Below are 57,671 nucleotides of genomic sequence, written 5' to 3' on the forward strand. Positions count from 1 at the left end.
ACCATGCCGCTGCGCACCGCCGCCCACGAGGCCTCGTAATGCCGCCGGTCACGGATCGGCGGGTTCATCACCGCCAGCGCCCCCAGCGTCTCGTAGCAGTCCGGCGCCACCTGGGTCAGATGGTTCACCAGTACCTCGACGGTGGCGACATCCCGATGCGCCGCCAGCCAGTCCAGTTCCTCGGCGGTCGAGGTATGCAGGATATGCACCGGCCGCCGCGCCCGCCGTGCCAGCCCCACGATCCGCCGCGTGCCCAGGAACGCGCATTCCTCGTCGCGCCAGAACGGGTGCCTGTCGTAGGACATCCCCTCGGTCAGCAGCTTCCTGCGGTCCTGCAGCCGATATTCGTCCTCGGAATGGAAGGCCACCCGCCGGTGCCCATGCTCCAGCACCTGGCGGATGCCCTCATCATCCTCGATCATCAGGTCGCCGGTCGAAGACCCGGCAAAGACCTTGATCGCGCACACACCGTCAAACTGCTCATATTCGCCCAGCCGCGGCGTATTGCCCCGCGTGGCGCCGACATACATCGCAAAATCGACCCAGCTCTCGCGTGAGGCATATTCCTGCTTCCAGCGCAGCATGTCGCCATCGACGATCGAGGGCGCGGTGTTGGGCATGTCGAACACGGTCGTCACCCCACCCAGCGCCGCCGCCCGCGTACCGGTCGGAATGCTCTCCACGGCGGCATCGCCCGGATCGCGCAGATGCACATGCGGGTCGATCAGCCCCGGCAGCACATGCAGGCCGGCGGCATCGATCACCTCGTCCGCCTCGTCCGCCACGCCCACCGACAGGCTGGCAATCCGCCCCGCCCGCACGCCGATATCGGCCCGCGCCTCGCCCCACGGCAGAACGCAAATCCCGTTCCGGATGATCAGGTCGTAATGCATCGGTCCCTCGCAGCCTGTCGTTCTCCGCGACGTACTCCTTTCAGCCCACACGCGGCAAGACCGCACGACGGTCCCCGGCTCCGCGCCTACCGGCTCTCCCCCGGAAGCATCTTCCCCGGATTGAGAATCCCGTTCGGGTCCAGCGTGCGCTTGAGCACGCGCATCACATCCAGCGCCACCGGATCATGCTCGTCGGTCAGGAATTCGCGCTTGCCCAGCCCGACCCCGTGCTCGCCGCTGCACGACCCGCCCAGCGCCAGCGCGCGCCGGACGATCTTCCGGTCCAGCGCCCAGGCCCGCTCCAGCCCGTCGGGCGTGGGCGGCACGAGGATGATCGTATGGAAATTGCCGTCCCCCACATGCCCGACGATGGGCGCCGTCAGGCCGGATTCCGCAATATCCGCCTTCACCCCCACGATCAGCTCCCCCAAGGCCGAGATCGGCACGATCGCATCCGTCGTCATGGCGCTGTAGCCCGGCCGGTAGGCCAGGCACGCCCAATAGGCATGATGCCGCGCCCGCCAGAGCGCCGCACGCTGGTTCGGATCGGTCTGCCAGTCGAACCCCAGCCCGCCGCGATCCTCCACGATGGCCTCCACCACCCCGATCTGTTCGCGCACCGATTCCGGCCCGCCCACGAATTCCAGGAACAGCGTGGGCAGCGCACGCAATCCGCTCAGCAGGGAATATCGGATGCTGGCATCCATCTGCACGTCGTCGAGCAGTTCCAGCCGCCCGATCGGCACCCCGAACTGCAGGATGTCGATGGCCGTCGCCACCGCCTCCGACAGCGTCTCGAACTGCACGACGGCCGCCGCGATGCTTTCGGGAATAGGGTGCAGCCGCAACTGGACTTCCGTAATCACCCCCAGCGTGCCTTCCGACCCGATCAGCAGATGCGTCAGGTCATACCCGGTCGAGGATTTGCGCACCCGCCCGCCGGTGCGCATCACCCGCCCGTCGGCCAGCACGGCCGTCAGCCCCAGCACATTCTCGCGGATCGTGCCGTAGCGCACCGCCGCCGTGCCCGAGGCCCGCGTGGCGCACATGCCGCCGATCGTGGCCTCCCCTCCCGGATCGACGGGGAAGAACAGCCCGGTATCGCGCAGCGTGTGGTTCAGAAGCTGCCGGGTGATGCCGGCCTGCACCCGGCAATCCATGTCCTTCGGATTGACCGACAGCACATCCGTCATCCGCGACAGATCGAGGCTGATCCCACCCTCCGGCGGATTGACATGCCCTTCCAGCGACGTGCCGGCGCCGAAGGCGGCCAGCGGCACCCGATGCGCATTGCACAGCGCCACGCTCTGCGCCACGTCGTCCGTGCTCCGCGCGAACACCACCGCACCGGGCATGCTGGGCGCGTGATGGCCTTCGCCATGGCTGTGCTGCTCGCGCACCGCATCGGCGGTCGAAACCTGCCCATCCCCCAGCCGCGCGCGCAGGGCCGCAATCAGGTCGATATTCATGCGTTCCGCTTCCCTTCGCATCCATCCGTCAGGTCGGGGCCCTGGCCGATCGCCCGAATATAACGGCGTATTCAACACTTATCTGTCACTACCCCTGACGCAATCGCCCTCGGAGGGACAATTCAAAAAACCGTACGCCCGCCTTCAGCCCGGCAGACGAGCCCCTGGTTTCAGATTCGGACGGTGCATCGCGTATAATTGTCTTCCCTGCTGCAGGGACGACACATGCCCGCCGCCATACCGGGTACCTTGAGCGGTCATTCTTCGTCGCGTCGACATATTCTCTCCGATGACACGTCGCGCGTCCGGACTCTCTGGCTGAAAGCACATCACGAATGGGCCGCATGCGTTACCCGTTGAAAGCCTCACCGATGAAGGCGGGGATATCCTTTTTCCTTCCGCTCTCGCTCCTGTTTCTTTCGTGCCCCTCCCCTTTACCGGCAGCCACGGCACGCTCCGGATTCGTCATGACGGTACTGGGTGCGCGTGGGGGCATGCTGGACGGCAACCTCAGTGCCTACATGGTCCGGCCGGCAGGCGACGACCGCGCGGTCCTGTGCGACGCCGGAACCGCGACAGCCGGGCTCGTGGCGGCCGATCGGGCCGGGGCGCTGGATGACATTGCGCTCCCCCCCGGCACCGGCCTGACCCGCCCCGGCTATGTGCTGACGCACACCATCCGCGCCTATCTGATCAGCCACGCGCATCTTGACCATGTCGCGGGCCTGGTCGTCGCCTCACCCGATGACAGCGCCAAGCCGATCTACGCGCTGCCGGCCACTCTGCATGATATGTCGGAGCATCTGTTCAACTGGCGGATCTGGCCGAATTTCGGCGACGCGGGGCAGGCCCCCACGCTGGGGAAATACCATTATCGCGCCCTGGTGCCGGGCCGGACGGAGCCGCTGCCCGGCACCGCGATGACCGTCACAGCCTGGCCGCTGAGCCATGGCGGCATCGAGTCGACCGCCTTCCTGATTGCGGCGAACGGGGCCTCGGTCCTGTATCTGGGGGATACCGGGCCCGATACCGTCGAGGGTGGGCACCGCCTGGACGATCTGTGGCGTGCGGTCGGGCCGCTGGTCAGGGCGCACCGATTGAAGGCCATCGTCATCGAAGCCTCGTACGACGACACCCGGCCGGACCGGTTGCTGTTCGGTCACATGACCCCGGCCTGGGTGGCGGACACGCTGCAGGACCTGGCGCGCCGGGCTGGCGGTCCAAGCCCCCTGCGCGGGCTGACAGTCCTGATCAGCCACGTCAAAGCCAGCCTGGCCGAGGGCCCCGCGCCGCAGGAGGCCATCCGGCGGGACCTGGTCCGGGACGCAGCGCGCGACGGACTGCAGGACGTCCGCTTCGTCATCGCCGAACAAGGACTGCGCCTGAACCTGGACTGAGAACCCGCCTGGAAACACGCGCCCGATCGTCACAGCCCGAAACGCGGCTGATGTTCAGCGGCCCCTACAACAGCGACAGCAACCGCGCCTCCAGCCGGGCAGACTGTGCGGGCGCGCTGAGCGACTCCCGCACGACCTTCAGCGCCGCATCGGCCATCCCGTTCCGCGCGCCGGGGGCCAGCATCGCCTGCATGGCATCCGCCAGTGCCACCGGGTCGGCGGCCGGCACCACCATCCCCGCCCCCGAGCGCCCCAGCACCCCGTCCAGCCCCGACTGGTCGGAGCCGATCACCGGCACCCCGCGCGCCAGCGCCTCCACCGCCACGCTGGGCAACCCTTCCCGGTCGCCGCCGGCCGACACCACGCTGGGCACCAGCAGCGCGATCGCCCGGTCCATCCGCGCCGCCAGTTCCGCCGCCGCCAGCCACCCGGTGAAGCGCAGATTGTCCAGCCCCGCCGCATAGTCCCGCATGGCGGGCAGCAGCGGCCCGTCCCCCGCCAGCACCACCGGCGGCGCCAGTCCCCGCCCCGCCAGCACCCGCAGCGCATCGATCAGGGTCGCCACCCCCTTCTTCTCCACAAACCGCCCGGCGAATACGAACTGCTCCGCCGGCCCGGCGGCAGGGACCGCCGGCTCCACCCCGATCGGGATCACCTCCAGCAGGCCGGGCGCCACCCCCCGCTCCAGCAGCTTGTCCCGCACCCCTTCCGAGACACAGACGAACAGCGACGCATAATCCTGCAACGCCCGCCACCGCCGGCGAAAGATGGCAGGCGGCACCCCCCAGCGATAATGCCGGTCCTTGAAGGCATCGCCGCCATGAAACGTCACCACCAGCGGTACGCCCAGCGCGCGCGCCATCGGCAGCGCCAGCGCCCCGCCCCGCCCGAACTGCGCATGCACCAGCACCGGCGCCAGGTCCGCGACATCGCGCACCGCCCCCCAGCCGAACTGCCTGAACGCCGCCTGACGCAAGGGCCGCAACAGCCCATTGCCGCCCAGAAACCGCAGATCGCCTGGCAAATCAGGCGCCGGCCCATCGCGCCGGCACCCCACCCAGCAGGGACGCAGGGTCTGGAACCCGATATATTGCCGCCGCATGAATGCCTGTTCCGAAGCCGGCAGCAGCCGGTCGCGATAGACCAGCACGGTCTTCACGCGGCCCCCTCCCGCCCGCCGCGCACAGCCGCCCCCCGCTCCAGCAGGGCGAGCGCCGCCTCCACCACCGGCGCCACCTCCAGCCCCGCGATCGGGGCGCTGCCTTCCGGCCCCGGCGCCGCGATGCCAAGCGCACAGCGCCCCACCGGCCCGTATTCCGACATCCGGCTGGGCCCGAACAGCCCCAGAGTCGGCGTGCCGACCGCCGCCGACAGATGCATCAGCCCCGAATCATTGCCGACGAATCCCCCGCACCGCGCCAGCAGCGCCGCCACCTGCGGCAGGGCAAAGCCGCCACCCGCATCGACGGCATCGGGCAGCGCTTCCAGCACCGGCGCGGCCATCAGGCGCTCCCCCTCGCCGGGTCCGTACAGGATGACGGGGCGCATCCCCGGCCATTGTTCCTTCAAGGCGCGGGCCAGCGCGACGAAACGCTCGGCCGGCCAGACCTTGCCCGCCCAGTTCGCCGTGGGCGCCAGCGCCAGCCAGAACGGCCCGTCCGGCAGCATCGCCGCCGCCCGCGCGCGGTCGGCCGCGCTCGTCCACATCACCGGCAGCGGCGGCGGCGACAGGCCCAGCACCTGGCCCAGATGCGCGATACGCGCCCCCGGCCGCCGCCCGCCCCGCATGATCGCCCGCCGCCGCGCGGCCAGAAACAGCGTGACCGCCGAGCCCCGCAGGTCCACGCACAGATCCCACCGTATCCCGACGCAGGCGCGCCACAGCGCCAGCCAGTGCAGATCGTATTTCCGCTTCGTCACCACGATGGTGCGCTCGCGCCGGGGCATCGCTTCGAACAGCCCTGCCGCCACCGGCCCGCAGGCAATGGTAAAGCGCGCCTGCGGATAGCGGACGAGCAGGACATCCAGCAACCCGGTGGACAGCACCGCGTCGCCCAGGCGGGTAGAGGTAATGAACAGGATACGCATGCGGCCCGAGCCTAGCCCATCGCACGCCCCGGCGAAATCGCCGCCTCTCCCGCAACCGCATGACAGACCCCACATCAGGCTGATCGAACGCGATATATCCTTCGACGGTCTCAGCTTGTAGGATCGGCACCATGGTTGACCCGACACATCTCGCCCACCTTCCGGACCGCGCCGTGCTGGCCCTTTCCGGCCTCGACCGGCACAGTTTCCTCCAGGGGCTGGTCTCCAACGACGTCACCGAAATCGTCCCCGGCCACGCGGTCTGGGCCGCGCTGCTGACGGCACAGGGCCGCTGGGTGGCCGATTTCTTCCTGTTCGCCGATCCGGACGGCGCGCGCCTGCTGCTGGATTGCGAGGCCGCCCAGGCCGACATGCTGCGCCAGCGCCTGCTGCGCTACCGTCTGCGCTCCGACGTCTCGATCGACCAGACCGGCTTTGCCGTCCACGCAGCATGGGGCGCGGTACCGCCGATGATCGATTCCGCCATCGGCGCGCCCGACCCGCGCCTGGCCGGGGCCGGCTGGCGGCTGCTGCTGCCGCGCCCGGCGGAAGGCGCCGCCGACCACGCCGCCTACGATGCCCACCGCCTGTCCCTGGGCCTGCCCGACGGCTCGCGCGACTGCGAAGACGGCAAGACCCTGCTGCTGGAAGCCAATTTCGAAGCCCTGAACGGCATTTCCTGGACCAAGGGCTGCTATATGGGCCAGGAACTCACCGCCCGCACCCGCTATCGCGGCCTGGTCAAGCGCAAGCTGCTGCCGGTCTCCGGCGCGGCCCTGCCGCCCCCCGGCACGCCCCTGCTCCAGGCGGGAAAGGAGGCCGGGCACATGGCCTCCTCCCGCGACGGTCACGGGCTGGCAATGGTCCGCCTCGCCCATCGCAGCGGCGAACTGACGACCGAAGCCGGCCATTCGGTGCAGGTCCACATCCCCGAATGGCTGACCCTGCCGGAAGCCGACGCGCCGAAGGACTGAGCCTGTCGCGCGGCACCTGCTGGACAGGCGCCGCGCCATGGAGTGTTGTGCCGCCATGACCGACGCCATCCCCTACACCGCCCCCGACGAAGCCGCCCGCACCCGCATGCTCGACCATGTGCGCTTCGACGGCGCGGGCCTGATCGCCGCCATCGCCCAGCAGCACGACACCGGCGAAATCCTGATGCTGGCGTGGATGAACCGCGAGGCACTGGACGAGACGCTCCGCACCGGCCGCGTCTGCTACTATTCGCGCAGCCGTGGCGGCCTGTGGCGCAAGGGCGAGACCTCGGGCCAGGTGCAGCACCTGGTCGATGCCCGCCTGGATTGCGACCGCGACGCGGTGCTGCTGCTGGTCGAGCAGACCGGGGTGGCCTGCCACACCGGCCGGCGAAGCTGCTTCTTCAACGCCATGCGCCCCGAAGGGCTGGTCGAAACCAGCACGCCGCTGATCGCGGCCGACACGCTGTACGGGCGCGGCTGACCGCCTCCGCCCGCCCTCTCACGCAGGTTTACCCGATGACCAAGCCCGACCCTTCGCCCGCCGGAAAACTCGCCTTTCTCGCCATCCTGCTCGCCGCCACCATCGGGCTCGGCGTCTACACGATCCACTCGGCCTTCACGGCCCTGAACAGCACGGTCCAGGGCGGCGCCGCCACCCCGCCACCCGCACCGGCCGATTCGGCAAAACAGTAACGCCCGCGCCTCATCTTGACGCGCCCGCCCGGCCGTCCGGTTCCGGACAGTCCGTCCGCAACCGGACAGGCAAAGCCGACCTCCCATAAAAACCGTTATCATACAATAAGATAACACAAGACCCGCATGGTTTAGACTTGTCTGCGCAGAAAAGCAGAACAGGGACAGCAGATCATGGACCGACCGATTTCGTCGCCCGCCCCCGCCGCGCGCCGTCATCGCCCACGCCCAACGCCCACCCCATGCATGAGCATGTTCAACCGCATCGGCATGTTCAGGGCCGAACGGGGATGGACGCGCAAGGCCCTCGCCGCACGGGTGGAGGTCAATCCCCAGACGATCGGCTTTCTGGAACGGGGCGACTACACGCCCAGCCTTGAGCTGGCGATGAAGATCGCCCGGGTCTTCGACGTCCCGATCGAAATCATCTTCTCTCTCGAACCGTTCGAAAACATCGCCACCATGCTGCATGCCAGGCAGAGGCGATGACGGAAGAGCCGTCTTCTATGCGGCGGAATGCCCGTCCAGCACCGCCATCAGCTCCGCCGCCGCCGCATCGTCCGGATCGCCCTCCGGCGCGGCCAGCTTCTCCATGACGGCGCGAAAGCCCGCCCGTTGCAGCGCGGCACTGTGCCCATCGGTCAGCAGCCGATGCACCGTCTCCGCCAGCAGGCCCGGCCGGCAGCGTTCCTGCAACAGTTCGGGCACCAGCCGATGCCCGGCCAGCAGATTGACCATCGCGACATAAGGGACGCGAATCAGCCGCCGCGCCAGCGCCGCCGTGATCGGGTTGACCCGATAGGTCACCGCCATCGGCACCCCGGCCAGCGCCAGTTCCAGCGTCGAGGTCCCCGATTTGGTCAACGCCGCCCCCGCCGCGGCAAAGGCATCGTGTTTTTCCGCCAGATCGGTCACCACGATCGGCCGCACCGGCCAGTCGGCCACCCCACGCCGCACCACATCCGCCACCACGGGCGAGACCGGCACCACCGGCACGATACCGGGACAGGTCGCCATCAATATGCGCAGGGTCCGCCCCAGCACCGGCAACAGGCGCGGCGCCTCCGACCGGCGGCTGCCCGGCATCAGGATCAGCACGGGCGTGGTCGGCGCAATGCCATGCCGCGCCCGAAACGCCGCCCCATCCCCCCGATCGACCCCCGATTGCAGCACCGGATGCCCGACGAACCGCGCATCAAGTCCATGCCGACCGAAAAAATCGGGCTCGAACGGCAGCAGGCACAGCAGCCGGTCCCACAGGCCCGGAAACTCCCGCACCCGATGCTCCCGCCACGCCCACACCTGCGGCGCAACATAATGCACACGCGGAATGCCCAGCTCCGCGACACGGCGCAGCAGCCGCAGCGCAAAACCGGGACTGTCGATGGTCACCACCAGATCGGGCCGCGTCGCCGCGATATCCGCCACCGCCTGGTCCAGCCGCCGCGACAGATGCCGCAGCCGGGGCAGCACTTCCACCAGCCCCATCACCGCCAGGTCGCGCAGCGGAAACAGGCTGCACAGCCCCGCCTCCTCCATCCGCGTGCCGCCGACCCCGGCAAAACGCAGCGTCGGGTCCTGCCGGCGCAGCGCCGCCATCAGCCGCGCCCCCAGCACATCGCCGCTGGCCTCGCCGGCCAGAATCCAGACCGTCCGGCCGGGCGCGGCCTCCGCCATACGGGTCAGCCTTCCCCGCGCAGCGTCGCTCCGCAGGCCTTCTGCACCGCCGCCACGACCGCGCCGCACACGGTTTCGATCTCGGCATCGGTCAGGCTGGCCTTGACCGGCTGCAACGTCACCTCGACACCCAGCGACTTGCTGCCCTCCGGCACCTTGTCGCCCTCATAGACATCGAACAGCCGCACGCCGGAAATCAGCGTCCGCTCGGCCCCCCGCACCGCGCGCAGCACGGTCTCCGCCGCCACATCCCGCCCGACGACGAACGCGAAATCGCGATGCACCGGCTGGAACGCCGAAAGCTCGGGCGCCGCCCGCCGCCGCCGCTTGGGGTCGGGAATCGCATCGAGGAACAGTTCGAACCCCACCACCGGCCGATCCAGCCCACGCCCGGCCAGCAGCGCCGGATGCAACTGGCCGAACACGCCCAGCACGATCTTCGGCCCCTGCCGCAGCACGCCCGAACGGCCGGGATGATAATGGCCCGGCGCATCCGCCGTGATGCTGATCCCCTCGACGGGCGCCCCCAGCGCCGCCAGCACCGCCAGCGCGTCCGCCTTGGCATCCCACAGATCGACCGGCTCGGCCGCCCGGCCGGGGAAGCGCGGCGCATGGCCACTGCGCAGCACCGCCGCAATCTGGCTCTGCCCGGCTTCCGAGAAACCCGGCCCGACCTCGAACAGGCCCAGATCCGGATAGCCCCGCGCGCTGTTGCGCTCGACGGCCCCCAGCAGGTTCACCAGCGGCGTCGGCCGCATCTGGTCCAGATCGGCGGCAATCGGGTTCAGCAGGCGCAGGCTCTCCGGCACCGCGCCGAAGCGCGCACACGCTTCCTGCGCCGCGAAGGAATACGCCACCGTCTCCATCAGCCCGCGCGCCGCCAGCACGCGCCGCGCCGTGGCGGTCCGCGTCTGGCGCGGCGTCAGGGCAGGCAACGGCACGGCCGAAAGCGCGGGCAATGAGACCGGCGGGATCGAATCCAGCCCACGCAAGCGCAGGATCTCCTCGATCAGATCGCATTCGGAATCGACCGCCACAGCCCCCTCGGCAGCGGCAAAGGCCCGCTCGGCCGAAAGATCGGGCGCCTGATCCAGCACCATCTTCATGGCGATGTCGTTGCGCCAGGACGGCACATCCACCACCACGCGCGCCTCGTCGCGCTCGCGCACCTCAAAGCCCAGCGCCTCCAGCGAGGCCACGGCCTCGTCCGCCGGCACATCCAGCCCGCCCAGCCCGGCGATCCGCGCGAAGCGCAGATGCGCCTCCCGCTGCCACGCCGGCGCCTCGCCGGCCGACACGACCTCGCTGGCCTCGCCGCCGCACAGGTCGATGATCATCCGCGTCGCCGCTTCCAGCGCCGCCACCGGCAACGCCTGGTCCACGCCACGCTCGAACCGGTGCCGCGCATCGGAATGCAGCCCCAGCCGCCGGCCACTCAGCGCAATCCGCACCGGGTCGAACAGCGCGCATTCCACGAACACGCTCGTGGTCTCGTCCGTCGCCCCGGTCGCCTCGCCGCCCATGATCCCGGCCAGCGACTGCACCCCGGCCGCATCGGCAATCACGCAATCCTCGGGCGACACCACCACATCGCGCCCATCCAGCGCGCGGAAGCTCTCGCCCGCCCCCCGGCAGATCGTCAGCCGCCCGCCGGTCACCCGGTCGGCATCGAACACATGCAGCGGCCGGCCCAGATCGAAGGCAAAGAAATTGGTGATATCCACCAGCGCCGAGATCGGCCGCAGCCCGATCGCCCGCAGCCGCTTCTGCAGCCAGTCCGGGCTCGGCCCGTTGCGTACGCCGCGCACGGTCCGCCCCAGCACCCACGGGCAGGCTTCGGGGAAGTCGTTGGCCCAGCTCACGGGCGAGTCGAAGGTCCCCTCGACGGTCTCGGCCAGCCAGGGGCGCAGATGCCCCAGCCCCGCCGCCGCCAGGTCGCGGGCAATGCCGCGCACCGCCAGCGCATCGCCCCGGTTCGGCGTCACCGCAATCTCGATCACCGGATCGTTCAACCCGGCGAAATCGGCATAGGACCGGCCTGTCACCGTGCCCTCGGGCAGTTCGGCGATACCGTCATGGTCCTCGCCCAGCCCCAGCTCACGCAGCGAGCACAGCATGCCGCCACTGGCCTCGCCACGGATCGACCCGGCCTTGATGGTGATGTCCAGGCCGGGCACCCAGGTGCCCGGCGGCGCGAAGATCACGGACAGGCCGGTGCGCGCATTCGGCGCGCCGCAGACCACCTGCACTTCCTCGAAGCCCGGCCCGGCATCGACGCGGCACACGCGCAGCCGGTCGGCATTGGGATGCTGCACGGCCTCGACGATGCGGGCGGTGCGGAAGGCGGCCAGCCGGGCGCCGGGGTCTTCGACGCCTTCGACCTCCAGCCCGATCGTGTTCAGCTTGGCGCAGATCTCATCGACCGAGGCCGTCGTGTCCAGATGGTCGCGCAGCCAGGACAGGGTGAACTTCATCGATCACAGACCTTCATGCAGCAGGGCCGGCGACAGCGGGCTGGTGCCGTAATGGCGCAGCCAGCGCACGTCGCTCTCATAGAACGAACGCAGGTCCGGAATTCCGTGGCGCAGCATGGTCAGGCGCTCGATCCCCATCCCGAAGGCGAAGCCCTGCCATTCGCGCGGGTCCAGCCCGCAATTGGCCAGCACGCGCGGATGCACCATGCCCGAGCCCAGGACCTCCAGCCAGTCGCCGCCGCCGCCGATCTCGCCGGTCTTGCGCGACCAGCCGATATCGACCTCCATCGACGGCTCGGTGAACGGGAAATACGAGGCCCGGAACCGCACCGGCAGGCTCGGCTGGCCGAAATAGGCGCGCAGGAAATCGGTCAGGCAGCCCTTCAGGTGCGCCAGCGTGATCCCCCGGTCGATCACCAGCCCCTCGCACTGATGGAACATCGGCGAATGGGTGGCGTCATGGTCGGCGCGGTATGTCCGCCCCGGCGCGATGATGCGGATCGGCGGCGCCTCGCCCAGCATGGTGCGGATCTGCACGCCCGACGTCTGGGTGCGCAGCACGCGCTCGCGCTGGCTGCCCTGCTCGGCCGGCAGGTAGAACGTATCCTGGTCGGTGCGCGCCGGATGATGGTCGGGCGTGTTGAGCGCCGAGAAATTATGCCAGTCGGTCTCGATATCCGGCCCCTCGGCCACCTTGAAGCCCATCGCGCCGAAAATGGCGGCCATCTCTTCCATCGTCCGGCTGATCGGATGGATCATGCCCTGCGATTCGGGCCGTACGGGCAGCGTCACGTCCACCCGTTCCGAGGCCAGGCGCGCATTCAGGATCGCCGCCTCGATCTCCGCCCCGCGCGCCTCGATGGCGCGCGACAGATCGTCGCGCAGCCGGTTCAGGGCCCCGCCGCGCAGCTTGCGCTCCTCGGGCGACATCCGCCCCAGTTCCTTCAGCAGGCCGGTCAGCCGGCCCGACTTGCCCAGCGTGCCCACACGCACGGCATCCCATTCCCGCCGGTCGCCGGCCCCAGCCAGCGCGGCCAGCGTCTCCTGCCGCAGGATTTCGAGATCGTCGCTCATGGCACCTCGCTGGAAACAGACACGCGATAGAGGAGGGTGATGGACCCGAGACCTGCGCGGATACAGGCTCCGACGACGGGAATAAACCCCCCAAATGCAGAACGGGCCGCCCCTTGCGGGGCGACCCGTTCCAGACCACTCACCGTAAAGGCGCGATCAGGCAGCCAGAGCGGCCTGCGCCTTCTTCACGATCTCGGCAAAGGACGCGGCATCGTCGAACGCGATGGCGGCCAGCACCTTGCGGTCGATCTCGATCCCGGCCTTGTCCAGGCCGTTGATGAACTTGCTGTAGGTCAGCCCATGCTCGCGCACCGCGGCATTGATACGCTGGATCCACAGGGCGCGGAATTCGCGCTTCTTGTTCCGGCGGTCGCGATACGCATATTGCAGCGACTTCTCGAGGCGCTCGAGAGCGATGCGGTAGTTGGTCGAAGACCGGCCGCGGAAGCCCTTGGACTGCGCCAGGACCTTCTTGTGACGGGCGTGCGTCGTGACGCCCCGCTTAACACGTGCCATGTTTCAGGTGCTCCTTATGCCAGCCCGTAGGGCGCCCACTGCTTCACAGTCTTCCCGTCCATCTCGGTCAGGGTCTGCGAGCCGCGGTTGGTGCGCTTCATCTTCTGCGAGCGGTTGATCAGGCCGTGGCGCTTGTTGCCCGGCCCAGCCAGCACCTTGCCGGTCGCGGTGATCTTGAACCGCTTCTTGACCGACGACTTGGTCTTCATCTTGGGCATTTTCATCTCCTTCAATTCTGCGGACTGCGACCGCGCAAGGCGATCAGGCAGCAATCACGGCCGGGCATGCCCATTTCAGGCCCGGACGCGCGAACAGGCCGCTGGCTATAGACAAACCCGCCCCCGCAATCAAGCCTTGCCTTCCCTCTTTCGACCCGCAATGACGGGATTCCCCTCGAAGCCGCGGCCGACACGCATCCAGCCTGCCGCCCCGCCATCAACCAGGGATCATTCCATGCCCATCCTTCCCCCCTTCGGCCCGGTGCCCCCTTCCGTGCTGATCCCGTCCTACGACCGGGCGGCGGTCCGCCCCGGCATCGCGCATCTCAGCGTGGGCAATTTCCACCGCGCGCACCAGGCGGTCTATCTCGACCGCGTGCTGGCGCGGCCGGGCAACGCACACTGGGGCATCCTGGGCATCGGCGTGATGGACGACGCGCACGAACGCGCCAAGGCCGAGGCGCTGCTGGCGCAGAACGGCCTCTACACCCTGACCGAATGCCCGGCCGACGCACCCGACAGTGTGCGCTTCGTGGGCTCGATCGTGGACTACCTGCACGCGCCCGACGACCGGGCGGCCGCCATCCGCCGCCTGGCCGACCCGGCGATCCGCATCGTCAGCCTCACCGTCACCGAAGGCGGCTATTATGTCGACGCCGCCGGCCATTTCCAGCTCGACCACCCTACCATCGCCGAGGACCTGGCCCGCCAGGTACCGCACACCGTCTTCGGCCTGGTGACCGAGGCCCTGCGCCTGCGCCGCGATGCCGGCACCGGCCCGTTCACCGTCCTGTCCTGCGACAACCTCCCGCATAACGGCCGCGTCGCCCGCACCGCCTTCCTGGCCTGGGCCCGCGCCCGCGACGCCGAACTGGCCGACTGGATCGAAGCCCAAATCACCTTCCCCAACACCATGGTCGACCGCATCACGCCGGCGGTGGGCCCGCTGGACGTCACGCGGCTCGATGCCGGCAGCGGGGTCGAGGACCGCGTGCCCGTCTTCTGCGAGGATTTCATCCAGTGGGTGATCGAGGATCATTTCTGCGCCGGCCGTCCGCCACTGGAAGAAGTCGGCGTGCTGTTCACCGGCGACGTCACACCCTACGAGCAGGTCAAGCTGCGCATGCTCAACGCTTCGCATTCCATGCTGGGCCTGCCGGGCATGCTGATGGGCTACCGCATCGTCAGCGACATCATGCACAATCCCGACGTCGTGGCGCTGCTGGACCATTCCCTCGCCCAGGACGCCGAGCCGCTGCTCCAGGCCCCGCCGGGCATGGAACTGCACGAATACGCGGCACAGCTCCTGCGCCGCTTCAGCAACGTGGCCATCAGCGACCAGCTTCCCCGCATCGCCTCCGACAGCGCATCGAAACTGCCGGTCTTCGTCCGTCCCACGGCCGAGGGCACGCTGGCACGCGGCGCGGATGCGTCGCGCATCGCCTTCCTGCTGTCCTGCTTCGCCGAATATCTGCGCGGCCACGACGATAACGGCGCCACGTACGAGATCCACGAACCCCATCTGGGCCCCGACGACCTGGCCCTGGCGGCGGACGCGGACCCGGCAAAGGCGCTCGACATGTCGGTCTTCGCCGGCTGGGGCCTGCGCGACCATCCGGCCTTCGTGGAATTGTTCGCCCGGACCCGTACCGCGCTGCGCACCGGGGGCACCCGCGCCTGCCTCCGCCAGCTCATCAGCCCCCCGGACTCCGCCCCTTCCTCCTGATCACACAATGACACGAAAACTTGATATCGTTTCACATAGGGTCGAAACGTTGTTACGGACCGCATGGCCGCCGCGATCGCGACGCTTCGACAACGCGCCGCGCAATCGCAATCCGTTTTCAACAATTATCGGATAGCTCATGAAAAATCGAAACGGGACGCCTCCCGTACTGACCATTACCGCCGGGATATTCATCCTGATCGGCCTCTATCTGCTGGCCGGGGGCGCCTGGCTCGCCACGCTCGGCGGGTCGCCTTATTACGTCATCGCCGGCCTGGCGATGCTGGTCACGGCAGGGCTGCTGTTCCGTGGACGGCGCGAGGCCCTGTGGGTCTACGCGCTGCTGCTGATCGGCACGATGGTCTGGGCGGTGAAGGAAGTCGGCTTCGATTTCTGGGCTCTCGCGCCGCGCGGCGACGTGCTGGTGCCGCTGGGCATCTGGCTGCTGCTGCCGCCGGTCACGCGCCACCTCACCCCTGCCGGCGTGGCGACCGTCCTGCCGCTGCGCGCCTCCGTGGTGGCCGCGATCGCCGTCGTCGCCGCCGCCCTGGTCCAGGACCCGCAGGACAAGGCAGGCGCCCTGCCCCAGCTCGCCAGCAACGCGCCCACGCCGGGCGACGCCACCGCGATGCCCGATGAAGACTGGCGGGCCTATGGCCGCACCCAGTTCGGCGACCGTTTCAGCCCGCTGAAGCAGATTACCCCGGCCAATGTGCATGACCTGAAAGTCGCCTGGACCTTCCGCACCGGCGACATGAAGCGGCCGGACGATCCGGGCGAGATCACCGACGAGGTCACGCCGATCAAGATCCGCGACACGGTCTATCTGTGCTCGCCGCACCAGATCCTGTTCGCGCTGGACGCCGCGACCGGCAAGCTGAAGTGGAAGTTCGATCCCAAGATCACCTACAACGCCACCTTCCAGCACATGACCTGCCGTGGCGTCTCCTATCATGAGACCCAGCCGGGCGCCGAGACGATCGACGGCGCGCAAGCCCCGAACGACTGCGCGCGCCGCATCTTCCTGCCGACCAATGACGGCCATCTCTACGCGCTGGACGCCGAGACCGGCGAACGCTGCTCCCATTTCGGCGATAACGGCGTGATCGACCTCCAGGAGCACATGACGGTGAAGACGCCGGGCTTCTACGAGGCCACGTCGCCGCCGGTCGTGACCGACAAGGCCGTCATCGTCTCGGGCGCGGTGATGGACAATTACTCGACGCATGAACCCTCGGGCGTCACCCGCGGCTTCGACGTCTATACCGGCCAGTTGATCTGGGCCTTCGACCCCGGCAACCCCGACCCGAACGAAATGCCGTCCGAAACGCATCATTTCGTCCCCAACTCGCCCAATTCCTGGATCGTGTCGTCCTACGACCCGAAACTGAACCTGATCTACATCCCCATGGGCGTGCAGACCCCCGACATCTGGGGCGGCAACCGCAACGCGGACTCCGAGCGCTATGCCAGCGCGATCGTGGCGCTGAACGCCGATACCGGCAAGCTGGCCTGGTCCTACCAGACCGTCCATCACGATCTGTGGGACATGGACATCCCCGCCCAGCCCAGCCTGGTCGATATCCGCACCGCGTCGGGTGACATCGTGCCGGCGCTGTACGCCCCGGCCAAGACCGGCAACATCTTCGTGCTGGACCGCCGCACCGGCACGCTGATCGTCCCCGCGCCGGAGACCAAGGTGCCGCAGGGCCCGGCCCCGGGCGACCATCTCTCCCCCACCCAGCCCTTCTCGGAGCTGACCTTCCGTCCCAAGAACAACCTGACGGATGCCGACATGTGGGGCGGCACCATGTTCGACCAGCTCATGTGCCGCATCATGTTCCACCAGTTGCGCTATGAGGGGCCGTTCACCCCGCCGTCGCTGCAGGGCACGCTGGTGTTCCCGGGCAATCTGGGCATGTTCGAATGGGGCGGCCTGGCGGTCGATCCGCAGCGGCAGGTCGCCATCGCCAACCCGATCGCCATCCCCTTCGTCTCGCGCCTGATCCCGCGCGGCCCCAACAACCCGGCCTCGCCGGACAATTCCAAGCCCTCGGGTTCGGAAACCGGGGTCCAGCCGCAGTTCGGCGTGCCCTATGGCGTGACGCTCAACCCGTTCCTCTCTCCGCTGGGCCTGCCCTGCAAGCAGCCGGGCTGGGGCTATCTGGCCGGCATCGACCTGGCGACGAACAAGATCGTGTGGATGCACCGCAACGGCACGATCCGCGACAGCGCCCCGGTCCCCCTGCCCTTCAAGGTGGGCATCCCCAGCCTGGGCGGTCCGCTGACCACGGCGGGCGGCGTCGCCTTCCTGACCTCGACGGCCGATTATTATATCCGCGCCTACGACGTCACCACCGGCCGCCAGCTCTGGCAGGACCGCCTGCCCGCAGGCGGCCAGTCGACCCCGATGAGCTATGCGGTGGGCGGGCGTCAGTTCATCGTCACGGCCGATGGCGGCCACGGCTCGTTCGGCACCAAACTGGGCGACTACGTGGTGGCCTACGCCCTGCCGGAGGCCCACTGACCGTCAACCCTCTGTCCGCGATAAAATTATCAATAATTTGTGATTGTTAAAATTCACGGTTTATTGATTAATATTTTGTCACGATGCTACCGAACAGGTTGCAGGCTGCCGGGCGGCTCCATAAGAGGGGCCGCCCGGCACAAGACGGACAGGGATGGAAACCCGCTTTTCATGCCCGGAGGTCCGCACACACGGCGACCTGCCACCGCGCATGACAGAGGGGTGATACCATGCGGCTTCCATCCACCAGAGATCCTTCATGATCGGCCGCACCGCCATCCTGCGCCTCGCCGCCGGCGCGGTCGGCCTCGGCGCCGTCGCCGGCGCGGGCTTCCTGGCCTATGCGCTGCATCCCGCCATCGCCCCGATCGCGCCACCAGCCGCCACCAGCTTCCCCGCCGAGAGCGTCGAGCGCGGGCGCGTCCTCGCCGCCGGCGGCTATTGCGCGGAATGCCACACAAGGCGCGACGGGCAGCCGGGCATCCCCCTGGCCGGCGACTACGCCATGGCCACGCCGTTCGGCACCATCTATTCCAGCAACATCACCCCCGACGCCCAGACCGGCATCGGGCGCTGGTCGCTGGCCGCCTTTACCCGCGCCATGCGCTACGGCGTGTCGCGTGACGGCGCCAACCTGTTCCCCGCCTTCCCGTTCGATCATTTCACGCACATGACCGACGGCGACATCGCCGACGTCTATGCGTATCTGATGGCGCAGAAGCCCGTGCATTCGGTCAAGCGCGAGAACACGCTCCCCTTCCCGTTCGACCTGCGCATCCTCCAGGCCGGCTGGAAGCTGATGTTCCTCCATCCGGGCGCCTACCGGAACGACCCGGCGCATGACGCGCAGTGGAATCGCGGCGCCTACCTCGCCGAGGGGCTGAGCCATTGCAGCGCCTGCCACACCCCGCGCAACGCGATGGGTGCGGAAAAGGCGAGCGCCCCCTATGACGGCGCCCCGGTCGATAACTGGATCGCCCCGCCGCTCAACGCCGCCAACCCCACCCCCGTCACCTGGACGGAAGACGAATTCTTCCAGTATCTGCGCTACGGCGTCGCCCCGCTGCATGGCAGCGCCGCCGGCCCGATGTCCCCCGTGGTGCATGGCGGGCTGAGCGAGATGCCGGAAGCCGACGTGCATGCCATCGCCCATTACCTGGCCAATATCGACCATGCCGATGCCCGCCAGCCCGGCGACGCCCGGCACCTGACGGCGGCGATGGCCACCTCCACCCGCGACCTGACGACGCCGCAGACCTCCGACCCCGACGCACGACTCTACCAGGGCGCCTGCTCTGCCTGTCACGCCAATACCGGCGCCAGGCCGGTGCTGGGCCGCCCCGAACTGGCCCTGAACAACGCGCTGTGGCTGTCCGAGCCGACCAACCTCTATCAGGTCATCCTGCGCGGCATCGGCACCGAGGAAGGACAGGCGGGCATCACCATGCCCAGCTTCTACCATGCGCTGACCGATGCCGATCTGGCGCGCCTCGCCGCCTATCTGCGCCGTACCCGCACCACCCTGCCGCCCTGGACCGACCTGGAGAAGAAAGCCGCCGCCGTCCGCGCGACGCTTCCCGCCCCTCCGGTCGCCGCGTCCCATTGAGAACCCCATTGAGAAACGGAGTCCCGACATGACGAGTTTTCGGCTCAATGGCCATGACGTATCGGTCGACGTTCCCGACGACACCCCGCTCCTGTGGGTGATCCGTGACGAAATCGGCCTCACCGGCACCAAGTTCGGCTGCGGCATCGGCATGTGCGGCGCCTGCACCGTGCATGTGGGCGGCCGCGCCACCCGCTCCTGCATCACCCCGGTCTCGGCGGTCCAGGGCGCGGAGATCACGACCATCGAGGGTCTGGACCCGGCGGGCGCCCACCCGGTGCAGGAAGCCTGGAAGGATCTCCAGGTCCCGCAATGCGGCTACTGCCAGTCCGGCCAGATCATGCAGGCCGCCAGCCTGCTGCACGACTACCCGCAGCCGACCGACGAGGACATCGATGCGGTGATGGGCGGCTCGCTGTGCCGCTGCATGACCTATATCCGCATTCGCGACGCCATCAAGAAGGCCGCTGCGGCCACGCGGGGAGAACCGTCCAATGGGTAAGCTCGGTCGGATGGACCTCGGCCAGCGGGCCGGCAACGAGGCCGCGAACGGCCTCTCGCGGCGCGGCTTCCTGATGGCGGCCGTGGGCGCGGGCGTCATGTTCGGCTTCCCCGCCGCCCGCGCCGCCCAGCAATTCATGGCGCCCGGCCTGCCCGGCGACGGCGCGTTCGAACCCACGATCTGGTGCGCCATCGCGCCCGACGGCACCATCACCGTCAACATCATCCGCGCCGAGATGGGCCAGCATGTCGGCACCGCCCTGGCCCGCATCATCGCCGACGAGATGAACGCGGACTGGGACCGCGTGAAGATCAATTACGTGGACAGCGACCCGAAATGGGGCCTGATGGTCACCGGCGGAAGCTGGTCGGTGTGGATGACGTGGGATGTCTTCCGCCAGGCCGGCGCCGCCGCGCGCCTCGCCCTGACCGATGCCGGCGCCACCCTGCTCGGCGTCCCCGCCGCCCAGTGCACCACCCGCGACGGCATGGTGATCGCCGGCGCGAAAAGCATCAGCTACGGCGACATCGTGGCCCGCGCCCACCCCACGCGCAGCTTCACGCCCGACGAGTTGGCCAAGCTGCCGCTGAAACCGGCCACCGAACGCCACCTGATCGGCAACAAGGCCCTGAAGGCGCTGGATATCCCGGCCAAGACCAACGGCACCGCACTCTACGGCATCGACGCCAAGGTCGACGGCATGGTCTATGCCCGCCCCAAGATGCCGCCCACCCGCTACGGCTCGCGCGTACGTTCGGTCGATGACAGCGCCGCCCGCACCATCAAGGGCTATCAGCGCTACCTGGTGATCGAGGACCCGTCGGAAGTCGTACAGGGCTGGGTGGTCGCCATCGCCGACACCTACAGCGCCGCGATCCGCGCCGCCGACCTGCTGAAGGTGGATTGGACCCCCGGCGAGACGATCAACGTCTCCGAAAAGGACATTATCGACCACGGCCGCGCCCAGATCGACCGCAAGGATGGCGGCGTGATGGTGTTCGACGACAAGGGCGTGGATTCCACCTTCGCCGCCGCCGCCTCCACCTTCTCGCAGGATTACACCTGCGCCTCGGTGATGCACTACCAGCTCGAACCCACCAACGCGCTGGCATTCGAGAAGGACGGCATCTTCGAAATCCACGCCGGCAACCAGTGGCAGTCGCTGATCCTGCCGACACTGGCCAAGGCGCTCGACCGGCCGGAGAAGAGCATCGTCCTGCGCAGCTACCTGCTGGGCGGCGGCTTCGGCCGCCGGCTGAACGGCGACTACATGATCCCGGCGGCCCTGGCGTCGAAGACGCTGGGCAAGCCCGTCAAGCTGATCCTGACGCGCTCGGACGACATGCAGTTCGATTCCTTCCGCTCGCCCTCGATCCAGCGCATCCGCGTCGCCTTCGACGGCCAGAAGGCCATCACCGCCATGGAATACCACGCCTCCGCCGGCTGGCCGACGCAGGTCATGGCGGCGGCCTTCATGTCCAAGGGCGTGGACGGCAAACCGTACGACCCGTTCGCCATCGCCGGCGGCGACCATTGGTACGAGGTCGGGCCGCTGCGCGTCCGCGCCCTCTCCAACGACCTCGCCAACCGCACCTTCCGTCCCGGCTGGCTGCGCTCGGTCAGCCCCGGCTGGGTGAGCTGGGGCCTGGAATCCTCATGGGATGAAATCGCCCATATCCAGGGCAAGGACCCGGTCCAGTTCCGGCTGGAGCACCTCACCGGCGCCGGCCGCAACAAGGGCGAAGCGCCGGATTCCACCGGCGGCGCGCTGCGCCAGGCCGCCGTCGTCCGCCGCGTGGCGGAAAAGGCCGGCTGGGGCCGCACCATGCCCAAGGACACCGCGCTGGGCATCGCCACCACCTTCGGCCAGGAACGCGGCATGCCGACCTGGATCGCCTGCGCCGCCCAGGTCCATGTCGACCGCGCCACCGGCATCGTGCGCTGCCAGAAACTGAGCATCGTGGTCGATGCCGGCACCATCGTCGATCCCGACGGCGCCCGCGCCCAGACCGAGGGCGCGGCCCTGTGGGGCCTGAGCATGGCATTGTTCGAGGGTTCGGAGATCGTCGGCGGCCTGCCCCGCGACCGCAACCTCAACACCTACACCCCGCTGCGCATCGCCGACGTGCCGGAGATGGAGATCGAATTCCTTCCCAGCACCGAAAAGCCGACCGGCCTGGGCGAGCCCGGCACCACGGTCATCGCCCCCGCCATAGGCAATGCGATCTTCAACGCCGTGGGCGTGCGCATGCGCCACCTGCCGATCCGCCCGGCGGACGTGCTGCGCGCATTGACGGAAAAGGGTGGCGCCGCCACCTGAAATGACCCCGGTTTGAACAAGCCTGTTTGAACCGGGGCAGAGACCGGGGCCTGGCGGCAAACGCGCGCGCACAACATTCCGACGCGCGTTTGCCGCCCGCGCTCATCGCGCCCCATTTCCGGTCACGCTTTAAGATCGGCCGAGGCTTTCGCCCGCTTCAGCATCATTCCATTGGCCAGCTTGAACAATTTATACGGAAGGATCTGCCGCGACACCTCGGTCCGCACGAGCGGCGTCAACCCGAAACCGGCAAGAAACTTCGCGCTGTTGACCGATCCGTAGCTATCGAAATCGAATGTCAGGCCCATCCGGTCGGCCAGTTCGATGGACTTCCAGAGCAGCAGCGCATTCACCCCACCGATCCCGCAGGACATATCGCGCGCCGACTGCCAGAAATACGCGTTGGACGCCCCCCAGACGATGATGGCGGCCGCGATTTTTTTCCCGTCCCGGTTCCGGGCCGTCAGGATGACGGCCTGATTTCGTATCTTGGCCGCATTGAAAATGCGTTCCATCGTCTCGAAATCGTTCCTGTTTTCCTTTTCCGACCTGTTCAGCAGCGACAGCCTCACAAAATCGGAAAAATCATATCCATAATCGACCGAGACAAGCTGCTGTGCCGACCGTATGACATTTCTGGTCTTCTGATCGCAGTTTTTCCATATCGACTGGATATCCGACGGATAGAAAACACGAAACGTAAACTGCTCCTCGCAAGTAAAATCCTGGAGCGAAAAGCCAAAGGCGGATTCGTCACCGGGCGGAAGACGAATCCTGATGCTGTCGTGCCTGGGCAACCGACCGACAAGTTCCTCGATCAGGTTTCGGACATTCTGCGCATGTTTGAAGGGCTTCGACGGCGGAAGATAAAAGGTCGGCCCCAATGTCCGCGTATAAATCGGCATGCCGATACAGGTAAAACCCATCCTTTTCGACAGGAACACCGGCATACTCAGCCGCAGGATCCCAGCATGCCGGATCTCGATAATTTCGAAATTTCCATTGGTGGCGGCATCCATCCACCATTCTTCATTAAAAGGATCGGGATGCTTCGCATTCCTGGGGCCGAGACATATCGAAAACAAGGCATCAGACTCAGAATTTTCCCTGCTTCCGTCCAATACGACACGAGAAAAATCCACTGTCATTTCATTATCATTCATTGAAGGTTTTATTATCAATGCTTCAAATACATAAAAAGAAACAAATCAATAAAGATTGACACTTTCCATTCACTCCCCCCTGCCACGAATATCCGTGTGGCGCTCCCTGGCGCCCGCCCCCCTTGCGTCCCGACGGACCTGAAGCCTGTGTGGAAATGCGCGCCGGATCGCCACCAGCGCGCATTTCCACACAGCCCCTTGGGAAAAGAACGAAGACGACCCCCGTTGGTTGCCGGTCCATCATGCCCGCCGGCACGAATTATGGTACGGTCGGATCGCATCATCACGCGATGATGATCGCCGGGCATCATCTTCCCCGTCATGCCACGGCACGCCGGCGAACGCCGCCCGCGGGAACCGGGGTGGCGTTCGCCGGGCAGCCGCGCCGGGTCGTCCCGGCGCGTATGGCCAACCCGTCGCCTACAGCGTCAGGTTCGCGCGCAGATAGTAATACCCGCCATTCATGTCGAGCTGCGACGTGCTCATGTAATATTGCGGCACGCCCAGATAGCGGTTCCCATCCGGCACCCGGCTGGGCCGGGCATCGAACAGATTGTTCGCCCCCAGCGTGAACGACCAGTTGCGGTCGACGCGATAGGTGATGTCCAGGTTCGTGATGAATTTCGGCGTGTTGCGGAACGGCAGGAACACCGTACTGGACAAGGAGCCCGTATTGGCCGCGCCGGTATAATAGGTCAGTTGCGACGTGGTCTGGCCATAGCGGATTTCATGCACGCCCACCGTCCAGGCCCCGCGGGTAAAGCGCCCGCCGAAAATCATCTTGCTGCGCGGATAGGCCGTGGTGATGTAGGCAATGCTCTGCGCGGACAGCAACGGCTGCCCGGTCGCGGAATCCGCCTGATGGCTCAGGCGGGTCCGGTTCAGGTTGATGGCCACATCCCAGTCGATCCGCCCGACATCGCCCAGGCGGGTCGGATAGGTCGCGGTCAGGTCCAGCCCCTGCGTGCGCGTGCTGGCCACGTTGGCGAACCAGTTGGTCGAGAGCGAGGCCGCCGTCCACTGGCCCGATCCCTCAGGAAGCGTAAAGCCGTTCAGCCCCAGGGCGGAGCGCGCCGCGTCGCCGATGATGTTGCCGCCCGGCAGGATCTGGTCGCGCAGATTGATCTGATAGACGTCGACCGTCACATGCAAATTCTTCACCGGCTCGATGATCACGCCGCCGGTCACGTTGGTCGAGCGCTCCGGCTTCAGCCGCGACGCACCATTGGCCAGCGCACCGGGCGAATTCGCCGCGATCAGCCCCCGCGCCGCCGTGGGCGAAAGCGTCAGCGAACTGTAATGCTCCTGCGCCAGCGTCGGCGCATGGAACCCGTTCGAAATCGTGGCGCGGAACGCCAGCCACCTGAAGGCGTCATAGCGGGTGGACACCTTGCCGGTCTCGGTATCGCCCACATCGGTATAATGCTCGAACCGCCCGGCCAGATCGAGCTGCCAGTTCTTCATCAGATGCGTGGCGACATCCACATAGCCGCCGACGACATCGCGGTTGAAATTGCCGGCATTGCCCGCATTGGTCCCGGCCAGCGCATCCGATCCGCTGCCATAGGTCGAATCGGGCGACCCGGTGCCGACCGAATAGCTCTCGTAGCGATAGGTCGCCCCACCCGCCACGTTGATGCTGTGCGGCCAGCCGGAGACATGAAACGCCCGGCTCAGATCGAAACTGTTGCTCCACTGCGAATTGTTGAACCCCTGCGCCGCGATGACCGTCGGCGTGCGGCCAGTATCGCGGGCCACCGCGAAATTCGCCGAATCCTTCAGCCCGATCGCGTCATAATCCCGCCCGTAGACCGAGGACAGGTCCCAGTTCCACCCCAGCAGGACACCCTTGACGCCGGCCGTGACCTCCCAGTCATCCTCGTCGATCGTCTCCAGCGGCGAATAGCCGTTCGGATAGATGGCGGCATATTCCGGATGCGTCGCAAGCGAACCGGGCAGGCGATAATTCTGGAACGCCTCGGCATGCCGGTGGGCATAGGTCGCCAGCGCATAAGCCTGGATATCGTCCGTCAGGTCATATCCGGCCTTGACCGCCACGCTCTCGCGCGTCTGCTCGGGCTGGCCTTGAAGCTTGTTGATCTTGGTGCCCGTCCGCAGATCCGGCGCGCTGCGGAACGTGTGGTCCTGATGCACGAAATCGCCGCTGACATGCACGAACCCGCGCGCGCCCAGCTTCGCGCCGCCGTCCAGATACACGCCCTGCTGGAATCCGTCCTTCGCGGCCGTGATGCCGGTAATCGATTCCGCGTTGAAACCGTGATCCTGCTTCTTGAGGATGATGTTCACCACCCCTGCCACGGCGTCCGATCCATATTGCGCCGACGCCCCGTCACGCAGGATCTCCACATGGTCGATCGCCGCCATGGGAATCATGTCCACATCGACCGGCGTGGTGCCCTGCTGGGGGCCGCCATCGGCATACAGGTTGGCCGTGGTATGGCGCCGCTTGCCATCCACCAGCACCAGCGTCTCGTTGGGGCTCAGGCCGCGCAGGCTGAAGGCCGATGTCAGCGCGCCGGTATCGAAGCCCCCGGTCGGCAGCGTCAGCGACGGCAGCAACTGGCCCAGCGCCTGGCGCAGCGTCGGCTGGCCGGTCTGCGCCAGTTGCTTCGCCGAGACGATATCGATCGGCGCCACACTGTCCCGCGCCTTCTTCCCGATCTCGCGCGTACCGGTCACGATAATGGCCTCGCCGGCATCGGCCGGCCGCGCAGGCTGCGCCGTCCCCTTCACCGCCTGGACACGGGCACGGCTGGCCTTGCTCGCGTCCTGCGGCGCCGTGGCCTGCGCCGCCTCATCCGCCGCCATCACCCGCGCAATCGGCAGCGCCGTCAGGACCGAGGCCGCCAGCAGGACATGCCGGGGACGCAGACGGCACCCCGCCACGAATATCCTTCTGCCGACAGGCACGAAATCCGGGGCGAGCAAGCGGGAGGACGGCACGATAGCGGCTCCTTTATTATACTGTAAAATGACGTTGTTTTATAAAACAACAACGACAACAGCCGCCTGCGTATCACCATCAATACGGAATGTGAATTTCTCCCATGCGATTGGTCCGTTTCTCACCCAAAATGTGACAATTCAAACACACTCCGTTGCAAAAACAAAACATACGCGCAGGCCGCACGGCCTCATTTCTTCGCGACCGGCTCCACCCGATCGAAGACCAGCATCCCGATCACATGCCGCCCATCGTCCGAGGCGACGGTCATGACCAGCCGCGCCCGGTCCGCGGACAGCGCCCAGCGCGTCACGACGACACGCGCCGTATCGCCGGTCCTGACCCCGTGCGTGACCACCAGCATCGGCCCCTCCCGCCGTGCCGCGACGGTGCGCAGCGTGCTGGTCCCCAGCACAGTCCGCTCCGGAAGCGTCACAACGCGGCCATCGGTCGGCAGTTCGAGCGTCAGATGCTGCACCCGCCCCCGCGCCATCGCGACGATGACATCCGTGATACGCTCCCCCCGGTCGATGATCGTATCCGTCCGCGCCTCCGGCTCCTGAAGATCGCGATAATCGCTTTCCCCCTCATCCAGGCGCCATGTTCCCGAAAACCCGGCCGGCTCCCGCCCAAAGGCCGGCAGGCCGAGGCAAGCGGCGAACAGAACAATCAGAACGCTCTTCATCATCGGGCACCCGGCGCCACCCAGGACGCCCCCCACCGGCTGGGCTTCGCTCCCATGACGAAATGCAGGGTGCGGCCATCCACCATGTCCCGATAGGCCACCATGGGCGATGCCAGCGGCACGCCATCCAGGGTCGCCGACCGGATATAGGGCGCCTCCGCCGCGCCACGGTCCGCCACGACGCTGAACACCCGCCCATCCCCCATCCGCAGACGCGCGCGAGAGACCAGGGGCGACCCGATCATGTAGATGCCGGACGCCGGATTCACCGGATAGAACCCCAGGGCCGAAAACACATACCAGGCCGACATCTGCCCGCAATCATCGTCGCCATCCAGCCCGGACACACGGTCGGCATATTCGGTCCGCATGATCGCGCGCACCCGCTCCTGCGTCTTCCACGGCTGCCCGACGAAATCGTAGAGATAGGGCACATGATGCGACGGCTCGTTGCTGTGCCAGTTGTAATCGCCGTCGAAATAGCGATCCAGCCGCGCGGCCAGGGCATCCCGCCCGCCCATCAGTCCGATCAGCCCGCCGACATCATGCAGCACGTCGAACGTGTAGACCCACTTCCCGCCCTCGGTCCATCCAACATCCGGCCCCGCCCACGACCCGTCGAGATTGCGCGCCTGCATGAACCGCGTGGCCGGATTGAAGATGGTCCGATAATCCAGCGACCGGCGCAGGAAATGTTCATAATCCGCCTGCCTGCCGACCGCCCTGGCCACCTGCGCCACACACCAATCGTCATAGGCATCGTCCAGCGTGCTGGAGGCCGCCTCCGCCGTGCGGTCGGCCGGTACATAGCCCAGCCGCAGCGCATAACTCAGCCCGCCCCGCGCCTCATACGGCGTGCCCGGCTTGCGGTCGCGCCAGTCGTTCGTCCCGTCGCCATCGGGCGGCACCGTCGCATCCTTGCGCACCGCCTCCCAGGCCAGGGCCCGGTCGAAGCCCGCAAACCCCTTGCCGATCGCTTCCGCCACCAGCGAATCCGCATGGGTGCCGATCATGATGTTGGTATAGGACGGGTTGGGCCATTTCGGCATCCAGCCCCCCTGCCGGTAATCCTGCAACAGGGCCTGGACCATCCCGCCGATGCGCTCGGGCGCCACCAGCGTCAGCAGGCTGAATTCGGCCCGGAACACATCCCAGGTCGCAAAATCGGTATAGCTGTCGCCCTCATGCACACGGTCGTCGAATGCGCTGTAATAGCGCCCATATTCCGAAAGCGACCTGGGGTAGAGCAGCGCATGGTACAGCGCCGTATAGAAGATATGCCGCTGCTCCGCGCTCAACCCTTCGACCGCAATCCTGTCCAGCTTCTCCTGCCAGACATCATGCAGCGCCCTGCGGACGGTCTCGAAATCCCACCCCGGAATCTCCCGCCGCAGATTGTCCCGCGCCTGCTCCACGCTGATGAAGGAGGTACCCACCCGCACCTCAACGTCATCCGCCCCCGCATCGAAGGTCGCAAACGCCCCCGTCGGCCGATCCGGCGCCGGCGTGGCCGGATAGGTGCTCATCGTCGCCGGGCGGCTGAACTGAACGACGAAATAGCCCCGAAAATTCGGCAGCTTCAGCGGGCCGAGATCGGCATCCGAACGGCGCGGATTATACCCCGCGATCTCGCCCTTCGCCTCGTCCACCCGCACACCGCCCGTCACGCCCGCGCGGCTCGCCTCCACCAGTACCCGCCGCGCCGTCCCGGCGGGAAAGCGGAAGCGGAACAGCGCCGAATGCGCCGCGGCCGTCATCTCGGCACGGATCGCCTGCCCGCCCGCCCCCATGACGACCCGATAATAATCGGGCCGTGCCACCTCGTCCCGATGGCTGAACGGCAATGCCCGCTCGGCAGGCAGGGTCCGGGCCTCGCCGCTCTCGGGCATGATCACCACGTCACCATAATCCCCCATCCACAACGCCGCCTGATGGGTGCCGGCAAAGCCGGAAATGGTCCGGTCCTTGTGATAGTAGGACAGGCCAGGGTGGCCGCTCTGCCGCGTCTGCGCCACCCAGCCCGTCATGCCGAAGGGCGGCGTCACCACCGGCATGGTGCGCCCATAGCCAATCGGGCCGCCGCCGGTCCCGATCAGCGGATGCACCACATCGACCAGATCCTCCGCGCAGGCCGCACGCCCCACGACCGATCCGGAAACCAGCAGCAGAACAGCGGCAAGAACGGCATGGCGCCTCACGGTGACGACACCCCCAGCAGACGGGTAAAGGTCGCAAGCGGACACACAGCCCCGCCCCCACAGCCCGGCACGGCCAGATAGGCCATATCCGGCGGATCGCGCTCATCCCCCGCCCGCTGCCGGCCGGGCGTCTGCGACTGGAACATCACTTGCACAACCGGATGCCCGCCCCGCGCATCCGTCAGCAGGGCAAAGCCCAGCGCACTGCCCACCGGCACATCATCCATCGCATAGCCCGGCGCATGCACATGCAGCCCAAGCTGCGCCAGCAGCGGCACGATCGTGCTGTCATGCCCCAGCCATACCGCCACAGCCGGGCCGTCGGCACGGGTCAGGCCCGCCACGATCGCCGGGCGCAGCTTCTGGCTGAGCACCGGCGCCAGCGCCGGCAATCCCGTCATCACATGCAGCATCGCCGCATGCAGTCCGGACAGGCCGGCAAAATCCTCATCGCGCACGGCCCCCCACGCGGCCGAAGCAGCAGACCGGCCGGACAAGGAGCCCAGCATGATCGCCTCCGCCGCCGACGACGCCGGCAGCAACGATCCCGAAAGGGTCAGATGCCGACCCGACGCATCGACATCCAGCACCGCCGGCGCCCCGTCATCGACGCAAAGCGCCCCCCGCCCAGGACAGCCCATCAGCCGCCGCAGCACCGCAAGCCCCTCGCGCGGCGGCCCCGCCAGCAACCCGGCGGCGGCGGCTTCTGCCCGCAGGCGCGGCAGCAGCGCCCGCACATCCACCTGGCCGGCAGCCGCTTCAACCGGCGCGAACATCCCATCCGGCACACCGATCGGCTCATGACGCACCGCAACCGGGCAACCCGGCGCCAGGCCCATGGCAAACGCCTCGGCACTGGCCACCGTCCGCCGGCTGGAATTCGCCCGCAGCCGCAGCGCATCGGGCGCCGGGCAGCCGCCGGCCGCAAATCCCGGCACGTCATTGCCCGCCAGCAGCACCCGCTCCCACGCCCCCAGCAGGCGCATCTGCGCCGCCCCCTCCGGCGTCAGGTCGCCCGGAATCCCCGTCCACACCGGCCATGCGTGATCGACCAGCGCGCGCGACGGCACCTGATCGGCCAGCGGCGAGCGCAGGCCATGCCGCACCACCAGCACCAGCCGGCGCAGGCGCAGCGCGTCGGCCGCACGCGGCGCGATCGCCGCATCCCGGCAGGATGCCGGCGCGGTCACCGGGTTGCAGCGCGCCGCCAGCCCGGTCCCGAACCCCACGCGATAGCCCGTCCAGCGCGCCGGCTCGAAATCCGGGTAATCGGTGCTGACAAGCTGGGCACCGCTGGCCAGCGCCGCATCGCGCCGCGCCGGGTCGCCGCTGCGCCCTTCCCGCGTATCCGCATCGGCGCGCGTCCGCACCAGCATGTGCCGGCGCACCAGTGCCGCAATCGCCTCCGGCGGCCCGTCATTCAGCTCGGTGAAGGCCGCATCCTCGGCATCGGGCGGCGCATTGGTAAACGCAACCCGCCCGCGCAGCCCCGGATGATCCTTCAGATACAGGTCACGATTCGACCGCTGATCCAGCAGAAAAATCACCTTCCCCCGCGCGGCATCCACACCCGGCCAGCCACGCGCCGCAACGGCGTTCCGCAGGCTCGCCGCCTCACCCCGCACCCGGTCGGGCGTCAGCAATTCCCCCGGCGCGAAGACGGAACGGATCTCCCCGTCCAGCGCATCGAAGCTCCGGGCGGTAAAATGCTCGGGCTCGGTCAGCGGCGGCCGCGATCCCTGTTCGATCTCCAGCAGCACGAACAGCGGCAGATGCCCCGGATGCGCCCGCGACCACGCCCGTATCTGCCCCAGACAGGCCAGCAGCGGCTGGCAGGTCGCCCGCTGATCGATATCGGGGATATGCATCACCTTGAAGCCGGGGCGCCGCATGACGGCCCCATCGCCCGTCTCGGCGGGCGGCAACCCCGCCTCCGCCAGCCAGCGCGCCGATTGCGGATGCGCGAACCGCCCGCCCACACTGTCCGCATAGACATCCAGCTCGATCTGCCGGATTCCCCGGTCGAACTGCGCCGGCAGGTCCGCATGCGCATAGTCCAGCCCCTGCGCCGCTTTCGGGTCCCGCCGCGCCAGCAGCGCCGCGATCTGGGGCGCCAGCCCGGCATGATAGCTGTTATGCGACCCGATCACCTGGATCTGGTCCAGCCGCACTCCCTCCGCCGCCCCGGATGCCGGCGCCACCACCGGCATCAGCAGCAGCGCCAGCAAACACCCCCCCGCCACGCACCCGGCGCGACGGGGGAACCGGACGGCCATCAGAACTGGCCCATCAGCGACAGGCGGAAATTCCGCCCCAGGATCGGCCGCGCCAGGAATACATTCTGCCCCGCCTGCGAACTCAGCACCTCGCCCGCACGCGGATTGCCCTCCGTCAGGCCAAGCGAGTCGTTGAGGTTCTGACCGGAGAGATTGAAGGTCAGATAAGGCGTGATCGCATAGGTCGCACCGAAGTTGATCACCGTATAGGCCGGCAGGCGCTGGGTATTGGCCACATCGGCATAGCGCAGCCCGTAATGCTCGATATCGGCCTGCAACAGCAGCCTGCCGTCCAGCAGATGCAGGCGCGGCGTCACGCGAAACATCACCGGCGGCGTCCGCAGCAGATGGTTGCCGGTATAATCCAGCAGATTGGGCGACCCGTTGCTCAGCACCAGATAGCGCATCTTGCCGAACCGCGCATTCTGCGCGGTGCCGGAGAACACCACGTCGACATACTTGCCGGGGCGGATCGTCCCCTCGAATTCCAGCCCGTACGTATGGGTGGTCGCCGTGATCGCCTGCTGGTTGTACGACCCCGTCTTCACGTCGAAGACCAGATTGTTGATCCCGTAGCTCGGATAGTCGGTATTGAACCCGGTCAGGAAAAGATCCGCATAGCGCGACTGATATTTCACGCCGCCTTCATACATGAAGATCTTCTGCGTGATCGGCACCGCCACCGGATTGGTGATGAAAGACGCCAGGCTGGGCAGGCGATAGGCACGCGTGAAGCGGGCAAAGAACCCGAGATTGGGCTGAAGCTGGTAATTCACGCCGATCGTGCCGCCGAACCCGGCGAAACTGGCATGATAGGGCGTATAGACCCCGTTACCCGACAGCATGTTTGACAGGTAAGGCGCCGCACCCGCCACCACACTGTGGCTACCTTCCACCAGGCCGCTGGTCCGCTGCGCCTCATAGCGCACGCCGGCATCCACCCGCAGCTTCTTCGTGATGGCCCATTCATCCGTCGCATAGCCCGCAACGTCGGTATCGTCGCCATGCCCGTTGGCAAATTCGGTGCCGTAACGGGTATAGCCGTTCTGGGTGATCGACCCCACGACATTGCCCGCCGCATCCACGGCATCGATATTCAGGCGCTGGGCATGCGACGTGGTGTCCAGCAGCATGTTGGCCGAATAGCGCGTGAAATCCTCGTTGAAATACGTAACGAACGCCCCCATCGCCACATCATGATGGCCGAGGAACGAGAAGGATTTCTCCAGCTTGAAGTCGTTCATGACCTCATGCTCGTTCATCCACACCGCGCGCAGCGAGGCATCCGTCACATAATTGTTGCCCGTCACCGCCGAGGTGAATTGCTGGCTCGGATCATTCAGGTAACGCAATTGCCAGCCGGTAGCGCCGGCGAACATCGACCCGGCACTGGCCAGCCCGGCCAGACGCGCGCCGGCCTGCGTCACCGCGCTGGGCGACAGCACGGTCCAGGTCGCATTCATCGCGCGATAACGGAACGTGTCGGACAGATGCCACCCGTCCGCCAGATCATGCCTGAAACCGGCCGTCACCTGATGGAGGTTGATATGGATGCCGCTCTGCAGGTCGATATGCTTCGTGCTGCCGCCAGGACCTGGCAGATACGCATTCTCCAGCGCCGAAGACGAATAACTGCCGGTATTGGCATCGAACCCGGGAAGCGACGTGATGTTGCCCGACTTGTCATACGTCACCGGAATGTCGGGAAAGAACGTGGTCCGGTCGTCCATGTGCTTGTAATCGACGAAGACGCTGCCGCCATGGCTGAAATCGCGACTGATATTGGCGCGGATCTGCCCGCCCGAATTGGCGCGGAAACCGGGGTCGCGCACGCCGTTCTCCACCCGGTAGAACCCGCCCAGGCTCCAGCGCCAGGCACCGGCCGGTCCACCCAGCCAGGCATCGGTGCGGTACAGCCCGTCATCGCCGAACGTCTGCTTGGCCAGCCCCGACAGCTTGCTGGTCCCCCGCCGCGACAGGAAATTGACCAGCCCGCCCGGCGCATTCTGCGCGACGATCGAGCTCGGCCCGCCACGCACCACCTGGATCTGCTTCATCGTCTCGTCGATACGAAACGAATCATCGGCGTTCAGATACCCCAGAGCCGGGTCCGACTGGATCGGCAACCCGTCTTCCTCAAGCTGGACCGATCCATACCCATCCACCGGAATACCGCGCGCCCGGATATTGGCACCCACTTCACCGCCCGAGGCCTCGACCCAGAAACCGGGCGTATTCTTCAGCGCCTCGGACACCGAAGACGTCCCCCGCACACGCAGATCTTCCTGCGAAATGGTGGTGATCGCGTAGCTGGCATCGATCTTCCGCTGCTTCCTGGTCGACGCACGGCCGGTCACGATCACGGCCTCGCCTTCCCGCAGCGATGCCGGCGTGGCCGAGGCCCGCGCGGCGCGTTGCAGCAGCCACACCCCATCCGCCTTCGACCGTACCGAAATCCCGGTGCCCCTGAGCATGTCGTCGAGCGCCTGCTCCGGCGTCTTTCTGCCTTGTACGGTGCCGGAGCGGACATTTTCCACATCATGCCCATCCACCGCCACATGCACGCCCGACTGGCGGCTGAACTGCGTCAGGGCAGAAGCAAGCGACTGCGCCGGGATGGAAAAATCCCTCTCGGCGGATGATTGCGCAACGGCCGCGGAAGGCAGCACCAGCGGCAGCGTGGCCATGGAGGCCATGGCCAGGCCAAAGACATGGAAGGGAGGGAAAGCGGCACCGAACACAGGTCGAGGGCGCGGGTTCTTTCTTTTCACAGGATCTATCCGGGCTTTTCATGGTGGATGGAGGACACCAGTGAGTTGCCCCACGCCCCGAATTTCCGTCTCCCGTTTTCGTGAAAGTTAAATGACAACCGGAATGGATCGGAACCTGCCCGTGCCCGCAGGGCCGCACCCGCCATGTGTTTCCGAGCCCCGGAGCGGAGCAACCCAACGCGCCCGTCCAGGCCGGATCTCAGACAGGATCTCAGAAAATATCCAGCCGCCGTGCCGACGCCACATAATCGACATGCAGCACGCCCCGCGCCACCCGCGCGAACGTGTCGGGATCATCGAGCGCGAACGAGCCCATCAGCACGCGCCCGCCCGCCTGGCCATGCACCATCAGCTTCTTCGCGTTATACCGGTTGAAGATCGCGGCGGCGTCGCCAAGCGTTTCGCCCTGCAATTCCACCACGCCGCGTTCCCAGTTGGTGGCCCGTGCCAGCTCGTCCGCCGTCAGGCCACGCAGCCGGGGGGGCGATCCCGCCCCCATGGTCAGGCAATCCCCGGCCCGCAGCGTGAACCGCTCCCCGGTCCCCTGCCGGATCGCCACGGCACTGCCCGAAAGCAGCAGCCCGGTCGTCCGGTCCCCCGCAATCGCGACCTGCACCCGCCCGACCGAACGAAATGTCAGGCTCCCGGCATCCAGTCGCGCCACCCGCCGGCTCGACAGCACACAGCGCCCATCCAGCAGCCGCGCAGCCGCCCCCCCCACCAGCAGGCCGGAAAAGCAGTCGAGCCGCACCGTCCCGCCCGCCATCTCGATCGAGCGCGGCGCCGCGTCCCGCACGCTGTAGAATCGCCCCATTTCCCGCGACGGCGCCGGCCATGCGCCAAGCGCCAGACCCGCCGCCGAGGCCACCATCGCCCGGCGCGACAGGCTCCGCGCCCGCGCGGGCAAGGGGTGCAGGGCGGCAAATGCTTCCGGGGGGCGAACGGCCAGGGACGCACCGGCCCCGGCACCCGGCCTCAGCGCCGCCGCGCGTTCCGTCGCCTGCCACACCACCTGCGCCCGGATCATCGCGCCACGATGGCGGAGATCGGCGCCCAGCCAGCGGTCCAGCTCCCCCTGTTCCCCGGCGGTCAGCGCGGCACGGTCCATCCGCGCCACCCAGTCCGCGGCGATGCTCTCAGGCGTTGGATTTTCCCGTCCGCAGGTCACCGGGCCCATGCCCGCCGCCCTGCGCCGGAAGATCCCGGCCGGCATAGGCCATGCCGATGATCCTGAGCGCCCTGGCAAGCTGCTTTTCGACCACATTCTCCGAAACATTCAGGTGAAGCGCACATTCGCGTTGTGAATATCCATAAAAGCGGCGCAACACGAACACGTCCCGGCACCGGTCCGGCAGGTCACGCGCGACCTGGTCGAGAAAACGCAGTTCCTGCCGCGCGGTCACCGACCGTTCGACCGCCTGCCCCTGGTCGGGAATCTCCGCGCCCGAAAAATCGGTCAGGGAATCGAACGAGACGATCCGTGCCTTGCGATAGTGTTGAAGAACCAGATTGCGCGCCACAGCAAAAAACCATGCACGCGGAAATCTGATGGACGCATGGTCGGCTTCGGCAAGCTCCACCCAGGCCTGCTGGATGATATCGTCGCTCTCGATCCCCGAAAAACGCCGCAGCCAGCTCCGCACATCCCCCTCATGCGGAAGAATATGGGTCGCCAGCCAATGATTTCGCTCTTCCGGAAGCAATGGACCACATCCAGTCGCACAAGGACGGCGCGTCGATAGCATGCGGTCCCGGCGAGAAATGTGATAAACTCGTGACATCCATAGCCGCCCCGCCGCGCGCCGCGGCATGGAAGTCGCCCCTGTGGCGCGTTATGATCGGACCATGCCGATCCTGCCCTATATCGTCGCCGCCACCTTCTTCATGGAGTATCTCGACTCCACCATCATCGCCACGGCCCTGCCGGCGATGGCGCGCAGCTTCCATGTCGGCCCCAACGAACTCAGCCTGGGCATGACGGCCTATATGCTCACCCTGGCGGTCTTCATCCCCGTCAGCGGCTGGATGGCCGACCGTTTCGGCTCGCGCACCATCTTCGCTACCGCCGTGTCCATCTTCACCGCCGCCTCGATCCTGTGCGGCTTCGCCGGCAGCGTGAACATGTTCATCGCCGCCCGGGTGCTCCAGGGGCTGGGTGGCGCGATGATGGTGCCGGTCGGGCGTTTCATCGTCATGCGCAATACCGAGACCAGCCGCATGATCCAGGCGGTCTCGACCATCACCTGGCCGGCGGTGGCGGCCCCGGTGGTCGGTCCCACGATCGGTGGCATGATCGTGACCTTCACAAGCTGGCGCTGGATCTTTTTCATCAACCTGCCGCTGGGCCTGGCGGTGCTGGGCGTCATCTTCGCCGTGGTGCCGCAACAGTTCGGCGAACGCCGCCCGCTGGACTGGGGCGGCTTCGTGCTGGGCGGCCTGGCGCTGACATCCATCCTGCTGGGCACGGAGCTGGCCAGCAACACCCGGGCCAGCCTCACCCTGGCCGCCCTGCTGTTCGGCGGCGGCCTGCTGCTGGCCATCGCCACCCTGCGCCACGCGGCGGCCAGCACCCACCCGCTGCTCGATTTCGGGCTGTTGCGCCACCCCACCTTCAGCGTCACCATGGCGGCCGGCACGCTCTCGCGCCTGACGATCGACGCCATCCCCTATCTGGTGCCGCTGCTGTTCCAGATCGGCTTCGGCCTCACCGCCTTCCATGCCGGGTCGCTGATGCTGGCCTTCGCGCTGGGCAATCTGGGTATGAAGATGTTCACCACCCGCATCCTCCAGCGCTTCGGCTTCCGCGCCACGGCCGCCGTCAACGCGGCATTGGGGGCGCTGTTCGTGCTGCTGGCGAGCACCATGGTGCCCGCCACCCCGGTCACCATGCTGCTGCTGGTGCTGCTGGGCTGCGGCATCACGCGCTCGATGCAGTACACGCTGCTGGCCACGCTGGGCTTCGCCGATATCGGCGCCCAGGAAAAGGGTGCGGCCAGCACGCTCCTCAGCGTCAACCAGCAGATGTGCATCGGCATGGGCGTCGCCTTCGCCGCCCTCACCCTGCGCCTGATCGCCACCCTGCGCGGCGAACACCCAGCGACCGACGCCTTCACCCAGACCGACTTCCACTGGGCCTTCCTGGTCGCCGCAATCCCCCTGATCCTGTCGATCCCCGGCTACCTGCGCCTCGACCGCACCGCCGGCGCCGCCCTCCGCCAGGCATCCTGATACCCGGACAATCAGAAGATCAGTCCGAAAAAATGAGTGCCGGAAACGTGGGCTGGTGAGCGAGAGTGCCGCGCGCCGGATCGCCGCCAGCGCGCGTTTACGGCCACAAACTCAGAGGATGAAGCGGCTGAGGTCGCCCTTCCGGGCCAGCGGCTCCACCCGATCGCGCACATCGGCGGCGGTAATCCGCACGGTCTGGCCCGATCGGTCTGCCGCCGTGAAGGACACATCCTCCAGCAGCCTTTCCAGCACCGTCGCCAGTCGCCGCGCGCCGATATTCTCGACCCGCTCGTTGATGTCGGCGGCCAGCTCCGCCAGCGCATCCACCGCATCGTCCGAGAAATCGAGCGCCAGCCCCTCGGTCCCCAGCAGCGCCGTATATTGCTTCAGCAGCGAATGTTCCGGCTCGGTCAGGATGCGCCGCAGATCCTCGCGCGTCAGCGGCGAGAGTTCGACGCGGATCGGCAGCCGTCCCTGCAATTCCGGCAGCAGGTCCGACGGCTTGGCGATATGGAACGCGCCCGAGGCGATGAACAGGATATGGTCCGTCTTCACCGGCCCGTATTTGGTCGAAACCGTGGTCCCCTCGATCAGCGGCAGCAGGTCGCGCTGCACGCCCTCGCGCGAGACATCGCCGCCCCGGAAGCCGCTTTCCGACGACCGGGCACAGACCTTGTCGATCTCGTCGAGGAACACGATGCCATGATCCTGGGCATGCGCCACGGCCTCGCCGACCAGCGCGTCATTGTCCAGCATCTTGTCCGCTTCCTCGCGGGTCAGCGCCTCGCGCGCTGCCGAAACGGTCATCCGCCGGCGCTGGGGCACGCGGTTCATCAGCCCCTTCATCATGTCGGAGAAATTGATGACGGTACCGGGCTGCATGTTGGGCATCTCACCCATGCCGGGGCCGCCTTGGGCATCGGCGACCGAAATCTCGACCTCCTTCTCCTCCAGTTCGCCCGCGCGCAGCATGCGGCGGAACTTGTTCTTGGTGTCGGCCGAGGCCCCCTCGCCCACCAGCGCATCGACCAGCCGGTTCTCGGCCTCCTGCTCGGCCCGCGCCTGCACGTCGCGGCGGCGCAGGTCGCGCAGCATGTTCAGCGACACTTCGACCAGATCGCGCACGATGCTCTCGACATCGCGACCCACATAGCCGACCTCGGTGAACTTGGTGGCCTCGACCTTCAGGAACGGCGCCTGCGCCAGCCGCGCCAGCCGCCGGGCGATCTCGGTCTTGCCGCAGCCGGTCGGCCCGATCATCAGGATGTTCTTGGGCACGACCTCATCGCGCATGCCATCGGCCAGTTGCGCCCGCCGCCAGCGATTGCGCAGGGCGATGGCCACCGCGCGCTTCGCATCGCCCTGGCCGATGATGAAACGATCGAGTTCCGAGACGATCTCGCGCGGGGAATGGTTGGGAATATCCATTATGCGTCCTCCCTTCCCTTTTCACCCAGCGTCTCGAGGATCACCGAATGGTTGGTATAAACACAGATCTCGCCGGCAATGCGCATCGCCCGCCGCGCGATCTCGGCCGCCGACATCCCGTCCACTTCCGCCAGCGCCCGCGCGGCCGACAGCGCATAATTGCCGCCCGAACCGATGGCGATGATGCCATCCTCGGGCTCCAGCACGTCGCCATTGCCGGTCAGGGTGAAGGAGCGTTCCAGATCGGCCACCGCCATCATCGCCTCCAGCCGGCGCAGATAGCGGTCCGTCCGCCAGTCCTTGGCCAATTCGACGCAGGCGCGCTCAAGCTGGTTGGGAAAGCGCTCCAGCTTGGCCTCCAGCCGCTCCAGCAGGGTAAAGGCATCGGCGGTGGCACCGGCAAAGCCGGCCAGGATGGTGCCGGCCGGCCCGATCCGCCGGACCTTGCGCGCATTGCCCTTGATGACGGTGGCGCCCAGCGTCACCTGCCCATCTCCGGCCATAGCCACCTCTGCGCCACGTCGCACGCACAGGATCGTCGTTCCATGCCAGCCGACTGGATCATGGGGGGTCGCGTGTATGTTCTGCATGACTGACAGAGATAGGCCGTTCGCGCCTCAGGACAAGAGCCGCCCCCTCATCCGCCCATCGCACGGGCGACATGCCCCGACAATTCGGCCTGGGTGAAGGGCTTGCGCAGCACCAGCGCATCCTCCGGCAACACGGCATTGTCGGCATAGCCGGTCAGGAACAGGATACGCGTTTCGGGATAGAGCGCGCCGATCCGCCGCGCCGCCTCCTCGCCGCCCATTTTCGGCATCATGACATCCAGCACCACCAGGTCGGGCCGATGGGGCGCCATCGCATCGATTTGCGCCAGCGCCTCCTCCCCGCCCGATGCCTCGATCGCCTCATGCCCCATGCCGCGCAGGAAACCGGCCGTCACGGTCCTGACCGTGTCCTCGTCGTCCACCACCAGGATGCGCAGCCCCTTGCGGACAGGCAGAGGCTCCAGCGCCTCCGGCCGGTCGAGGGCCGCCACCGGGCAGCGATGGACCGGCAGATACAGATCCACCTGCGTCCCCTGCCCCGGCGCGCTGGTCACCCGCACATCGCCCCCGGCATGGCGCACGAAACCATAGATCATCGACAGGCCCAGCCCGGTCCCCCGCCCGACATCCTTGGTCGTGAAGAACGGCTCGAAGATCCGCGCCAGCGTCTCCGGCGCCATGCCCGTGCCCTGGTCGGCCACCGACACCACGACATATTCGCCCTGGGGCAGATCCCCTTCAGCCACCGGCGCCTCCAGCCGCGCCACATGGGTCGAGAGCATGATCCCCCCCCCATCCGGCATGGCGTCGCTGGCATTCAGGCACAGATTCAGCAGCGCCAGTTCCAGTTGCCCGGCATCGGTCCGCACCAGCGGCACCTCCCCGCCCGGGTCCGCGGTCTCCATCCCGATCTCGACCGGCGGGCGCCCCGCCGCCCCCTCGCGCCGCCGCGCGGTCACGCCCTGCACCAGCAGGTCATGCATGCCCCGCAACAGAGCATTCACATCGACCGGTTGCAGGCTCAGATCACGCGGCCGGCTGAAATTCAGCAGCCGGCGCGTCAGGTCGGCCCCCCGCCGTGCCGCGCCCATCGCATTGTCCAGCAGATGGGTCGTGCGGTCGTCCAGCCCCGCGCCCATATCGACGGCCAGTTCCAGAGACCCCATCACCGCCGTCAGCAGATTATTGAAATCATGCGCAATTCCGCCGGCCATGGTGCCCAGCGCCTGCATCTTTTCCGCCTGGCGCAGGCGCGCCTCCATCTCGCGCTGGCGAGTGACGTCCCGATTGATCAGCACCGAATAGGCCTCGCCCCGCGCATTCACGCCCAGACGCGCACGGGTGAATTCCCGCCAGCTCACACTGCCGCCGGGGCCGGACACCGGCAGCACTTCCTCATCCCGGCCCTCGGCCTCCAGCCGCGCCTCAGCCGCATGCAGCGCCGGCAGCAGGGCCGGATCGGACAGATCCTCCTCCCGCCGCCCCAGACAATCGGCCTCGTCCCGGCCATAGAAGGCGGCGGCATTGCGGTTGATGCGGATAAAGCGCCCGTCCGGGTCCTTGAAGGCCAGGCCGGCGCGCAGATTCCCCAGCAGGCCGCGCAGCAGCATCCGCTCGGTCTGCAACTCGCCTTCCAGCTTGTGGCGATGCGCCGCCTGGACGACCATCGCGCGCAGGGCATCCCCATCCCAGGGCTTGTGCGAATAGAAGGAAATCCGCCCCTGGTTCAGCGCCGCCGCCACGGCGCCGATATCGGCATACCCTGTCAGCAGGATCGCCTGCGCGTCGCACATCCCCCGCGCCCGCGCCAGCATCACGTCGCCCCCCATCTCGGGCATGCGCTGGTCCGAGACGATGACATCGATATCGCGGCGCCGGGCCAGAATATCCAGCGCCTCGACCGGCGAGGTGGTCGACAGGATGGTGAAACTGTCTTCCAGCAGGTCGGTCAGCGCCACCAGGATCTCTGGTTCGTCATCCACCAGCAGCACGACGGGGCGGTCGGTCACGCCTGCATCTCCGCATTACTCCGGACGGGCTCGGCCATCGCTTCCAGATGCGGCTGCCAGGGCACCGAAATCGTAAACATCGTTCCCCGTCCTCCATTGGTGCCGGCCCTGCGCGGCGCGTCGGCAATCGCGATCGTGCCATGATGGGCCTGCACGACACTATAGGCGATGGCCAGCCCCAGCCCCGTCCCCGCCCCCACCGGCTTGGTGGTAAAGAACGGCTCGAAGATCCGCTCCGCCATCTCCGGCGGAATGCCCGGACCATTATCCGTCACGATAAAGACATATGATTGCTCGCCCGAGCCCTCGCTGACACGCAATTCGGTGGCAATCCTGATCACTCCGCGCGCCGGCCCCGCCGGGTCGCCCTCGCCGGCATCCTCCAGCATGGAATAAATCGCGTCGGCGGCATTGCTGATGATGTTCATCATCACCTGGTTCAGCAACGCAGACTGGCAATACAGGCGCTCGGGCGCGCGATAATCCCGCTCCACCACGATCTGGTTGCCGAATTTCTGCGTCAGCAGGGCCAGCACCGTCTCCAGTGCCTCGGGCACGTCGATCACCTGGAACAGCCCCTCGTCCAGGCGCGAGAATTTCCGCAGGTTCAGGACCAGGTTCTGGATGCGCCGCAGGCCCAGGCTCATCGATTCGACACGGTCGCGGCATTTCATCAGCGCCGCGTGCCGGCTCCCGTCCGCATCCGTGCCAGGGTCCTCCTCGGCGATCACCTGCGCCAGCAGGCGGGCCACCGTCTCCTTGTGGGCCAGGATGAAGGCCAGCGGATTGTTGATCTCATGCGCAATGCCGGCCACCAGCTCGCCCAGCGACGCCATCTTGGCGGTCTGCACCAGCTTGCCCTGGGTCTCGATCAGCCGGCGGTTGGCATCGGCCAGCTCGGCATTCGCCTGTTCCAGCGCCTCGGCCAGCGAGGCCTTGGAGGCAATCGCCGCCGCCTCGGCCCGCGCGGCCTCGACCGCGATCTCGCGCGCCTGCCGGTCCAGGTCGATGCGCCGCGCATCGTCCTGCAGCAGCTTGCGCCGCACCAGCGCCCGAATCCGCAGGGCCAGCACATCGGGCTCGATATCGTCGGCCACCATGTCGTCCACACCGGCCTCGAACGCCCGTGCGGGAAAGACACCGCGCGCCGCACCCGGCCCGCTCAGGCCCAGGATACGGGGCGCCCCTCCGCCCGCCACCACGACATCCTGCCGCAGATCGTCCAGTGCCTGGCAGAAGGCGATGCCGTCGAACCGGTCGGACACCAGATCGACCACCACGCAGTCGGGCGCACGCGCAGGGTCGAACCAGTCCGCCCGCTCCATCGCGCCGGGATGACCGATCACGGTCACGTCATGCCCGTCATTGCGCATCAGGGCCGCCAGGGCCGCCACCGCATGCTCCCGCGCCCCTTCGCCGCCGACAATCAGGATTCGTGCCCGACGGAACAGCGGGCTGGCATCCCGCTGCCCGGTACCGGCCCCCGTACCCGCACCCTCGCGCAGCAGCGCGCGGATGCGAAAGACGATCAGGTCCGGTTCGGCCGATTTGGGCACATAGGCATCGGCGCCGCTTTCCAGCCCCTCGCGCTCCAGGCCCGGCTCCCCCCCCTCGGTCAGCATCAGCACCGGGATCATGCGGGTGGCCGCACTCATGCGTAATTGGCGCGCCATCTGCCCGCCATTCATGCCCGGCAGATGGTAATCGGCGACCACCAGATCCGGAATCCGCGTATCCAGCGTATCCAGCGCGGCCTCGCCACTGGCCACCCGCGTCACCGCAAAGCCATGGCCTTCCAGCATCCGGCGTATGCGCAACGCCTGGGTGTCGGAATCCTCGACCAGCAGCAGCGTCGGCGGCACCTGCCCCTCGGCGGAGGCGTCGGTCATGGCCCTCGTCCTTCCATCCCGACCGCCATCGGCAAGGGTGCGGCGGCCGAAGCCACGGCCACCAGATGCGGCGCGATCTGTCCCAGGGGCAGGCTGATCGAGGCCCCCCCGATCCGCTCGGCCGCACCGGGCATCCCATGCACGATCGACGTGCTCCGGTCCTCGACGATCGTGTATCCGCCCGCCCGGCGCATGTCGCGCAGCCCCACGGCCCCGTCCTCGCCCATGCCGGTCAGCAGAACGCCGATCGCCCCGCCCCCCACCCGCGCCATCGAAGCGAACAGGGCAGTGGCCGATGGCCGCTGCCCGCCCAGCGGCGGCGCGTTCGACAACCGGATCTCATCGCTCAGCCCGAGGGTCAGATGCGCCTCGGCCGGTGCCACATAGACATGCCCCGGCCGCATGATCTCCCCCTGCCGGGCCAGCGCGACCGGCAGCCGGGTCTGGGTATCGAGCCAGGCGGCGAACCCTTCCATGAACCCCATGCCCATATGCTGCACCAGCAGGATCGGCCACGGAAAGCTGGCGGGCAGCGCCCCCATGATATGCGCAAAGGCCTGCGGCCCGCCGGTCGACGCCGCCATGCCGACCAGGCGCGGGCGCAGACGCGGCGGCGGCCCCACATCCTGCACCGGTACCGCCCCATAATGCAGCCGGTGACGGATCACCGGCACCTGGCTCATGATGTAGAGCTGGGTCGCGATCGCGGCCCCCCCGGCGGCATCGACCGGCCAGCCGGCCGGCTTCTGCACCACCGACAGCGCGCCGGAACGCAGCGCATTCATCGAGATCCGCAGCGCCGGATCGGTTGAGGAATCGCTGACGATCACGATCGGCGTCGGGCATTCGGCCATGATGCGCCGCGTGGCTTCCAGCCCATCCATGCCGGGCAGCCGCACATCCATCGAGATCACGTCGGGCCGCAGCATCGGCACCAGGCGCAACGCCTCCTCGGCCGTTTCCACCGCCTCCAGCAGTTCAAACCGCGGATCGTCGCGGATCAGCCGCACCAGCACATGCCGGACCACCGCCGAATCCTCGACGACCAGCACCCGGACGCGCGGCCCTGCCAGGCCGGTCACAGCACGCCTCGGATAATATCCAGCAATTCGCCCTGTTCGAATCCCTGCTTGGTCACGTAAGCCCGGGCGCCACCCTCCAGCCCGCGCCTGATATCGGCTTCCTCGTTGCGCGACGTCATCAGCACCACCGGAATCCGGGACAGGCGCGGGTCCGACCTGACCGCGTCGAGCAATGCGAAACCATCCATCCGGGGCATCTCCACGTCCGTCACGATCACGTCGATCCGACGTGGCGACCGGTGCAGCAGCGCCAGGGCCTCGACCCCGTCCGTCGCCAGCAGCACATCATAGCCGTGGGTCTGCAGGATCGTCTTCTGGAGAGTCCGTGTGGTAATCGAATCGTCAACCACCAGCACGATGGGCACCCGGCGGGCCGCCGGCGCCCCGCCGTCCGGCCCCGCATCGCCGGCACCGTCGAAATGCCCCCCCGTGGCCCCCGCCATCCGCCACCGCTCCAGCAGCGTATCGGGATTGAGCACGAAGACCGGCCGGTCACCGCGCGGCCAGCCCACACCTGGGATCAGCTCGCTGTCCAGCCCCGCCGCCTCGGCGTCGGAAATATGCAGGATGCGGACCTCGCGCATCCGGTCGACGGCAAAGCCGCAGCACCCGCCATCCGCCATGCCCAGCACGACGACCGACAGCGCCCCGTCATGGACCGGCAACGCCGCATCCGGCCGGCCAAGAAAGGCGGCCAGAGGCACCACCGGCACCAGGGCAGCCCCAGCATCCAGCCCGCTCTCCGGCCCGCGCCGCCGGTCGAGGGCAAAGCAGGCCCGGCCATCGACCATGCGGATATCGGCCTGCCGCACCCGCGCCAGCCGCTCGATCACCCGCCCGGGCAGGCCGATGGTCATGTCGCCGGCCTCGACCACCAGCGTGGTGCGCTGCCGGCGCGAGACCGGCACCGCCATCGTCACCACCGTCCCCCAGGGGTTGCCCGCCTCCATGCGGACCGACCCCTGCAGGGCACGCGCGGCCTCCGCCACCACCGACAGGCCCATGCCCCGGCCGGACAGCCGGTCGGCCTCGGCCCGGGTGGAAAAACCGGGTGCGAACACCAGGCTCAGCAGGGTTTCGGGCAGGCAAGGATCATCCGGCTGCATCAGCCCCTGGCGGATGGCGCGCGCCGCGATCGCCTCCAGGTCCGGACCACGCCCGTCATCGCTCACCGCGACCAGCAGGCGCACGCCCAGCATCCGCACCGACAGGGTCAGGACCGGCTCCGCCGGCTTGCCCTCCGCCTGCCGCCGGGCGGGGCTTTCCAGCCCGTGGACGATGGCATTGCGCAGCAGATGGATCACCGGATCGCGCAGCGCCTGCATCACCCGCCGGTCGGCCCGCACATCCATGCCCAGCAGGCGCACCGTCACCTCGCCGCTGCCATGCTCGCGCGCGATCTGCCGCACCATGCCGGTCAGCGAGCCGAACACCGTCCCGGCCGGCACCAGCGTCACCGCCCGCACTTCCTCGTCCAGCCGCATCATGGCCCGGTCGGCCTGCCCCGCGATTCGCCCGCGCTCGCGCGACAGGGCAAACAGGGCGCGGGTCAGGCGCGACAGTTCCGCCGCCGGGTCGGCGGCCGGCCCCGTCCGCCGCGCCGCGGCGGCGGTCAGGTCCTCCAGATCGGCCCATAGCCGTTCCTGCCGTTCGGCAATGCCCATCATGTCGTGCATGACGCCGACCAGCGCATCCAGGCGCGACACGGGCACCTGCACATAGCTGCCGGCCGCCTCCTCGCGCCCCGGCGGCGCCGCCTCGCCCCCATCGGGGCCGGCCGGCGCCTCCGCCAGATCCTGCATGCGGGCGTCGACCTGGTCCATGGCGGTGCCGATGGCGGCGATATCCTCCGCCGTCACGGGCCGCTGCCCGTCCAGCAGCCCGAACAGCCGCCCCTCCAGCGTATGGGCGATGGTCTCGATATCGGCGCGCTCGACGACGCGGGCCGCCCCCTTCAGCGAATGAACACGCCGGAAGATCTCGCCGATCCCGCGCCCATCCACCGGGCCGGCGGCCAGAATGTCGCGCACGACGCGCAGATGGTCGCGATATTCGGCCTCGAAGACCGCCAGCAATTCCTGTCGCAGAGCCTCCACGGCCGGCCGTCAGGTCCGGTAACGCGCGGAAATGGCCAGGAGCTGATGCGACAGGCTGCCCAGATTGCTGGCCGAGGCCTCCAGGTTTCGGGTCCCCGCCGCCGTCTGCTGGCTGGCCTGGCGAATGCTCTGCAACGCGGTCATCACCTGCTCGATGCCGATCTGCTGCTGGTTGGTCGAGGCCACGATCTGCTGGAACGCATGCACCCCTTCCTCGATACCGCCGGTCATGCGCTCGATGGTGCGATAGGCGATGTCGGTCCGCTCCTTGCCGGCCGACACGCGCTTGACCGCCTCCTCGGTCAGCATGACCGACGTGTTGATGCCGCGCTGGATATCGCCCAGGATCGCACGCACATGCTGGGTGGCATCGCGCGACTGGTCGGCCAGGATCTTCATCTCCGCCGCGACCACGGCGAAGGAACGCCCATGCTCGCCGGCGGCGGCGGCCTCGATCGCCGCATTCAGCGCCAGCAGGTGCGACCGCTCCGACAGATCGTTGACGGCGGTGATGATCTCGCTGATCGCATCCGTCCGCTCGGAGAGTGCTACGATGTTCGAGGCCACGGCCTCCGCCCCTTCCTGCGTGCGCTCCATGGCCCGCGCGGTCTCCTCCACCGCCTCCAGCCCGCTGGCCGAACTGTGGACGATGGTCTCGGCCGACGAGATCACTTCCCGCGCGCGCTTGCTGATCTGCGCGCCGGAATGGGTGATCTGGTCCACCGTCGCCGCCGTCTCCTGCACTGCGGCGAACTGTTCCTCCACGCTCGCCGCCTGCTGCTGGGCGGAGGCACGGATATCGGCCACCGCCGCATCCAGGTTGCGCGTGGCCTCGCGGCTCTGCTGCGCGATCTCGCGCAGGCCGTCGATCATTCGGTTCAGCCCGTCGGCCAGGCGCTCGAACTCATCCCGTCCCCCACCTGAGCCGCCGACCGTCACATGGGTCGACAGGTCGCCCTGCCCCACCCGCTCCATCACCCGCATCAGCGCCGCCAGCGGGGCCAGGATCGACCGCCGGGTCCAGAAGGTGACGATCAGCGCGACGATCACCGCCACCGCCAGCCCCAGGATCAGCGAGCGGCGGCTGAATTCATACAGCGCGCTGCTCTGCGTCTCGCCCGCCTGCACCCCGCCATCCAGCGTGGTCCCGGCGTCGGAGATCAGCCGGTCGATGGTCTGGTCCCGCGTGTCCGACCGCGCCGATTGCTGGCGCACCGCCGCATCATCGCCCTGGCGGATGGCCGCGAACAGGTCCGACGCCGCCTCGGCATTCTGGCGCGCCTGGTCCAGCGCCTCGTGCAGGCGGGCCGAAATGGCGGCGAACATGGCGCGGCGCGCGTCGATCCGCGCCTCGTCGTCGGCCTGGCTGGCTGCGGCCATCGCCTGCACCAGCGTATCCTCCGCCTGCCGGTCCACCCCGGTCCAGTCGGTGACCGCCGCGTCCAGCATCGCCGGGTCCTTCTGGTAATCCCGCGCATAATAATGCGACAGGATCGACAGCCGCCGCGCCACCAGGTCGTTCTCCAGCACCCGCAGATGGTTCAGGTGGCGATAGACCAGCAGGTCCCGGGTCACGATCACCGTCATCTCGTCGCGGACATTGCGGATCTGCCCCAGCGCATAGACGCCGATCGACACCATCAGCATGACGCCGACCAGGAACCCGAACAGAAGACGATTGGCAATTGTCACGACAGGTCAGACTCCGAATTGACGCGCGGCGAACAGGCGGGCGGGGTCCAGCACCGCGACCAGCCTCCCATCCGGCAGGGCTGCCATCGGGTGGGCCGATACCGGTGCGGCGGCCGGCGCCCCCACCACATCGTCCACACCCAGCGTCCGCCCGGCCAGCAGCGCGATCCGCGCCACCGGCAGGCCGGCCACCGGGCGCAGCAGCGCCATGGCCCCGGCACGATCCATCGGCGCCCCGCCCAGCAGAACCGACAGATCGATCACCGTATACAGATGGCCGACATAGCCATAGACACCCCGCACCGACACCGGGCAGTCCGGCCGCCGGGGCATGACGCTCCAGGCCGGCTCGGCCATGCGCAGCACATGGTGCAGGTCGATGGCATAGATCTGCCCGCCAACGTCCAGGATCACCGCCGCGCGGCGCCCCGCATCGTCGGCCGGCGCCTGCCCGCGCGCGGCCAGTTGCCGCGCACGCTCCGCCATCACCCGGCGGGCATAGCCGCCCGCGCTCCCGACGGACGCGTCGCGCGGCCCCGCCACGTCCGGCATGCCGCCCTGACCGGTCAGGACACGCTCCGCGCCAGCATCGGCGCACCATCCTCGCGCACGTCATCGGCATCCGCCGCCCCGTCCCCGCCGACCAGCCGCAGCAATCCGGCCACGGTCAGCCCGCCGCCATCCGCGACCGGCGCGTCGGCGGGCAGCCGGCGCAGCAGGGTCCGGGCCTGCCGCAGCATCCGTTCGGCGTCCTTCACCTCGCCGGCATCCTGCAACAGCCGGGCCAGATGCACATGCGCCATGACATGCTCGCGATCCAGGTAGAGCGTGCGCCGGAACCCGTCCTCGGCGGCCACGGAATCCTCCGCCAGGACGGCCGAGAGGAAATGCAGCCCGGCATCCAGCGGATGCAGGGCCAGCGCCGCGCCGCAGCAGGCCCGCGCCTCGGCCAGCGCACCGCGATCGGCCAGCGCCCGGGCCTCGGCCCGCGCCAGCCCCGCATCGCCGTGGGCGAGGATCTCGGGCGCCCGCTCCCGCGCCTGGCGAAACGGCGGCGGCGCGGCAAGCGGCGCATCCGGCAGGCACGACAGCACGCCCCGGCGCGGCGCGGCCGGCCCCTGGCGCGAGCCAGCGGCGCGAAACGCCACCGTACCCGCAAACGTCACGGTCTCGAGAAAATCGCCGCATTCGCCGATCGGGTCGGAATGGCCCAGCAGCAGCCACCCGGGTGGCGACAGCCGGTCCGCCAGCGCCCGCACCAGTTCCAGCGCCCGCTTCGGTTCGAAATACAGCAGCACATTGCGGCACAGGATCAGGTCGAACGGCCCGGTCGCCCCCCCGCCCGACGGCAGGTCCATGATGTTTCCGTATTCGAAGCGCACCATGCGCCGATAGACATCGCGCAGGGTCCAGTGCCGCCCGCTGGCGGCGGGGCGGAACCATTGCCGCCGTTCCGAGGCACTGACGTCGCGCAGCGACCACGCCCCATATTCCGCGCGCCGGGCCCGCTCCAGCGCCAGATCGCTGATGTCGGTGCCCAGGATATCGACGGTCCAGTCCTGCTCGCCCCGCGCCCGCAGCAGCCGGTGCAGCAGAATGGCCAGCGAATAGGGTTCGGCACCGTTGGAGCACCCGACACTCCAGATCCGGATGGTCCGCAGCGGGCGCAGCCGGGTGATCAGATCGGGCAGGATCGTGCGTTCCAGCGCATGGAACTGCTCGGCATAGCGGAAGAAGAACGTCTCGCCGATCGTCACGGCCGATTCCAGCGCCCGCCATTCGGCCTCGCCCGCCGCATCGTCCGAAAGCCGCGACAGGTACTCCATCGGGCAGGCACAGCCGCAGGCATCCATGCGCCGCCGCAGCACCATCTCCAGCAGGTCCATCTTGTCGGCATAATAATGCAGCCCGGTCCGCGCGACGATCCGGGTGGCCAGCCGTTCCAGGGCATGTTGCCGGTCAGCCATCCGCGCGCTCCCATAGTGCATCGCGCAATGCCGCATCCAGGGCCAGGGCCTCGATCCGCTGCCGTTCGCGCTCCATCAGCAGCCGGTCGGGGTCCATCAGCAACGCGGTCATTCCTCCGGCCAGTTCGACCTCCCCCGCCAGCCAGCCGCCGGCCGGCATGCCATCGGCAGGCAGCACCATCACGGCCCCCATCCTCTGCCGCACATCCAGCACGCTGTCGACCATGAAGGCCACCTTCATTCCAGCGCCCGGGTCGCACAGCAGCAGCGGGCGATACAGCATCGCATCGTCGTCCGGCGCGCTCCACGCCCGCAGCCCCAGCATCACTGCAAGATCGATCGCGACCACGCGTTCCGCACCAAGGCGAAAGAATCCCAGCACCGGCGCGGGCGTCCCGGCAGGGCGGACAAGCGCCGGCACGGGCATGCATTCCCGCACCGCGGGCGCGGGCAGGCCGTAACACGTATCCACAAGACGGAAGATGACGACGGCCACTGACACCGGGGCTTTGCTGCCTTCCACCCGAGCCGGCCCGGCAATGGCTTGCCGGCGCGTTTCCTACCTGCTTTTCTCCCCGAAGATTGCATTTATGACAAGTGACGGCTACCTCCGGCAGGGATGCGTACCCGGCAGATCGGGCGCGCCGCAGCCGCCGCCGGAGATCCGACCGTCATGGACAGTTTCAATTCGGGCCGCGCCACCGACCGGTTCCTCCCGCCCCGCGCGGGCGGATCGCAGCGCTTTCCCGTCGCCCGCATCGCCCGCGTGGCGATCTGCGCCGTATTCTACGGGCTTTTCTACTTCGTCCAGCAGGTCACCGAACTGCTGGCCCCGCTGGTCCTGATCCTGGGCGTGGGCTGGGGTGCCCTGCCCCATATCGTCGGCGCCATCGGCACCAGCGCCGCCTCCGCCGATCCGCAGACCCGCGATATCGTCACCCATGTCGCCGGCACCATCCCGCACCAGATCGTCCTCGGCTCGCATGTCGTGACGGCCGATTCGCTGGTGGTCGACGGGCTGCTGATGATGGCGGCGGCGGCGGTCTGCGCCACCCTCGCCGCCGTCGCGGCGCGCGAGATGTGACGCACACGCCGCCCGCCCCTCACCCGTGATCCGGCTCCGCGACGTCGGTTTCCGCTATGATGCCGCCGGCACCTCGGCTCCTGTCGCCCTGCGCCAGATCTCGTTCGAGGTACCGCAGGGCGGCTTCCGCTGGCTGCTCGGCCCGTCGGGCGCCGGAAAGTCCAGCCTGCTGCGCCTGCTGGCGCTGACCGCGCGCCCGACCTCCGGCACGCTGGAAATCCTGGGCAGCAGCGTCGCCCAGGCACGCCGCGCGGCACTGGCGCGGCTGCGGCGGCGCATCGGCGTCGTGCATCAGGATTTCCGGCTGCTGCCCGACCTGCCGGTCTTCGACAACATCGCCCTGCCCCTGCGCCTGCAACACCGGCCGGAGGACGACGTGCGTGACGAGGTCCATTCCATCCTGGACTGGGTCGGCCTCGGCTCCCGCGCCACGGCCCGCCCGCCCCAGCTTTCGGGCGGCGAGCAGCAGCGCGTGGCCATCGCCCGCGCCGTGATCCACCGCCCGGCCCTGCTGCTGGCCGACGAACCCACCAACGCGCTGGACGAATACCAGGCCAACCGGCTGATGGACCTGTTCCGCGACCTGTCGGGGCTGGGCACCACGATCCTGGTCGCCACCCATAATGACGCGCTGATCCGCCGCTATCCGGCCCATGAGCTGGAACTGGCCCAGGGCAGGCTGCTGCGCGATGGCTGAACGGCCGGGCCTCCTCACCCGCTGGAACCAGGCCAGGCGCGCCGACGGACTGGCCCTGCGCCGCGCCCTGCCCGACCGGCTGCTGCCGCTGCTGGTCGCCGCCATGGCGGTCCTCGCCGCACTGGCGCTGGCGGGCGCCACCGGCGCGCAGATCCTCTCCACCCGCTGGTCGAACGGCGCCGCATCGATGCTGACCATCCAGGTCCCCGACCCGGAGACCCCGACAACGACAGCAGGCACCACCACCCACCTCACGCGCTCCGACGCCGTCCTGGCCGCCCTGGCGGACAGTCCCGGCGCCTCGCGCGTCCACCGGCTGGACAAGGCGGAACTGGGCGCCCTGCTGGCCCCCTGGCTGGGCCAGGACCATGATTTCGCCCTGACCCTGCCCGCGATCATCGAGCTGCACATGGCAGCCGGCACGCAAACCGACGCCACGGCGCTCGCCCGCCGCCTGGCCGCCATCGCCCCCGGCACACTGGTCGAACGCAATGCCGAATGGGGCGAACGGCTGGGCCGGCTGGCCGACAGCCTGCACAGTTGCGCATTGCTGGCGGTGGCGATCGTGGCCGGCATCGCGGTGGTGCTGATCGCGGCCACCACCCGCGCCGGACTGGCGGCCCGGCGCCTGCCGATCGAACTGATCCACGCCATGGGCGCGACCGACGGCTATATCGCCGGGCGCTTCGCCCGCCGCACCGCCCTGCTGGCCTTCATCGGCGGGCTGGCGGGCAGCGTGCTGGCCCTGCCCATCCTGGTGCTGCTGTCCCGCGTGGCGGCCCCCTTCGCGGCGGCAGCCCCGGCGCCCGCGCCTGCGGCCGACTGGACCATGCCGGCCCACATGCTGCTCGCCACATTGCCCACCCCCCTGGCCGCCACCCTGCTGGCCCTCGCCCCGGCGGCGGCGCTGATCGGCTGGCTGACGACCCAGGCCACGGTGCGCGCCTGGCTGAGAAACCTGCCGTAATGAAGCGGGGCGGCGCGGCTGGACGATTCCTTTACGGCACGCTGGCCGGCCTGCTGGGCTGCATGCTCCTGTGGAGCACGGGCTTCGCCTGGTTCGTCCACGACGCACTGAAATCGCCTGCCCGTCCCCCCGTCGCGGACGGCATCGTGGCCCTCACCGGCGGCCAGGGCCGGATCGAGGCGTCGCTGCGGCTGCTGGCCAGCGGCCAGGCACACCAACTGCTCATCTCCGGCGTCGCCCCCCACGCCACCACCGCCAGCATCGCCGGCGCCCTCCCGCCGGATCTTGCGGCCAGCCTGTCGCCCGAACTGTGGCGGCGGGTCACGCTGGGCCGCCACGCCACCTCGACCATCGGCAATGCCGACGAAACCGCGCAATGGGCCCGCGCCAGCGGGCTGCGCTCGCTGATCGTGGTCACCGCCGGCTACCATATCCGCCGCGCGATCATGGAAATCCATCGCACCGTGCCCGACGTGGCGCTCCATCCCTATGCGGTCCGCCCCCCGGCGCTGCGCGCGCCGCTGCGCGGCTCCTCGCTGCGGCTGCTGGCAATGGAATACGACAAATGGCTGATGGCCAGTCTGGGCCTCACCCGCAACATGCCGGTCCGGGCACAGAACTGACGACCGCGACCAGCTCTTGTCTCGCGGCCGTTTTTCTGATGTACGCCGCCCCGTCGCACGCCCGTCGTGCCTGACCTGTCCGGAATGCCCCCGCCTGCCATGATTTTCGTCCGCGCGTGCCTGTTCAATCTCTATTTCGTCCTGCTGACGGTCGCGATGGGCATCGCCGCACTGCCCATCCGCCTGTTCGCCCGGCACCTCGCACTGCCGTACGCCAAGCTGTGGACCAGGCTTTCGGTGGCGGGATTATGCCATATCTGCGGCATCCGCGTCGTGGTGACGGGCCGCGAACACCTGCCGGCGGGCCCCTGCCTTCTCGCCTCGCAGCACCAGTCGGCCTTCGACACGCTGGTGTGGATGAACCTGGTCGACCGCCCGGCCTATGTGATGAAGGAGGAACTGACCCGCATCCCGCTGGTCGGCCCGATGCTGCTGCTGGCCGGCATGATCCCGGTCCGCCGCGCCGACGGCGCCCGCGCCCTGCGCGCCCTGCTGACCGCCACCGGACAGGCGGCCGCCGACGGGCGCCAGATCGTCATCTTCCCCGAAGGCACCCGCACCCAGGCTGGCGAGACCAGGCGCCTGCATCCCGGCATCGTCGCCATGGCCACCCATACCGGCCTGCCCATCATCCCCGTGGCGACCGATTCCGGCCTGCGCTGGTCGCGCAACGCCTTCGTCAAACGTCCCGGACCGATCCACATCGCCATCGGCCCCGCCCTGCCCGCCGATGTGGGCAAGGCCCGCATCCTGAGCGAAATCGCCGCACGATGGCAGGAATCGTCCAGCCGGTTCGGCAGGATCGAGGGCGCGGAGAAACCTGTGGATAACTCTGTGGGCAGTCAGACCGGTCATCCGGCGGGCCTGTGACTGTCCGTTTGCCCACAGGCTGGCGCCCCTCCGCTACCGGCGGCCTCCACGCCACGCCATCATCCAGCGGACAGCCGAAAAGCGCGCAATAACATATTAAATTCACACCTATTTTTAATATATTTTCCCGACAGACCCGGCGCCGGGCCTGCCGGCGGCCTCTGCGCGCACCGCCGCCCGCTCCCCGTTCGCCGAAACTGTGGATAAATTCGGTCCCCCGCTCTTTTTTCCAATCGGGCGCGGCATGTGAAAGATTTGTGAATCAATCTGTTCCCGGCCTTCCGCAAGGTGCCTTATCAAGAACGACATGCCGCAGCACTCCTCCCGGCCCGTGCGCCATCGCCCATCCGGCCGCCGCCCGTGGCTCCGCCGCGCCGCGCTGGCCCTGCTTGGGGTTGCGGCCATCGACGGCCTCGCCTGGCAGGCCGCGCAGCACGCGCTGGACAGGATGGCGGCGGGCTGGAGCACCCGCTTGCGCCAGCAGGGCTGGACCGTGCAGCCCGGCCTCCCTACCCGGGGTGGCTCCCCGCTGACCGCCCGGCTCACCCTCCGCGCCCCCCGCCTGGACGGCCAGGCCGGCGGCCGAACCATCGCCTGGGGCGCGCAGAACGTCACGCTGTCGCTGTCCATGCTGCACCCGCTGACCATCCGGATCGGCCTCGACGGCACCCAGGCCGCCCGCATGACCGGCCCCGACACCATCCGGGCCGTCAGGGTCCAGGGAGAGGATGCCCGCATCTTCGTCCCGCTCGGCCTGCCGCCGGGGGCCGTGGCCGGTCAGGCGGCGTGGGCTGCCCGCGCGCTCACCCTCCAGATCCTGCAACCGGACGGCCGCACGACCGACCTGACACTGCACGATCTGCGCGGCCACGGATTATGGAACGACCGCGCCGGCCCCGACGCCAGCCGCTTCGCCCTGACCACCCATGCCGCCGCGATCGACCTGCCGCCCACCCTGCCCCTGCCGCCCGCGCCGACGGACGCGCACCGCCTGTCGGATGCCGGCCTGACCCTCGCGCTCCCGGGCGGCACGGAGCCCGCCCTGCTGGTGCAGGACCTGCATGCGCGCTGGACGCACCTGTCCCTGTCGGTGATAGGAAGCGCCCATCTCTCGGCGCAACATGGCCCGGAGGGCAGTTTCACCCTCTCCGTGGCAGGAATCGGCCAGACCGTCCGCACGCTGGACCAGGCCGGCATATTGTCCCCGGACCTGGCCAGGGCCGTCACGACGATCGACCGGCTGGCCGCCCGTTATCCGGGCGGCACCGCACCCGCCACGCCCGAGGCCCCGCTCCCCACCGACCGCCCTTTGAGCCTGCCGCTGCACCTGAGCGCCGGCACGCTGTTCGTCGGCGCAATTCCGCTAGGCCCCCTGACGGACTGGCTCAACTGAATTCATGCGCCTCAGCCTGCGCCCGACGACGCGGCCAGCGCGGCCCGCAGGGCCGCAACCTCGCGGCGCAGGCGCAGCACTTCCTCTTCCATGCTCTCGCCGCTCGCGGTCCCGTCCCCGGCCACCGCCACCGCGTTACCGTTCCCATCCTCATGCGACGCCGCCGGCTCGCGGAACGCGGCGAACACCGACATCGCCCGGTCCATCATCTCGATGTCCTGGTGGCCCAGACTCTCCATTTCCGGTGGCAGGAACGCCGCCATCGTCTGCTGCATGGGGGTGCGGATCGGGTGATGGTTGGCCGCGAACAGCTCCATCATCTGGTCCAGATAGTCCGGCACCAGCCCCTGCATGCTGTCGCCATAGAAACGGATGATCTGCCGCAGGAAGCTCGCGGGCAGCATGGCACGCCCCTTGGTCTCTTCCTCCATGATGATCTGGGTCAGCACGGCGCGGGTGATATCGTCACCCGTACGGGCATCGAAAACCACGAAATCCTTGCCGGAACGGACCATGTCGGCCAGCGCGTCGAGCGTGACATAGATCGACCGTTCGGTGTCGTACAAACGTCGGTTAGCATATTTCTTGATGACGACCGGGGCGCACGGGCGGCTGGCATCCGGCAATATACCCTCCATCAACGGCTGGGCCGGCGGGTGGCCGGGGCATGAAACGAACCGCCGTGCAAGCTCCGGCGAGACAACACGAAAATGACATCCACCCAGGACCATCGCGGGGGCGACCGCCCGGATATCGGCAACAGGGTCGAAAACCCTAGCATGACCGCACACCCGATGCACAGGCCGCGCCCCTGGATCGCCAACCGGTCGGCCCTGCGATGCCTAACGTGCCGGCGGCCCAGCGGTGCCCGCCGATCGGATTATAAGGTGACCGCCGTCCGGGCCAGGCACGGCAGCCGGCAGGCCGCCTCGTACCAGGCTGCCAGTGCCGGACGGTCCAGCCGCCACGGATCATCGACGAAGCGCACATCCAGGTATCCCAGCGCACACGCCACCGACAGGCCGCCGATATCGATCGGCTCCAACGCGGGCGGCTCGCTTTCCAGCCGGTCCAGGCTGCGCCTGACCGCCGCAAGCTGGCGCTGGACCAGCGGATGGTCATGGACCAGCCCGGCCGGAATCAGCGTCCGGACCAGGATCGCGGCATCGGCCAGCCCATCGCCCAGCGCCTGCATCCGCAGCACCCGCCGGCGCGCCTCGTCCCCGGCAGGGACCAGCCGCCCGCCTCCGGCCAGCCCGTCCAGATAATCCACGATCACCCGACTGTCGTACACGCCCTCGCCATCCGGCAGTTCCAGGGCCGGGATCTTGCACAGCGGGTTCGCCGCCAGCACCTCAGGCGGCGAGTCCGAGACCCGCACCGCAATTTCGGTCACGCGCGCCTCCAGCCCAAGCAGGATCACGGCAGCCCGCACCTTGCGCGCATAGGGGCTGAGCGGAGCGTGGTAGAGCTTCATCGGGGACGATATCCTTCGGTCATCTGTCGCGCCCCGATCGTACCCGACATCCTCAATGCGCGCGATCGTTTCCGTCTTCGCCGGCGTCGCGACCGTGCCGGCGCGCAACGCCGCCCTGGTGACGTCCTTGAATGTGGCGGCCGCCTCGGCGCCCTCGGCGGCGCCTATACCGACACCTGACGCGGCCGCCCTTCCGCATCCAGAGCGACGAAAACGAAGCAGCCCTGTGTAACCTTCTGAATTTCGGTCGTATGCCGAACCCGCCGCCAGGCTTGGACGTCGATCGTCATGGACGTCCGCCCGACCTTCAGCAGGCGGGTATAAATACTGACCTCATCCCCCACGGCAACCGGATGGTGAAACACCACCCCATCGATCGCCACTGTGGCGCACCGCCCGCGCG

47 protein-coding genes (2 of these 47 cut by a window edge) are annotated in these 57,671 nt (G+C 68.2%); 17 read left to right on the forward strand and 30 right to left on the reverse strand.

The window, feature by feature from the left end:
* Both HLH36_RS03980 and HLH36_RS03985 read right to left on the reverse strand, forming a co-directional pair.
* Positions 1–893: the 5' portion of a dihydroorotase gene (locus tag HLH36_RS03980; RefSeq protein ID WP_182985164.1), read on the reverse strand. It extends 427 nt beyond the left edge of the window; only the first 893 of its 1,320 coding nucleotides appear in the window; its start codon is at positions 891–893; its stop codon lies beyond the left edge, outside the window.
* 86 nt (positions 894–979) lie between these two features.
* Positions 980–2,362: an FAD-binding oxidoreductase gene (locus HLH36_RS03985; RefSeq protein ID WP_338030385.1), complete on the reverse strand. Its 1,383-nt coding sequence runs from the start codon at positions 2,360–2,362 to the stop codon at positions 980–982.
* Between the two features lie 467 nt (positions 2,363–2,829).
* Here HLH36_RS03985 and HLH36_RS03990 point away from each other — a divergent pair, with 467 nt between their 5' ends.
* A complete protein-coding gene (locus HLH36_RS03990) occupies positions 2,830–3,759 on the forward strand; it encodes an MBL fold metallo-hydrolase (RefSeq protein WP_246376410.1) in 930 nt (309 codons plus the stop codon).
* Positions 3,760–3,823: 64 nt separating this feature from the next.
* Here the strand turns inward: HLH36_RS03990 and HLH36_RS03995 are convergent, their stop codons facing one another.
* Together HLH36_RS03995 and HLH36_RS04000 are read right to left on the reverse strand one after the other, a co-directional pair.
* The gene (locus tag HLH36_RS03995; RefSeq protein ID WP_182985167.1) at positions 3,824–4,918 is read right to left on the reverse strand and encodes a glycosyltransferase; all 1,095 of its coding nucleotides are present in this window, start codon (positions 4,916–4,918) and stop codon (positions 3,824–3,826) included.
* Positions 4,915–5,847: a glycosyltransferase family 9 protein gene (locus HLH36_RS04000; RefSeq protein ID WP_182985168.1), complete on the reverse strand. Its 933-nt coding sequence runs from the start codon at positions 5,845–5,847 to the stop codon at positions 4,915–4,917. The genes HLH36_RS03995 and HLH36_RS04000 overlap by 4 nt, the downstream gene beginning before the upstream one ends.
* Before the next feature lie 131 nt (positions 5,848–5,978).
* Here HLH36_RS04000 and ygfZ point away from each other — a divergent pair, with 131 nt between their 5' ends.
* From ygfZ to HLH36_RS04020, 4 genes are all read left to right on the forward strand, one after another.
* Positions 5,979–6,821 carry a CAF17-like 4Fe-4S cluster assembly/insertion protein YgfZ gene (gene ygfZ, locus HLH36_RS04005; RefSeq protein ID WP_182985169.1) on the forward strand — a complete coding sequence of 281 codons (843 nt, stop codon included), beginning with the start codon at positions 5,979–5,981 and terminating at the stop codon, positions 6,819–6,821.
* Positions 6,822–6,888: 67 nt separating this feature from the next.
* Positions 6,889–7,305 carry a phosphoribosyl-AMP cyclohydrolase gene (hisI, locus tag HLH36_RS04010; RefSeq protein ID WP_408871847.1) on the forward strand — a complete coding sequence of 139 codons (417 nt, stop codon included), beginning with the start codon at positions 6,889–6,891 and terminating at the stop codon, positions 7,303–7,305.
* A 35-nt stretch (positions 7,306–7,340) separates the two neighbouring features.
* Entirely contained in the window at positions 7,341–7,517 is a 177-nt protein-coding gene (locus HLH36_RS04015; RefSeq protein WP_182985171.1) for a hypothetical protein, read from the forward strand.
* Between the two features lie 174 nt (positions 7,518–7,691).
* On the forward strand, positions 7,692–8,006 hold the full coding sequence (locus HLH36_RS04020; protein ID WP_246376412.1) for a helix-turn-helix transcriptional regulator: 315 nt from the start codon (positions 7,692–7,694) through the stop codon (positions 8,004–8,006).
* A 15-nt stretch (positions 8,007–8,021) separates the two neighbouring features.
* On the opposite strand, the gene lpxB is transcribed toward HLH36_RS04020, so the two are convergent.
* From lpxB to rpmI, 5 genes are all read right to left on the reverse strand, one after another.
* A complete protein-coding gene (gene lpxB, locus HLH36_RS04025; RefSeq protein WP_182985172.1) occupies positions 8,022–9,194 on the reverse strand; it encodes a lipid-A-disaccharide synthase in 1,173 nt (390 codons plus the stop codon).
* A 5-nt stretch (positions 9,195–9,199) separates the two neighbouring features.
* A complete protein-coding gene (pheT, locus tag HLH36_RS04030) occupies positions 9,200–11,668 on the reverse strand; it encodes a phenylalanine--tRNA ligase subunit beta (RefSeq protein WP_182985173.1) in 2,469 nt (822 codons plus the stop codon).
* Positions 11,669–11,671: 3 nt separating this feature from the next.
* Positions 11,672–12,742 (reverse strand): phenylalanine--tRNA ligase subunit alpha, encoded by a 1,071-nt coding sequence (gene pheS, locus HLH36_RS04035; RefSeq protein ID WP_182985174.1) that lies wholly within the window; start codon positions 12,740–12,742, stop codon positions 11,672–11,674.
* A gap of 156 nt (positions 12,743–12,898) precedes the next feature.
* Positions 12,899–13,258: a 50S ribosomal protein L20 gene (gene rplT, locus HLH36_RS04040; protein ID WP_182985175.1), complete on the reverse strand. Its 360-nt coding sequence runs from the start codon at positions 13,256–13,258 to the stop codon at positions 12,899–12,901.
* 14 nt (positions 13,259–13,272) lie between these two features.
* Positions 13,273–13,476 carry a 50S ribosomal protein L35 gene (gene rpmI, locus HLH36_RS04045; protein ID WP_114729229.1) on the reverse strand — a complete coding sequence of 68 codons (204 nt, stop codon included), beginning with the start codon at positions 13,474–13,476 and terminating at the stop codon, positions 13,273–13,275.
* A 235-nt stretch (positions 13,477–13,711) separates the two neighbouring features.
* Here rpmI and HLH36_RS04050 point away from each other — a divergent pair, with 235 nt between their 5' ends.
* The 5 genes from HLH36_RS04050 (at position 13,712) to HLH36_RS04070 (ending at position 22,157) form a co-directional block, all read left to right on the forward strand.
* Positions 13,712–15,202 (forward strand): mannitol dehydrogenase family protein, encoded by a 1,491-nt coding sequence (locus HLH36_RS04050; RefSeq protein ID WP_182985176.1) that lies wholly within the window; start codon positions 13,712–13,714, stop codon positions 15,200–15,202.
* 139 nt (positions 15,203–15,341) lie between these two features.
* A complete protein-coding gene (locus HLH36_RS04055) occupies positions 15,342–17,729 on the forward strand; it encodes a glucose/quinate/shikimate family membrane-bound PQQ-dependent dehydrogenase (protein WP_182985177.1) in 2,388 nt (795 codons plus the stop codon).
* A 259-nt stretch (positions 17,730–17,988) separates the two neighbouring features.
* Positions 17,989–19,335, forward strand: a complete 1,347-nt coding sequence (locus tag HLH36_RS04060) for a c-type cytochrome (RefSeq protein ID WP_182985178.1) — start codon at positions 17,989–17,991, stop codon at positions 19,333–19,335.
* A 28-nt stretch (positions 19,336–19,363) separates the two neighbouring features.
* Positions 19,364–19,837, forward strand: coding sequence for a (2Fe-2S)-binding protein (locus tag HLH36_RS04065; protein WP_182985179.1), 474 nt, complete (start codon positions 19,364–19,366; stop codon positions 19,835–19,837).
* Positions 19,830–22,157: a xanthine dehydrogenase family protein molybdopterin-binding subunit gene (locus tag HLH36_RS04070; protein ID WP_182985180.1), complete on the forward strand. Its 2,328-nt coding sequence runs from the start codon at positions 19,830–19,832 to the stop codon at positions 22,155–22,157. Before HLH36_RS04065 ends, HLH36_RS04070 begins: the two co-directional genes overlap by 8 nt.
* A gap of 122 nt (positions 22,158–22,279) precedes the next feature.
* Here HLH36_RS04070 and HLH36_RS04075 read toward each other — a convergent pair whose 3' ends face one another.
* From HLH36_RS04075 to HLH36_RS04110, 8 genes are all read right to left on the reverse strand, one after another.
* Positions 22,280–23,320, reverse strand: coding sequence for a GNAT family N-acetyltransferase (locus HLH36_RS04075; protein WP_182985181.1), 1,041 nt, complete (start codon positions 23,318–23,320; stop codon positions 22,280–22,282).
* Positions 23,321–23,740: 420 nt separating this feature from the next.
* On the reverse strand, positions 23,741–26,149 hold the full coding sequence (locus HLH36_RS04080; protein WP_182985373.1) for a TonB-dependent receptor plug domain-containing protein: 2,409 nt from the start codon (positions 26,147–26,149) through the stop codon (positions 23,741–23,743).
* Positions 26,150–26,475: 326 nt separating this feature from the next.
* Positions 26,476–26,973 (reverse strand): hypothetical protein, encoded by a 498-nt coding sequence (locus tag HLH36_RS04085; RefSeq protein ID WP_182985182.1) that lies wholly within the window; start codon positions 26,971–26,973, stop codon positions 26,476–26,478.
* A complete protein-coding gene (locus HLH36_RS04090) occupies positions 26,970–29,168 on the reverse strand; it encodes a GH92 family glycosyl hydrolase (RefSeq protein WP_182985183.1) in 2,199 nt (732 codons plus the stop codon). Before HLH36_RS04090 ends, HLH36_RS04085 begins: the two co-directional genes overlap by 4 nt.
* The gene (locus HLH36_RS04095; RefSeq protein ID WP_182985184.1) at positions 29,165–31,444 is read right to left on the reverse strand and encodes a Ca2+-dependent phosphoinositide-specific phospholipase C; all 2,280 of its coding nucleotides are present in this window, start codon (positions 31,442–31,444) and stop codon (positions 29,165–29,167) included. Before HLH36_RS04095 ends, HLH36_RS04090 begins: the two co-directional genes overlap by 4 nt.
* Positions 31,444–34,131, reverse strand: a complete 2,688-nt coding sequence (locus HLH36_RS04100) for a TonB-dependent receptor domain-containing protein (RefSeq protein ID WP_182985185.1) — start codon at positions 34,129–34,131, stop codon at positions 31,444–31,446. The genes HLH36_RS04095 and HLH36_RS04100 overlap by 1 nt, the downstream gene beginning before the upstream one ends.
* Before the next feature lie 295 nt (positions 34,132–34,426).
* Entirely contained in the window at positions 34,427–35,392 is a 966-nt protein-coding gene (locus HLH36_RS04105; protein ID WP_182985186.1) for a FecR/PupR family sigma factor regulator, read from the reverse strand.
* Complete coding sequence (locus tag HLH36_RS04110) at positions 35,352–35,918, reverse strand: RNA polymerase sigma factor (protein WP_182985187.1); 567 nt, start codon at positions 35,916–35,918, stop codon at positions 35,352–35,354. Before HLH36_RS04110 ends, HLH36_RS04105 begins: the two co-directional genes overlap by 41 nt.
* Positions 35,919–36,039: 121 nt before the next feature.
* Between HLH36_RS04110 and HLH36_RS04115 the strand changes: the two genes are divergently transcribed.
* A complete protein-coding gene (locus HLH36_RS04115) occupies positions 36,040–37,443 on the forward strand; it encodes an MFS transporter (protein WP_338030386.1) in 1,404 nt (467 codons plus the stop codon).
* 111 nt (positions 37,444–37,554) lie between these two features.
* On the opposite strand, the gene hslU is transcribed toward HLH36_RS04115, so the two are convergent.
* From hslU to HLH36_RS04165, 10 genes are read right to left on the reverse strand one after another with little or no spacing between them, the layout of a single operon-like run.
* On the reverse strand, positions 37,555–38,871 hold the full coding sequence (hslU, locus tag HLH36_RS04120; protein ID WP_182985188.1) for an ATP-dependent protease ATPase subunit HslU: 1,317 nt from the start codon (positions 38,869–38,871) through the stop codon (positions 37,555–37,557).
* Entirely contained in the window at positions 38,871–39,461 is a 591-nt protein-coding gene (gene hslV, locus HLH36_RS04125) for an ATP-dependent protease subunit HslV (RefSeq protein ID WP_182964410.1), read from the reverse strand. The genes hslU and hslV overlap by 1 nt, the downstream gene beginning before the upstream one ends.
* Positions 39,462–39,508: 47 nt before the next feature.
* A complete protein-coding gene (locus HLH36_RS04130) occupies positions 39,509–41,431 on the reverse strand; it encodes a response regulator (RefSeq protein ID WP_182985189.1) in 1,923 nt (640 codons plus the stop codon).
* Positions 41,428–43,320: a response regulator gene (locus HLH36_RS04135; RefSeq protein WP_182985190.1), complete on the reverse strand. Its 1,893-nt coding sequence runs from the start codon at positions 43,318–43,320 to the stop codon at positions 41,428–41,430. The genes HLH36_RS04130 and HLH36_RS04135 overlap by 4 nt, the downstream gene beginning before the upstream one ends.
* Complete coding sequence (locus tag HLH36_RS04140; RefSeq protein ID WP_338030387.1) at positions 43,317–44,402, reverse strand: chemotaxis protein CheB; 1,086 nt, start codon at positions 44,400–44,402, stop codon at positions 43,317–43,319. Before HLH36_RS04140 ends, HLH36_RS04135 begins: the two co-directional genes overlap by 4 nt.
* Positions 44,399–46,498 carry a response regulator gene (locus HLH36_RS04145; protein ID WP_182985191.1) on the reverse strand — a complete coding sequence of 700 codons (2,100 nt, stop codon included), beginning with the start codon at positions 46,496–46,498 and terminating at the stop codon, positions 44,399–44,401. Before HLH36_RS04145 ends, HLH36_RS04140 begins: the two co-directional genes overlap by 4 nt.
* A 9-nt stretch (positions 46,499–46,507) precedes the next feature.
* Positions 46,508–48,190, reverse strand: a complete 1,683-nt coding sequence (locus tag HLH36_RS04150) for a methyl-accepting chemotaxis protein (protein WP_182985192.1) — start codon at positions 48,188–48,190, stop codon at positions 46,508–46,510.
* 6 nt (positions 48,191–48,196) lie between these two features.
* The gene (locus HLH36_RS04155; protein WP_182985193.1) at positions 48,197–48,742 is read right to left on the reverse strand and encodes a chemotaxis protein CheW; all 546 of its coding nucleotides are present in this window, start codon (positions 48,740–48,742) and stop codon (positions 48,197–48,199) included.
* Between the two features lie 14 nt (positions 48,743–48,756).
* Positions 48,757–50,157 (reverse strand): CheR family methyltransferase, encoded by a 1,401-nt coding sequence (locus HLH36_RS20020; RefSeq protein ID WP_182985194.1) that lies wholly within the window; start codon positions 50,155–50,157, stop codon positions 48,757–48,759.
* The gene (locus HLH36_RS04165) at positions 50,150–50,680 is read right to left on the reverse strand and encodes a chemotaxis protein CheW (protein ID WP_182985195.1); all 531 of its coding nucleotides are present in this window, start codon (positions 50,678–50,680) and stop codon (positions 50,150–50,152) included. The genes HLH36_RS20020 and HLH36_RS04165 overlap by 8 nt, the downstream gene beginning before the upstream one ends.
* Positions 50,681–50,830: 150 nt before the next feature.
* On the opposite strand from HLH36_RS04165, the gene HLH36_RS04170 reads away from it, so the two are divergent.
* The 6 genes from HLH36_RS04170 to HLH36_RS04195 all read left to right on the forward strand — a co-directional run bounded on the left by HLH36_RS04170 (position 50,831) and on the right by HLH36_RS04195 (position 55,791).
* Positions 50,831–51,241 (forward strand): hypothetical protein, encoded by a 411-nt coding sequence (locus tag HLH36_RS04170; protein WP_182985196.1) that lies wholly within the window; start codon positions 50,831–50,833, stop codon positions 51,239–51,241.
* Between the two features lie 25 nt (positions 51,242–51,266).
* On the forward strand, positions 51,267–51,938 hold the full coding sequence (locus tag HLH36_RS04175) for an ATP-binding cassette domain-containing protein (protein WP_182985197.1): 672 nt from the start codon (positions 51,267–51,269) through the stop codon (positions 51,936–51,938).
* Complete coding sequence (locus HLH36_RS04180) at positions 51,931–52,905, forward strand: cell division protein FtsX (RefSeq protein WP_182985198.1); 975 nt, start codon at positions 51,931–51,933, stop codon at positions 52,903–52,905. Before HLH36_RS04175 ends, HLH36_RS04180 begins: the two co-directional genes overlap by 8 nt.
* Complete coding sequence (locus HLH36_RS04185; protein ID WP_182985199.1) at positions 52,905–53,528, forward strand: YdcF family protein; 624 nt, start codon at positions 52,905–52,907, stop codon at positions 53,526–53,528. Before HLH36_RS04180 ends, HLH36_RS04185 begins: the two co-directional genes overlap by 1 nt.
* Before the next feature lie 99 nt (positions 53,529–53,627).
* A complete protein-coding gene (locus tag HLH36_RS04190) occupies positions 53,628–54,398 on the forward strand; it encodes a lysophospholipid acyltransferase family protein (protein WP_182985200.1) in 771 nt (256 codons plus the stop codon).
* Between the two features lie 307 nt (positions 54,399–54,705).
* A complete protein-coding gene (locus HLH36_RS04195; protein WP_182985201.1) occupies positions 54,706–55,791 on the forward strand; it encodes a DUF2125 domain-containing protein in 1,086 nt (361 codons plus the stop codon).
* Between the two features lie 11 nt (positions 55,792–55,802).
* Here HLH36_RS04195 and phaR read toward each other — a convergent pair whose 3' ends face one another.
* The 3 genes from phaR to HLH36_RS04210 all read right to left on the reverse strand — a co-directional run.
* On the reverse strand, positions 55,803–56,417 hold the full coding sequence (gene phaR, locus HLH36_RS04200; protein WP_246376413.1) for a polyhydroxyalkanoate synthesis repressor PhaR: 615 nt from the start codon (positions 56,415–56,417) through the stop codon (positions 55,803–55,805).
* A 254-nt stretch (positions 56,418–56,671) separates the two neighbouring features.
* Positions 56,672–57,268 carry a glutathione S-transferase family protein gene (locus tag HLH36_RS04205; RefSeq protein WP_182985203.1) on the reverse strand — a complete coding sequence of 199 codons (597 nt, stop codon included), beginning with the start codon at positions 57,266–57,268 and terminating at the stop codon, positions 56,672–56,674.
* Between the two features lie 164 nt (positions 57,269–57,432).
* On the reverse strand, positions 57,433–57,671 hold the 3' portion of the coding sequence (locus HLH36_RS04210) for an acyl-CoA thioesterase (protein ID WP_182985204.1). 148 nt of this gene lie beyond the right edge of the window; 239 of the gene's 387 nt are visible here — the last part of the coding sequence; the start codon falls outside the window, past its right edge; the stop codon is at positions 57,433–57,435.

It is taken from the genome of Gluconacetobacter aggeris, from assembly GCF_014174395.1.
Lineage (GTDB): Bacteria > Pseudomonadota > Alphaproteobacteria > Acetobacterales > Acetobacteraceae > Gluconacetobacter > Gluconacetobacter aggeris.

Coding starts and splice junctions, on each gene's coding strand:
- HLH36_RS03985 (WP_338030385.1), bottom strand. CDS start 2,362: ATGAATATCGACCTGATTGCGGCCCTGCGCGCGCGGCTGGGGGATGGG.
- HLH36_RS03990 (WP_246376410.1), top strand. CDS start 2,830: ATGACGGTACTGGGTGCGCGTGGGGGCATGCTGGACGGCAACCTCAGT.
- HLH36_RS04000 (WP_182985168.1), bottom strand. CDS start 5,847: ATGCGTATCCTGTTCATTACCTCTACCCGCCTGGGCGACGCGGTGCTG.
- ygfZ (WP_182985169.1), top strand. CDS start 5,979: ATGGTTGACCCGACACATCTCGCCCACCTTCCGGACCGCGCCGTGCTG.
- HLH36_RS04015 (WP_182985171.1), top strand. CDS start 7,341: ATGACCAAGCCCGACCCTTCGCCCGCCGGAAAACTCGCCTTTCTCGCC.
- HLH36_RS04020 (WP_246376412.1), top strand. CDS start 7,692: ATGGACCGACCGATTTCGTCGCCCGCCCCCGCCGCGCGCCGTCATCGC.
- lpxB (WP_182985172.1), bottom strand. CDS start 9,194: ATGGCGGAGGCCGCGCCCGGCCGGACGGTCTGGATTCTGGCCGGCGAG.
- pheT (WP_182985173.1), bottom strand. CDS start 11,668: ATGAAGTTCACCCTGTCCTGGCTGCGCGACCATCTGGACACGACGGCC.
- pheS (WP_182985174.1), bottom strand. CDS start 12,742: ATGAGCGACGATCTCGAAATCCTGCGGCAGGAGACGCTGGCCGCGCTG.
- rplT (WP_182985175.1), bottom strand. CDS start 13,258: ATGGCACGTGTTAAGCGGGGCGTCACGACGCACGCCCGTCACAAGAAG.
- rpmI (WP_114729229.1), bottom strand. CDS start 13,476: ATGCCCAAGATGAAGACCAAGTCGTCGGTCAAGAAGCGGTTCAAGATC.
- HLH36_RS04050 (WP_182985176.1), top strand. CDS start 13,712: ATGCCCATCCTTCCCCCCTTCGGCCCGGTGCCCCCTTCCGTGCTGATC.
- HLH36_RS04055 (WP_182985177.1), top strand. CDS start 15,342: ATGAAAAATCGAAACGGGACGCCTCCCGTACTGACCATTACCGCCGGG.
- HLH36_RS04060 (WP_182985178.1), top strand. CDS start 17,989: ATGATCGGCCGCACCGCCATCCTGCGCCTCGCCGCCGGCGCGGTCGGC.
- HLH36_RS04065 (WP_182985179.1), top strand. CDS start 19,364: ATGACGAGTTTTCGGCTCAATGGCCATGACGTATCGGTCGACGTTCCC.
- HLH36_RS04070 (WP_182985180.1), top strand. CDS start 19,830: ATGGGTAAGCTCGGTCGGATGGACCTCGGCCAGCGGGCCGGCAACGAG.
- HLH36_RS04075 (WP_182985181.1), bottom strand. CDS start 23,320: ATGAATGATAATGAAATGACAGTGGATTTTTCTCGTGTCGTATTGGAC.
- HLH36_RS04080 (WP_182985373.1), bottom strand. CDS start 26,149: ATGGCGGCGGATGAGGCGGCGCAGGCCACGGCGCCGCAGGACGCGAGC.
- HLH36_RS04085 (WP_182985182.1), bottom strand. CDS start 26,973: ATGATGAAGAGCGTTCTGATTGTTCTGTTCGCCGCTTGCCTCGGCCTG.
- HLH36_RS04095 (WP_182985184.1), bottom strand. CDS start 31,444: ATGGCCGTCCGGTTCCCCCGTCGCGCCGGGTGCGTGGCGGGGGGGTGT.
- HLH36_RS04100 (WP_182985185.1), bottom strand. CDS start 34,131: ATGGCCACGCTGCCGCTGGTGCTGCCTTCCGCGGCCGTTGCGCAATCA.
- HLH36_RS04105 (WP_182985186.1), bottom strand. CDS start 35,392: ATGGGCCCGGTGACCTGCGGACGGGAAAATCCAACGCCTGAGAGCATC.
- hslU (WP_182985188.1), bottom strand. CDS start 38,871: ATGGATATTCCCAACCATTCCCCGCGCGAGATCGTCTCGGAACTCGAT.
- hslV (WP_182964410.1), bottom strand. CDS start 39,461: ATGCAGAACATACACGCGACCCCCCATGATCCAGTCGGCTGGCATGGA.
- HLH36_RS04135 (WP_182985190.1), bottom strand. CDS start 43,320: ATGACCGACGCCTCCGCCGAGGGGCAGGTGCCGCCGACGCTGCTGCTG.
- HLH36_RS04155 (WP_182985193.1), bottom strand. CDS start 48,742: ATGCCGGACGTGGCGGGGCCGCGCGACGCGTCCGTCGGGAGCGCGGGC.
- HLH36_RS20020 (WP_182985194.1), bottom strand. CDS start 50,157: ATGGCTGACCGGCAACATGCCCTGGAACGGCTGGCCACCCGGATCGTC.
- HLH36_RS04170 (WP_182985196.1), top strand. CDS start 50,831: ATGGACAGTTTCAATTCGGGCCGCGCCACCGACCGGTTCCTCCCGCCC.
- HLH36_RS04180 (WP_182985198.1), top strand. CDS start 51,931: ATGGCTGAACGGCCGGGCCTCCTCACCCGCTGGAACCAGGCCAGGCGC.
- HLH36_RS04185 (WP_182985199.1), top strand. CDS start 52,905: ATGAAGCGGGGCGGCGCGGCTGGACGATTCCTTTACGGCACGCTGGCC.
- HLH36_RS04190 (WP_182985200.1), top strand. CDS start 53,628: ATGATTTTCGTCCGCGCGTGCCTGTTCAATCTCTATTTCGTCCTGCTG.
- HLH36_RS04195 (WP_182985201.1), top strand. CDS start 54,706: ATGCCGCAGCACTCCTCCCGGCCCGTGCGCCATCGCCCATCCGGCCGC.
- HLH36_RS04205 (WP_182985203.1), bottom strand. CDS start 57,268: ATGAAGCTCTACCACGCTCCGCTCAGCCCCTATGCGCGCAAGGTGCGG.